General features: G+C 63.6%; 60 protein-coding genes (1 of these 60 cut by a window edge). 29 read left to right on the forward strand and 31 right to left on the reverse strand.

All coding sequences use genetic code 11. The features are described from left to right. Positions 1-310: 310 nt before the first annotated feature. Complete coding sequence (locus NKJ40_RS13775; RefSeq protein WP_254817859.1) at positions 311-520, reverse strand: tautomerase family protein; 210 nt, start codon at positions 518-520, stop codon at positions 311-313. A 27-nt stretch (positions 521-547) separates the two neighbouring features. Beyond that, entirely contained in the window at positions 548-1,465 is a 918-nt protein-coding gene (locus tag NKJ40_RS13780; protein WP_352466483.1) for an SMP-30/gluconolactonase/LRE family protein, read from the reverse strand. 256 nt (positions 1,466-1,721) lie between these two features. Here NKJ40_RS13780 and NKJ40_RS13785 point away from each other — a divergent pair, with 256 nt between their 5' ends. After that, positions 1,722-1,889, forward strand: a complete 168-nt coding sequence (locus NKJ40_RS13785; RefSeq protein WP_023721879.1) for a hypothetical protein — start codon at positions 1,722-1,724, stop codon at positions 1,887-1,889. A 34-nt stretch (positions 1,890-1,923) separates the two neighbouring features. On the opposite strand, the gene NKJ40_RS13790 is transcribed toward NKJ40_RS13785, so the two are convergent. The 4 genes from NKJ40_RS13790 to ccmA all read right to left on the reverse strand — a co-directional run bounded on the left by NKJ40_RS13790 (position 1,924) and on the right by ccmA (position 4,110). After that, positions 1,924-2,499 (reverse strand): DsbE family thiol:disulfide interchange protein, encoded by a 576-nt coding sequence (locus tag NKJ40_RS13790; protein ID WP_352466484.1) that lies wholly within the window; start codon positions 2,497-2,499, stop codon positions 1,924-1,926. Continuing rightward, a complete protein-coding gene (gene ccmD, locus NKJ40_RS13795; RefSeq protein ID WP_352466485.1) occupies positions 2,496-2,663 on the reverse strand; it encodes a heme exporter protein CcmD in 168 nt (55 codons plus the stop codon). The genes NKJ40_RS13790 and ccmD overlap by 4 nt, the downstream gene beginning before the upstream one ends. A 126-nt stretch (positions 2,664-2,789) precedes the next feature. Then, complete coding sequence (ccmB, locus tag NKJ40_RS13800) at positions 2,790-3,455, reverse strand: heme exporter protein CcmB (RefSeq protein WP_352466486.1); 666 nt, start codon at positions 3,453-3,455, stop codon at positions 2,790-2,792. A gap of 46 nt (positions 3,456-3,501) precedes the next feature. Continuing rightward, on the reverse strand, positions 3,502-4,110 hold the full coding sequence (ccmA, locus tag NKJ40_RS13805; RefSeq protein WP_352466487.1) for a heme ABC exporter ATP-binding protein CcmA: 609 nt from the start codon (positions 4,108-4,110) through the stop codon (positions 3,502-3,504). Between the two features lie 283 nt (positions 4,111-4,393). Here ccmA and acnA point away from each other — a divergent pair, with 283 nt between their 5' ends. Next, complete coding sequence (gene acnA, locus NKJ40_RS13810) at positions 4,394-7,084, forward strand: aconitate hydratase AcnA (RefSeq protein ID WP_352466488.1); 2,691 nt, start codon at positions 4,394-4,396, stop codon at positions 7,082-7,084. An 84-nt stretch (positions 7,085-7,168) separates the two neighbouring features. Here the strand turns inward: acnA and NKJ40_RS13815 are convergent, their stop codons facing one another. After that, positions 7,169-7,831 (reverse strand): ceramidase domain-containing protein, encoded by a 663-nt coding sequence (locus NKJ40_RS13815; protein ID WP_352466489.1) that lies wholly within the window; start codon positions 7,829-7,831, stop codon positions 7,169-7,171. A gap of 193 nt (positions 7,832-8,024) precedes the next feature. On the opposite strand from NKJ40_RS13815, the gene NKJ40_RS13820 reads away from it, so the two are divergent. Further along, positions 8,025-8,756 carry a DUF1223 domain-containing protein gene (locus NKJ40_RS13820; RefSeq protein ID WP_352466490.1) on the forward strand — a complete coding sequence of 244 codons (732 nt, stop codon included), beginning with the start codon at positions 8,025-8,027 and terminating at the stop codon, positions 8,754-8,756. 651 nt (positions 8,757-9,407) lie between these two features. Next, complete coding sequence (locus NKJ40_RS13825) at positions 9,408-9,794, forward strand: DUF2794 domain-containing protein (protein ID WP_031212724.1); 387 nt, start codon at positions 9,408-9,410, stop codon at positions 9,792-9,794. Between the two features lie 4 nt (positions 9,795-9,798). Here the strand turns inward: NKJ40_RS13825 and NKJ40_RS13830 are convergent, their stop codons facing one another. The 4 genes from NKJ40_RS13830 to NKJ40_RS13845 all read right to left on the reverse strand — a co-directional run bounded on the left by NKJ40_RS13830 (position 9,799) and on the right by NKJ40_RS13845 (position 14,792). Continuing rightward, positions 9,799-10,368, reverse strand: coding sequence for a GNAT family N-acetyltransferase (locus NKJ40_RS13830; RefSeq protein ID WP_352466491.1), 570 nt, complete (start codon positions 10,366-10,368; stop codon positions 9,799-9,801). Between the two features lie 166 nt (positions 10,369-10,534). Continuing rightward, positions 10,535-11,314 (reverse strand): Bax inhibitor-1/YccA family protein, encoded by a 780-nt coding sequence (locus tag NKJ40_RS13835; RefSeq protein ID WP_352466492.1) that lies wholly within the window; start codon positions 11,312-11,314, stop codon positions 10,535-10,537. 218 nt (positions 11,315-11,532) lie between these two features. Further along, a complete protein-coding gene (locus NKJ40_RS13840) occupies positions 11,533-14,082 on the reverse strand; it encodes an ABC transporter permease (protein ID WP_352466493.1) in 2,550 nt (849 codons plus the stop codon). Then, positions 14,082-14,792 carry an ABC transporter ATP-binding protein gene (locus NKJ40_RS13845; protein WP_352466494.1) on the reverse strand — a complete coding sequence of 237 codons (711 nt, stop codon included), beginning with the start codon at positions 14,790-14,792 and terminating at the stop codon, positions 14,082-14,084. Before NKJ40_RS13845 ends, NKJ40_RS13840 begins: the two co-directional genes overlap by 1 nt. Positions 14,793-14,900: 108 nt before the next feature. On the opposite strand from NKJ40_RS13845, the gene NKJ40_RS13850 reads away from it, so the two are divergent. From NKJ40_RS13850 to NKJ40_RS13865, 4 genes are all read left to right on the forward strand, one after another. Next, a complete protein-coding gene (locus tag NKJ40_RS13850; protein WP_352466495.1) occupies positions 14,901-15,545 on the forward strand; it encodes an arylesterase in 645 nt (214 codons plus the stop codon). A gap of 137 nt (positions 15,546-15,682) precedes the next feature. Continuing rightward, positions 15,683-16,279 (forward strand): RNA 2',3'-cyclic phosphodiesterase, encoded by a 597-nt coding sequence (thpR, locus tag NKJ40_RS13855; RefSeq protein ID WP_352466496.1) that lies wholly within the window; start codon positions 15,683-15,685, stop codon positions 16,277-16,279. A 6-nt stretch (positions 16,280-16,285) separates the two neighbouring features. Further along, positions 16,286-16,582, forward strand: a complete 297-nt coding sequence (locus NKJ40_RS13860; RefSeq protein WP_352466497.1) for a 4a-hydroxytetrahydrobiopterin dehydratase — start codon at positions 16,286-16,288, stop codon at positions 16,580-16,582. A gap of 92 nt (positions 16,583-16,674) precedes the next feature. Beyond that, on the forward strand, positions 16,675-17,037 hold the full coding sequence (locus tag NKJ40_RS13865) for a YkvA family protein (protein WP_352466498.1): 363 nt from the start codon (positions 16,675-16,677) through the stop codon (positions 17,035-17,037). A 45-nt stretch (positions 17,038-17,082) separates the two neighbouring features. Here the strand turns inward: NKJ40_RS13865 and NKJ40_RS13870 are convergent, their stop codons facing one another. Continuing rightward, positions 17,083-17,691 carry a methyltransferase family protein gene (locus tag NKJ40_RS13870; protein ID WP_352466499.1) on the reverse strand — a complete coding sequence of 203 codons (609 nt, stop codon included), beginning with the start codon at positions 17,689-17,691 and terminating at the stop codon, positions 17,083-17,085. A 360-nt stretch (positions 17,692-18,051) separates the two neighbouring features. Between NKJ40_RS13870 and NKJ40_RS13875 the strand changes: the two genes are divergently transcribed. The 3 genes from NKJ40_RS13875 to NKJ40_RS13885 all read left to right on the forward strand — a co-directional run bounded on the left by NKJ40_RS13875 (position 18,052) and on the right by NKJ40_RS13885 (position 20,636). Further along, the gene (locus NKJ40_RS13875) at positions 18,052-18,558 is read left to right on the forward strand and encodes an invasion associated locus B family protein (RefSeq protein ID WP_352466500.1); all 507 of its coding nucleotides are present in this window, start codon (positions 18,052-18,054) and stop codon (positions 18,556-18,558) included. A 369-nt stretch (positions 18,559-18,927) separates the two neighbouring features. Further along, positions 18,928-20,160 (forward strand): dual-specificity RNA methyltransferase RlmN, encoded by a 1,233-nt coding sequence (rlmN, locus tag NKJ40_RS13880; protein WP_352466501.1) that lies wholly within the window; start codon positions 18,928-18,930, stop codon positions 20,158-20,160. Further along, positions 20,157-20,636 carry a hypothetical protein gene (locus NKJ40_RS13885; protein WP_352466502.1) on the forward strand — a complete coding sequence of 160 codons (480 nt, stop codon included), beginning with the start codon at positions 20,157-20,159 and terminating at the stop codon, positions 20,634-20,636. The genes rlmN and NKJ40_RS13885 overlap by 4 nt, the downstream gene beginning before the upstream one ends. Here NKJ40_RS13885 and NKJ40_RS13890 read toward each other — a convergent pair. Beyond that, positions 20,608-21,249 (reverse strand): LysE family translocator, encoded by a 642-nt coding sequence (locus NKJ40_RS13890; protein ID WP_352466503.1) that lies wholly within the window; start codon positions 21,247-21,249, stop codon positions 20,608-20,610. The genes NKJ40_RS13885 and NKJ40_RS13890 overlap by 29 nt on opposite strands. A 168-nt stretch (positions 21,250-21,417) precedes the next feature. On the opposite strand from NKJ40_RS13890, the gene NKJ40_RS13895 reads away from it, so the two are divergent. Then, positions 21,418-22,641 (forward strand): argininosuccinate synthase, encoded by a 1,224-nt coding sequence (locus tag NKJ40_RS13895; protein WP_352466504.1) that lies wholly within the window; start codon positions 21,418-21,420, stop codon positions 22,639-22,641. 401 nt (positions 22,642-23,042) lie between these two features. Here the strand turns inward: NKJ40_RS13895 and NKJ40_RS13900 are convergent, their stop codons facing one another. Next, on the reverse strand, positions 23,043-23,843 hold the full coding sequence (locus NKJ40_RS13900; protein WP_352466610.1) for a lytic murein transglycosylase: 801 nt from the start codon (positions 23,841-23,843) through the stop codon (positions 23,043-23,045). A gap of 185 nt (positions 23,844-24,028) precedes the next feature. Between NKJ40_RS13900 and NKJ40_RS13905 the strand changes: the two genes are divergently transcribed. From NKJ40_RS13905 to rpsP, 7 genes are all read left to right on the forward strand, one after another. Further along, positions 24,029-25,276 (forward strand): flavin monoamine oxidase family protein, encoded by a 1,248-nt coding sequence (locus NKJ40_RS13905; RefSeq protein ID WP_352466505.1) that lies wholly within the window; start codon positions 24,029-24,031, stop codon positions 25,274-25,276. A 90-nt stretch (positions 25,277-25,366) separates the two neighbouring features. Continuing rightward, positions 25,367-26,461, forward strand: coding sequence for a zinc-binding metallopeptidase family protein (locus tag NKJ40_RS13910; protein WP_352466506.1), 1,095 nt, complete (start codon positions 25,367-25,369; stop codon positions 26,459-26,461). A gap of 63 nt (positions 26,462-26,524) precedes the next feature. Next, a complete protein-coding gene (locus NKJ40_RS13915) occupies positions 26,525-27,127 on the forward strand; it encodes a DUF1236 domain-containing protein (protein ID WP_352466507.1) in 603 nt (200 codons plus the stop codon). Positions 27,128-27,275: 148 nt separating this feature from the next. Continuing rightward, complete coding sequence (locus NKJ40_RS13920) at positions 27,276-28,238, forward strand: CPBP family intramembrane glutamic endopeptidase (RefSeq protein WP_352466508.1); 963 nt, start codon at positions 27,276-27,278, stop codon at positions 28,236-28,238. 311 nt (positions 28,239-28,549) lie between these two features. Continuing rightward, complete coding sequence (gene ffh / locus NKJ40_RS13925; RefSeq protein WP_352466509.1) at positions 28,550-30,151, forward strand: signal recognition particle protein; 1,602 nt, start codon at positions 28,550-28,552, stop codon at positions 30,149-30,151. A gap of 7 nt (positions 30,152-30,158) precedes the next feature. After that, entirely contained in the window at positions 30,159-30,485 is a 327-nt protein-coding gene (locus NKJ40_RS13930; protein ID WP_254817890.1) for a chorismate mutase, read from the forward strand. A 50-nt stretch (positions 30,486-30,535) separates the two neighbouring features. Continuing rightward, positions 30,536-30,937: a 30S ribosomal protein S16 gene (rpsP, locus tag NKJ40_RS13935; RefSeq protein WP_254817891.1), complete on the forward strand. Its 402-nt coding sequence runs from the start codon at positions 30,536-30,538 to the stop codon at positions 30,935-30,937. A gap of 72 nt (positions 30,938-31,009) precedes the next feature. Here rpsP and NKJ40_RS13940 read toward each other — a convergent pair whose 3' ends face one another. Continuing rightward, the gene (locus NKJ40_RS13940; protein WP_352466510.1) at positions 31,010-31,273 is read right to left on the reverse strand and encodes a YMGG-like glycine zipper-containing protein; all 264 of its coding nucleotides are present in this window, start codon (positions 31,271-31,273) and stop codon (positions 31,010-31,012) included. Between the two features lie 191 nt (positions 31,274-31,464). Then, on the reverse strand, positions 31,465-31,875 hold the full coding sequence (locus NKJ40_RS13945) for a DoxX family protein (RefSeq protein WP_352466511.1): 411 nt from the start codon (positions 31,873-31,875) through the stop codon (positions 31,465-31,467). 261 nt (positions 31,876-32,136) lie between these two features. Between NKJ40_RS13945 and NKJ40_RS13950 the strand changes: the two genes are divergently transcribed. Continuing rightward, on the forward strand, positions 32,137-32,544 hold the full coding sequence (locus NKJ40_RS13950) for an ACT domain-containing protein (protein WP_352466512.1): 408 nt from the start codon (positions 32,137-32,139) through the stop codon (positions 32,542-32,544). A gap of 188 nt (positions 32,545-32,732) precedes the next feature. Here the strand turns inward: NKJ40_RS13950 and NKJ40_RS13955 are convergent, their stop codons facing one another. After that, positions 32,733-33,767 carry an aspartate-semialdehyde dehydrogenase gene (locus tag NKJ40_RS13955; protein WP_023680535.1) on the reverse strand — a complete coding sequence of 345 codons (1,035 nt, stop codon included), beginning with the start codon at positions 33,765-33,767 and terminating at the stop codon, positions 32,733-32,735. Between the two features lie 106 nt (positions 33,768-33,873). Next, complete coding sequence (locus tag NKJ40_RS13960) at positions 33,874-34,017, reverse strand: hypothetical protein (RefSeq protein ID WP_352466513.1); 144 nt, start codon at positions 34,015-34,017, stop codon at positions 33,874-33,876. A 201-nt stretch (positions 34,018-34,218) separates the two neighbouring features. Between NKJ40_RS13960 and NKJ40_RS13965 the strand changes: the two genes are divergently transcribed. The 3 genes from NKJ40_RS13965 to NKJ40_RS13975 all read left to right on the forward strand — a co-directional run bounded on the left by NKJ40_RS13965 (position 34,219) and on the right by NKJ40_RS13975 (position 37,828). Further along, positions 34,219-36,051, forward strand: a complete 1,833-nt coding sequence (locus NKJ40_RS13965) for a DEAD/DEAH box helicase (RefSeq protein WP_352466514.1) — start codon at positions 34,219-34,221, stop codon at positions 36,049-36,051. A gap of 329 nt (positions 36,052-36,380) precedes the next feature. Next, positions 36,381-37,094, forward strand: coding sequence for a DUF805 domain-containing protein (locus tag NKJ40_RS13970; protein WP_352466515.1), 714 nt, complete (start codon positions 36,381-36,383; stop codon positions 37,092-37,094). 71 nt (positions 37,095-37,165) lie between these two features. Next, positions 37,166-37,828, forward strand: coding sequence for a DUF805 domain-containing protein (locus NKJ40_RS13975; protein WP_352466516.1), 663 nt, complete (start codon positions 37,166-37,168; stop codon positions 37,826-37,828). Here the strand turns inward: NKJ40_RS13975 and NKJ40_RS13980 are convergent. From NKJ40_RS13980 to leuD, 7 genes are all read right to left on the reverse strand, one after another. Beyond that, positions 37,818-37,970: an N-acetyltransferase gene (locus tag NKJ40_RS13980; protein ID WP_352466517.1), complete on the reverse strand. Its 153-nt coding sequence runs from the start codon at positions 37,968-37,970 to the stop codon at positions 37,818-37,820. The two genes, NKJ40_RS13975 and NKJ40_RS13980, sit on opposite strands and share 11 nt — an antisense overlap. Continuing rightward, positions 37,940-38,311, reverse strand: a complete 372-nt coding sequence (locus tag NKJ40_RS13985; protein WP_352466518.1) for a GNAT family N-acetyltransferase — start codon at positions 38,309-38,311, stop codon at positions 37,940-37,942. Before NKJ40_RS13985 ends, NKJ40_RS13980 begins: the two co-directional genes overlap by 31 nt. Positions 38,312-38,315: 4 nt before the next feature. Continuing rightward, complete coding sequence (leuB, locus tag NKJ40_RS13990; protein ID WP_352466519.1) at positions 38,316-39,419, reverse strand: 3-isopropylmalate dehydrogenase; 1,104 nt, start codon at positions 39,417-39,419, stop codon at positions 38,316-38,318. 136 nt (positions 39,420-39,555) lie between these two features. Beyond that, positions 39,556-39,906 carry a VOC family protein gene (locus tag NKJ40_RS13995; RefSeq protein WP_352466611.1) on the reverse strand — a complete coding sequence of 117 codons (351 nt, stop codon included), beginning with the start codon at positions 39,904-39,906 and terminating at the stop codon, positions 39,556-39,558. A gap of 51 nt (positions 39,907-39,957) precedes the next feature. Beyond that, positions 39,958-40,341, reverse strand: coding sequence for a RidA family protein (locus NKJ40_RS14000; protein WP_352466520.1), 384 nt, complete (start codon positions 40,339-40,341; stop codon positions 39,958-39,960). Positions 40,342-40,465: 124 nt separating this feature from the next. Next, positions 40,466-41,395 (reverse strand): Ivy family c-type lysozyme inhibitor, encoded by a 930-nt coding sequence (locus NKJ40_RS14005; protein ID WP_352466521.1) that lies wholly within the window; start codon positions 41,393-41,395, stop codon positions 40,466-40,468. A 60-nt stretch (positions 41,396-41,455) separates the two neighbouring features. Continuing rightward, positions 41,456-42,061: a 3-isopropylmalate dehydratase small subunit gene (leuD, locus tag NKJ40_RS14010; RefSeq protein ID WP_292663076.1), complete on the reverse strand. Its 606-nt coding sequence runs from the start codon at positions 42,059-42,061 to the stop codon at positions 41,456-41,458. A gap of 167 nt (positions 42,062-42,228) precedes the next feature. Between leuD and NKJ40_RS14015 the strand changes: the two genes are divergently transcribed. Beyond that, on the forward strand, positions 42,229-42,654 hold the full coding sequence (locus NKJ40_RS14015; RefSeq protein WP_352466522.1) for a GNAT family N-acetyltransferase: 426 nt from the start codon (positions 42,229-42,231) through the stop codon (positions 42,652-42,654). 106 nt (positions 42,655-42,760) lie between these two features. Here NKJ40_RS14015 and NKJ40_RS14020 read toward each other — a convergent pair whose 3' ends face one another. The 5 genes from NKJ40_RS14020 to NKJ40_RS14040 form a co-directional block, all read right to left on the reverse strand. Then, entirely contained in the window at positions 42,761-43,156 is a 396-nt protein-coding gene (locus NKJ40_RS14020; RefSeq protein ID WP_352466523.1) for a hypothetical protein, read from the reverse strand. A 213-nt stretch (positions 43,157-43,369) separates the two neighbouring features. After that, complete coding sequence (locus NKJ40_RS14025; RefSeq protein WP_352466524.1) at positions 43,370-44,536, reverse strand: NAD(P)/FAD-dependent oxidoreductase; 1,167 nt, start codon at positions 44,534-44,536, stop codon at positions 43,370-43,372. 30 nt (positions 44,537-44,566) lie between these two features. Then, positions 44,567-46,138 (reverse strand): ATP-binding protein, encoded by a 1,572-nt coding sequence (locus tag NKJ40_RS14030; protein ID WP_352466525.1) that lies wholly within the window; start codon positions 46,136-46,138, stop codon positions 44,567-44,569. Then, positions 46,126-46,818 carry a response regulator gene (locus NKJ40_RS14035; RefSeq protein WP_352466526.1) on the reverse strand — a complete coding sequence of 231 codons (693 nt, stop codon included), beginning with the start codon at positions 46,816-46,818 and terminating at the stop codon, positions 46,126-46,128. Before NKJ40_RS14035 ends, NKJ40_RS14030 begins: the two co-directional genes overlap by 13 nt. Before the next feature lie 4 nt (positions 46,819-46,822). Beyond that, entirely contained in the window at positions 46,823-48,379 is a 1,557-nt protein-coding gene (locus NKJ40_RS14040; protein WP_352466527.1) for a DUF4153 domain-containing protein, read from the reverse strand. 278 nt (positions 48,380-48,657) lie between these two features. Here NKJ40_RS14040 and NKJ40_RS14045 point away from each other — a divergent pair, with 278 nt between their 5' ends. Together NKJ40_RS14045 and NKJ40_RS14050 are read left to right on the forward strand one after the other, a co-directional pair. After that, complete coding sequence (locus NKJ40_RS14045) at positions 48,658-49,539, forward strand: HpcH/HpaI aldolase/citrate lyase family protein (RefSeq protein ID WP_352466528.1); 882 nt, start codon at positions 48,658-48,660, stop codon at positions 49,537-49,539. Positions 49,540-49,566: 27 nt separating this feature from the next. Beyond that, complete coding sequence (locus NKJ40_RS14050) at positions 49,567-49,773, forward strand: DUF1737 domain-containing protein (protein WP_352466529.1); 207 nt, start codon at positions 49,567-49,569, stop codon at positions 49,771-49,773. A 250-nt stretch (positions 49,774-50,023) separates the two neighbouring features. Here the strand turns inward: NKJ40_RS14050 and NKJ40_RS14055 are convergent, their stop codons facing one another. Next, complete coding sequence (locus NKJ40_RS14055; protein ID WP_023721935.1) at positions 50,024-50,446, reverse strand: metallopeptidase family protein; 423 nt, start codon at positions 50,444-50,446, stop codon at positions 50,024-50,026. Between the two features lie 183 nt (positions 50,447-50,629). On the opposite strand from NKJ40_RS14055, the gene NKJ40_RS14060 reads away from it, so the two are divergent. The 3 genes in view from NKJ40_RS14060 to NKJ40_RS14070 are tightly spaced (each overlapping or abutting the next) and all read left to right on the forward strand, a layout consistent with a single transcriptional unit that may run on beyond the window. Next, a complete protein-coding gene (locus NKJ40_RS14060; RefSeq protein ID WP_352466530.1) occupies positions 50,630-51,703 on the forward strand; it encodes an ImuA family protein in 1,074 nt (357 codons plus the stop codon). Continuing rightward, positions 51,645-53,123, forward strand: a complete 1,479-nt coding sequence (locus NKJ40_RS14065; RefSeq protein WP_352466531.1) for a DUF6504 family protein — start codon at positions 51,645-51,647, stop codon at positions 53,121-53,123. Before NKJ40_RS14060 ends, NKJ40_RS14065 begins: the two co-directional genes overlap by 59 nt. After that, positions 53,120-54,070 carry the 5' portion of an error-prone DNA polymerase gene (locus NKJ40_RS14070; protein ID WP_352466532.1) on the forward strand. Its footprint extends 2,358 nt past the window's final position, so the window shows 951 of its 3,309 coding nt (coding positions 1-951); its start codon is at positions 53,120-53,122; its stop codon lies off the right edge, out of view. The genes NKJ40_RS14065 and NKJ40_RS14070 overlap by 4 nt, the downstream gene beginning before the upstream one ends.

A 54,070-nucleotide genomic window follows, 5' to 3' on the forward strand; every position in this document is an offset into this window, starting at 1 on the left:
CATCGGCCACCTCGTTGCGACGATCGAACCCGGCGAATGCAAGAACTACTTCGCAAACGCCGGATACGCTTCCGTCAAAACGTGAAAGACTCTAGGATCCATGCCGTGACATTCGTCGGAGATGCAGCGGTTCGGGAAGGCCGCCAGAGGCCTGACGTTGGACATTACACCGGCGCGCTGCACAACAGAATCGCACCGCTGTTCTACTGGTAGGTCACGGCATGGATCCCAGGGTCTCCGCGACGGAGCTTCGCTCCTGCTCCGCCCTGGGATGACGACGCTAGGGGCTGCGGCCAATCTGTGCCGGGAACTATCCCTTGCCCCTCCGCGTCTCGACGTCGGTCTCACCGACGAACCAGTCGCGTGCGGCGACCTCCTCGAAGACCACCCAGACATCGTTGTTGGTCAGGCCGGTGACGCCGGTGATGGCTGCCGTCACCTGGGCGGCGATCGCGGCCTTTTTGCCGGCCGGGTCATCGGCAATCACCTCCTTGACCAGGCGGATATTCACAAATGGCATGGCGTCCCTCCCCTGGGTCTCGTCTGCTCAATAAGTCTTGGCGCCGTTGACCATGAGCCGGACCATATAGAGCGATGTGGTGCCGGCGATGTAGAGGCAGTTCAGCTTGTTGCCGCCGAACACGCAATTGGCGACGACTTCCGGTACCTTGACCTTGCCGATCAGCGTCCCGTCTGGATCGTAGCAATGGACCCCGTCGGCGGCACTGGTCCAGATGCGGCCGTCCGCATCCAGCCTGAAACCGTCGAACAGGCCGGCGGTGCAGTCGGCAAAGACCTTTTCGCCTGAGACCGTCTTGCCGCCCTGGCCGATATTGAACACCCGGATGTGCGCCGGGTTTTGTGCACCATGTGTGCGGCCGGTGTCGGCGACATAGAGCTTGCTCTCGTCGAGCGAAAAAGCGAGCCCGTTGGGCCTGACCATGTCGGTGATCACCGCCTCGGTCTCGCCGGTGCCGGAATCGATCCGGTAGACATGGCAGGCGCCGATCTCGCTTTCGGCCTTGTCGCCCTCGTAATCGGTATCGATGCCGTAGCTCGGATCGGTGAACCAGATCGAGCCATCGGACTTGACCACCGCGTCATTGGGCGAGTTCAGCCGCTTGCCGCGCCATTTGTCGGTGATGGTGATGACCGAGCCGTCATGCTCGGTGCGGCTGACGCGGCGGCCGGAATGCTCGCAAGTAACCAGCCGGCCTTGCCGGTCGACGGTGCTGCCGTTGGAATTGCCGGACGGCTGACGGAACACGCTGACGCTGCCGTCGGTCTCGTCGTAACGCAGCATGCGATTGTTCGGGATGTCGGACCAGACCAGATACCGCCCGGCCGCAAACCAGGCCGGTCCTTCGGCCCATCGGCAGCCGGTAAACAGCCGGTCGACCTGTGCATTGCCGTTGAACAGCCGCGAAAAGCGCGGATCGAGGACTTCGTAGAATTCGCTGGCCATGGTTCCTCCCGGTAGCAGTCGCTTGGCGAGGCGCGATCAAGCCAGCCTGCGATCGATATGGCAAGATCGATGATGCGTCGGAAGCATTATGGAATGCGAATGCTGGCCCGGGCGGCAGGTCACAACCGGCTATGCGCCCAGCGCAATGGTGCATTGCAACATTTTATTTTTGCAACGCACCATAACTATGTCATGCTCCGTATCGATCAAGGGAGGAACAACTGGCCGCGAAATGCGGCGCAAAAGGAAACTCGCTATGATCATCGACAGCCTCATGAGCCGCGCTCGCGCCAGCATCGCCAAGCGCCGGCATTACAACCGCCTCGTCGCCGAAATCGACAGCTTCAGCAGCCGCGACCTCGCCGACATGCGCGCCGACCGGTCAGAAATGCTCTACCAGGTCCACAAGCAGATCTACGGCTGAGTCTTCGGTCGACCTATCACGAAACGGCGGGCCATCAGCCCGGCGCGGCCAGCGCCTTCTCGATCTCCGGCAACAGCAGCGTCCGCGCCGAGTCCGGCGTCAGCGGCCCTACATGCTTGTAGGCGATCTTGCCGTCCTTGCCGATGACGAAGGTCTCCGGCACGCCGTAGACACCCCAGTCGATCGCCGTGCGCCCGGCTTGGTCGACGCCGATCGCCTGGAACGGATTGCCGAGATCGCCAAGGAACCGACGGGCGTTTTCCGGCTGGTCCTTGTAGTTCAGCGCGGCCATGACGAAGCGTCTGTCCTGCGACAGCGCCAGCAGCACCGGATGCTCTTCGCGGCACGGCGCGCACCAGGACGCAAAGACGTTGACCAGCGTCACCTTGCCGGCGAACTGTCTTGAATCGAGGCCCGGTAAATTGGTGCCCTCGAGCGCCGGCAGGTTGGTCTGCGGCGCCGGCAGGCCGATCAGCGCCGACGGCACTTCCGACACGTCGCGCCCGGACAAGAGCTGCGCCAGGAACAATCCCGCCAGCCCGAGAAAGACCAGCAGCGGCACCAGCACGATCAGGCGGCGGCGCGCCGGTGTTTCCGTTTCCGTGCTCATGATTTTGCTGCCCTATCGGAGCGCCGGCGCACGCCGGACGCCTCCAGCTCGGCGAGCTCTCGCTTGCGGCCGCGCTGGTCGAGCAGGATCCAGCCGATCAGCCCGCCCAGCACCACGGCCGTGATCGCATAGGCGGCGGTGACATAAAGCGCGTGTACGCTCATGCTTTTCGCTCCGCGGCGCTTTCCAACCGGTCCGTCTCGCCTTGTTCCGACATGTCCTCTCTTAACGCCGCGCCACCGGCTCCGCAATTGTTCGCCGCGCCGCAGGCATGAGCTGAAGCCAACACATCAATCCGTACCGTGCCGCAGCGCCAGCGCCGCCGCCACCGGCCCGAGCACGGCAAGGAACAAGGTCAGCGCGGCAAGAATGAGGAAGGGCTGCAGGAACGGATCGGGGTCCGCCACCGCGCCATAGCTTGCAGATACGCCGAAGATCAGCACGGGAATCGTCAGCGGCAGCACCAGCACAGAGATCAGCAGCCCGCCGCGCGGCAGCGCCACCGCCACCGCGGCACCGGCAGCACCGATGAAGGTGATCGCCGGCGTGCCGACCAGAAGCGTCAGCGCCGTGGCGCCGATGCCGGCCGGCTCCATGTTCATGAACAGGCCGAGCAGGGGAGCGGCTATGACCAGCGGCAGCACGCTTCCCGCCCAATGCGCCAGGCATTTCGTCAGCACGGTCAGGGCCAGCAGGTGCCGGTCGTTGCCAAGTACCAGAAGATCGAGCGAGCCGTCTTCCCGATCAGCCTGGAACAGCCGGTCGAGGCCGAGCAGGCAGGCCAGCAAGGCTGATATCCAGAGAATCGCTGGCCCGATGCGGGCCAGCAGCCTCAGGTCGGGACCGACGCCGAAGGGGATGGTCGCGATGACGGCGAGAAAGAAAATCACGCCGGTCAACGCCCCGCCGCCGGCGCGGATACTCAGGCGGATGTCTCGGAGGAAGAGCGCTAGCATGATGTGAGATGCTTTCGCCCAGGCACCCCCCTCTGTCCTGCCGGCATCACCCAACCATCCCCATCACAAGCTCCCTCGCCCCCTCGATCCCCAGCGGCAGATGCGTCGCCGCAACCACGATCCCCCCACTCTCGAGGTGCTTCCCCATCAATTCGCTGAATCTCTCCTCCGAAGCCTTGTCCAGCCCTGCAGTCGGCTCGTCCAGCAGCCACAATGGCCGGTAGCTGACCAGCAGTTTTGCAATCGCCGCACGCCGGCGCTGGCCGGTCGAGAGATAGCCGAAAGGCAGATGGCCGATGCTGCCCAGCCCGACGGTCTCCAGCGCCTCTTCAACACCCGCGGAACCGGCGCCCGAAAAATCGCGCCAGAAGCACAGGTTCTCCGTAACGCTCAGCGCCGTCTTCATCGCGTTGAGGTGGCCGAGATAGTGACAGGCCGAGGCGGCCGACGGAAAGTCTTCGCCACCACCTTCGAACCGCACACGGCCTGCCGCCACCGGCAACAGTCCGGCGATGATCCTGAGCAGCGTCGATTTGCCGGCACCGTTGGGCCCGGTGACGACCAGCGCCTGGCCTTCCCCCAGCGCGAATTCGATGCCGGAAAATACCGTCTCGCCGCCGCGTTCGCCGCCCAGATTTTCGGCGATCAGCCGCATCCGTTCCCCTTCGCCGAAAATTCAAGCGCGGCTTCGGTGCGCCGCAGCAAAAATGGCAATTCCGTGTCTAGAACTATTCCAGAAAATTCTCTATATCCGCATCATCCGTGCCAGCGGTCGGCACGGGAACCGAATTTGCGCCGAACCAGCGCGCGTGCCGCCTTGAACGGCCCGGACGCTTGGGAACGGACAGCGGAAATGGCCGTACCCGCACCTTTGCGCGTGATTTGCATGCCCACTGGCGTCCGTTCCCTCCCCGGCAACCGACAGTTAGGGATCGCACGTGTCCAAATCACTCGACAGCTTCAATTGCCGCCGCACGCTGACCGCCGGCGGCACCGAGTACATCTACTATGATCTTGTCGAGGCCGAAAAGAACGGCCTCACCGGCATCGCTCAATTGCCCTATTCGATGAAGGTGCTGCTGGAGAACCTGCTGCGCAACGAGGACGGCCGTTCCGTCACCAAGGAGAGCATCCAGGCGGTCGCCGGCTGGCTGACCGACCGGGGCACCGCCGGCGTCGAGATCGCCTATCGCCCGGCCCGCGTGCTGATGCAGGATTTTACCGGCGTTCCAGCCGTGGTCGACCTTGCCGCCATGCGCGACGCCATGGCCTCGCTCGGCGGCGACCCGCAAAAGATCAATCCGCTGGTGCCGGTCGATCTGGTCATCGACCACTCGGTCATCGTCGACGAATTCGGCACACCGCTGGCTTTCGCCCGCAATGTCGAGCTTGAATATGAGCGCAACGAGGAACGCTATAAATTCCTGAAATGGGGCCAGCAGGCGTTCCGTAATTTCCGCGTCGTGCCGCCCGGCACCGGTATCTGCCATCAGGTCAATCTCGAATATCTCGGCCAGGTGGTGTGGACCAACAGCGAAGACGGCGAAACCACCGCCTATCCCGACACCTGCGTCGGCACCGATTCGCACACCACCATGATCAACGGTCTTGGCGTGCTCGGCTGGGGCGTCGGCGGCATCGAGGCCGAGGCCGCGATGCTCGGCCAGCCGGTCTCCATGCTGTTGCCCGAAGTCATCGGCTTTCGCCTTACCGGCAGGCTGAGGGAAGGCGTCACCGCCACCGACCTGGTGCTTACAGTTACCCAGATGCTGCGCAAGAAGGGCGTCGTCGGCAAGTTCGTCGAATTCTTCGGGCCGGGCTTATCGAACATGACGTTGGCCGACCGCGCCACCATCGGCAACATGGCGCCCGAGTATGGCGCCACCTGCGGCTTTTTCCCGGTCGACTCAGAAACCATCCGCTATCTCACAATGTCCGGTCGCGACGAAAACCGCATCGCCCTGGTCGAGGCTTATTCGAAGGCGCAAGGCTTGTGGCGCGATGCCGGTTCGGCCGATCCGCTCTTCACCGACCTGCTGGAGCTCGATCTCGGCAGTGTCGTGCCGTCGATGGCCGGCCCGAAGCGGCCGGAAGGCCGCGTCGCACTTGAAGACATTCCAGCCGGCTTCGCCAAGGCCATGGAGACCGAATACAAGAAGGCCGCCGAAATCGACAAGCGCTATGCCGTCGAGGGCACGGACTACGATCTTGGCCATGGCGATGTCGTCATCGCCGCCATCACCTCCTGCACCAACACCTCGAACCCGAGCGTGCTGATCGGCGCCGGGCTGTTGGCGCGCAATGCCAACCGGCTCGGCCTCAAGCAGAAGCCGTGGGTCAAGACCTCATTGGCGCCGGGCAGCCAGGTCGTGGCCGAATATCTCGAGAAATCCGGCCTGCAGAAGGAGCTCGACCAGATCGGCTTCAACCTGGTCGGCTTCGGCTGCACCACCTGCATCGGCAATTCCGGCCCGTTGCCGGCGCCGATCTCCAGGACCATCAACGATAAGGGCTTGATAGCTGCGGCAGTCTTGTCCGGCAACCGCAATTTCGAAGGCCGCGTCTCGCCCGACGTGCAGGCGAACTATCTCGCCTCGCCGCCGCTGGTCGTCGCCCACGCGCTGGCCGGGACCGTGACCAAGGATCTGACCACCGAGCCGCTCGGCGACGATCGCAACGGCAATCCGGTCTATCTCAAAGACATCTGGCCAAGTTCGGTCGAGATCCAGGAATTCATCGAGAAGAACGTCACGCGCGAATTGTTCGCCCGCAAATATGCCGACGTCTTCAAGGGCGACGAGTACTGGCAGAACGTCAAGGCGCCGGAAGGCCAGACCTATGCCTGGGACGACAATTCGACCTATGTGCAGAACCCGCCCTATTTCGCCGGCATGACGTCAGGCTTCGGCAAGATCGGCGATATCAAGGGCGCGCGTGTGCTCGGCCTGTTCGGCGACAAGATCACAACCGACCACATTTCGCCGGCCGGTTCGATCAAGGCGGCATCGCCGGCCGGCAAGTACCTCACCGACCACGGCGTCGGCGTCGCCGATTTCAACCAATACGGCACGCGCCGGGGCAACCACGAGGTGATGATGCGCGGCACCTTCGCCAATATCCGCATCCGCAACCATATGCTGGGCGAGAACGGCCGCGAGGGCGGCTACACCATCCACTACCCGTCGAAGGAAGAGGAATCGATCTACGACGCCGCCATGCACTACAAGAAGGAGGGCGTGCCGCTGGTCATCTTTGCCGGCGTCGAATATGGCAACGGCTCGTCGCGTGACTGGGCGGCCAAGGGCACCAATTTGCTGGGCGTCCGCGCGGTCATCGCCCAGTCCTTCGAGCGCATCCACCGCTCCAACTTGGTCGGCATGGGCGTCATCCCCTTCGTCTTCGAGGAAGGCACCTCATGGGCCTCGCTCAACCTCAAGGGCGACGAACTGGTCGAGATCGACGGACTGAGCAACATCAAGCCGCGGCAGAAGATGATCGCCAGGATCACCTACGGCGACGGCAGCGTCAAAGAAGTTCCGATCATCTGCCGCATCGATACGCTGGACGAGCTCGACTACTTCAGGAATGGCGGCATCCTGCAATACGTGCTGCGCGATCTTGCGGCTTAAGGGAGTAGGGCAATAAGGGAGTAGGGCAGTAGGGGAAGCAAGGACAAGCCACCTACTGCCCTACTGCCCTACTGCCCTACTGCCCTACTTTGGCTTTCCAAACCGCGCTGTCGCCGCCAGCAGCACGCCGAGCATCAGCCCGTTGAATATGTGCCACAGGAAATGCGTGCCGAGCGGAAAGCCGCCGCAGACCAGCGGATCGATCATCCTGCAGATGACCGATACGACGAAGATCGCCGAACCCGCCAGATTGTACCAGCCGGCGCGATTGCCGCTGGCCGCCACCCAGGCGCCGAAGAAGGCAAGCGCCAGGAAGGGCGGCAGATAGCCGGTCGTCCCGTTCGACGCCTGGCGCAGCCAGTCCGGCACGGCAAAGGTCACCAGCCCGGCAACCGCGTAAAAGGCGACGAAGATGGCGATCGCCTTGCCCCATTTCATGTCGAGAAAACGTCGCAGGTTGAACAGCGTGTAGGCCAGCGTGAACCCTGCAATGGGCACCACGTCGGCCAGGATCATTGCCCTTGTGGCAAAGGTGTGGAACAGCGACGAGCCGACGCCGATCGCCACCACCCACCAGGCCAACGCTTCGGCGAAGGCGCCGGTGCCGCGCTTGCGCACCTGCCAGACACCCCATAGCCCGGCGGCAAAAAAAGCCAGATTGCTCAGCGCATTGAGCGGTTCGGCCCAGAATTCCGGCCCCGTCCGTTCGCAATAGAGGTCGACCGGCGCCAGGAGAGATTGCCACATGCTGATTGCCGCCCGAATCGCTTCCATCGTGAAGTGCAAGTCCACCTATTGCGCCCTTGCCAGCGGTTGCAACGGCAAAATTTCACCGCAACGTGACTTCCCGTTGACTGCCGCTTCTGCCACATATTTCGACAATCAGAACAAAGCCGGCGTCACCGGCGGGATCGGAACGGCCATGTCATCTCGAAGACCAATGCGGCTTGCGGCCCTTGCGCTGGCCCTCTCGGCGTTTGCCGGCAGGGCGCTTGCCGAGCAAGCCGATAAGCCATTAGGCGTCGTCGAGCTCTTCACCAGCCAGGGATGTAATTCCTGTCCGCCGGCCGACGAATTCTTCGCCGAGCTTGCCGCTAAGGAGGACATCGTCGCGCTCGCCTATCATGTCGATTATTGGGATTACCTCGGCTGGCAGGACACGCTGAGCCGCAAGGAAAATACCGAGCGGCAATATGAGTATATGCGCGCCTTCGGCAGCCGTTCCGTCTACACCCCGCAAGCCGTCATAAACGGCCGCAGCCATGTCAACGGCGCCAGCCGCAAGGAAGTCGACGGCACGCTGGCACGCATGGAGAGGGTCGGCGAAGGCATGCGCGTCGGCATCAAGGTCAGCCGGACCAGCGATCGCGTCATGATCGATGCCGGCGACGCCGTGACCGGCCCCGCCGACGCGCATGTCGTCATCGTCTATTTCAACCCGCCGCAGACGATCAAGATCGGCAAGGGTGAAAACAGCGGCCGCAGCATGACCTACTGGAACGCCGTCTCCAGCATCCAGACCGCCGGCATGTGGCACGGCAAGGCGCAGCGCTACGAACTGCCGATGAGCGAGATCGCCAAGAAGGGCGGCTGCGCCGTGCTGCTGCAGTCAGTCGGCAAGGACGGCATGCCCGGTCCGATCCTGGGTGCAGCCTTTATCCGCAAGCCTTGAACTGAAACGTCGCGCTGCCCCTCATCCGCCTGCCGGCACCTTCTCCCGTATAGTGACGGGGAGAAGGGAACTGGCCGCGGCATCGGCGTTCTTTGTGCAACGCTGGTGATTGGCAAAACCGTGGCCGACTGCGTCTTTCTCCCCGTCGCTATACGGGGAGAAATGCCGGCAGGGCAATGAGGGGCTGCGCAGAGAGACGGTCATAACGCAATTAGGGGCCCTCGTATGGCCGTCTTAACGTGCCCCGCTTTCGGAGGCGATCCCAGCGGCCGGCCAATAAAAAACCGGCGTCAGCTTGCTTCTGACGCCGGTCATTTAGGTTTTGGGATCGTCGCACCCGATCTTTCCAAGGAAAAACCGAGGTTGGTTCGATCCGACGCAGACCCGTGGGCGGGGGGCTTGGGGTTTACGAGCCGGTGCCGGACCGAACCGTCTCAGGCAACGCCGGTAAATTCGTCGGACATTGGGGCATGAGCACGGATAAAAAAAGGCAGGATTGTGGCGAAGCATCACCAATTCCAACAGGCGTTTCGCAAACGTGACTGGACGCTGGAGAAACGGCGCGGCGCTGCCCTTGCCCGACCGGGCCTTGCAATTCGGCAACGAAAGCGCCAACTTTGGTCGGCGTACGATTCATTGCGAGGACCAGGCATGACTGATCGCAGCAGCGGGACGGAGGATGGGGACGCATCCGCAATATTGATCCCGCTGCACGAGGCAAGACGCGAGCGCCTCGACCAGCCGGTGCGGTTCGACCGGCGCGAACTGGACCAGATACTCAGGCTCTACGGCCGTATGGTCGCCGCCAATGAATGGCGCGACTATGCCATCGACCATCTCGCCGACCGCGCCGTTTTTTCCGTCTTCCGCCGCACCAGCGAAGTGCCGCTTTTCCAGATCGTCAAGGATCCGAAGCTGGCGCGCCGGCAAGGCGCGTTCGCCGTCATCGCCGCCGGCGGGCGCATCCTCAAGCGCGGCCAGGAGCTCGGCCGGGTGCTTGGTGTGTTCGACCGAACGCTGAAGTTGGTCGAGGCGTAACCTCTTATTTTTGTTCGCGGAACTTCCGCTCGGGCAGCGATTGCGGATCGGGCGGGATGGACGCCCCGCCATTGATCGGCAACTGCATGAACACCGTGTCCAGCCAGCGTCCGTGCTTATAGCCTGAGCCTTCCAGGCGGCCGGAATGACGAAAGCCGAGCTTCTCGTGCAACCGTACCGAGGCGCTGTCGGGTCGGCCGTCGCCGATCACCGCGATGATCTGGCGAAAACCCGCCGCCTTGGCCGCTTCGATCAGCCCTTGCATCAAGAGCAGCCCGACGCCTTGCCCTTTGGCCTCGGGCGCGACATAGACGGAATCCTCGACGACGAAGCGGTACGCCGGGCGCGGCCGGAACGCCCCGGCATAGGCATAGCCGAGCACGCCGCCGGCCTTTTCCGCAACGAGATAGGGAAAGCCGCCCGCCATCAGGTTGTCGAAGCGCGCGCCCATCTCGGTTCGGTTTGGTGGCTCGAGTTCATAGCTCGCCGTGCCATTCGTCACCGCGTCGGCATAGATTTCCGTGATCCGGTCGAGATCGGCCGACATTGCGGCCCGTAACGTGATGCTGCTCATAATTTATGCAAGTCGTTCATCTGCCTTATATCAAAGCAAAAGCCAGCACAAAACAAAGGGCGGCTGTTGGGCCGCCCTTTCCAAACTCGCTGGTCCAGTCAGACCATGATCCCGAAAAGTGGAAACCGGTTTTCGGAAAAGATCATAGTCAACAAAGAACGCCGTACTAGCGACGGTCGCCCATGAACTGCAGCAGGAACATGAACAGGTTGATGAAGTCGAGATAGAGCCTCAATGCGCCCATAATCGCCTTGCGGCCGGCGACATCAGTCTCGTCACCCTCGAAATACATCTCCTTGATGTTCTGCGTGTCGTAGGCGGTGAGGCCTGCGAAGATCAGCACGCCGATCGCCGAAACGGCGAAAGAAAGCGCCGACGACTGCAGAAAGATGTTGATCACCATCGCGATGATCAGGCCGACCACGCCCATGACCAGGAACGACCCGAACGCCGAGAGATCGCGCTTGGTCGTGTAGCCGTAGAGCGACAGCCCGCCAAAGGCGGCGGCGGTGGCGAAGAAGGTCTGCGAGATACTGGCGGTGGTGTAGACCAGGAAGATCGACGACAGCGACAGGCCGACGAGGCCGGCATAGACCCAGAACGTCGTCTGCGCGGCCGAAACGCTCATCGACTGGACGCGGAACGACAGGAACATCACCGCTGCCAGCGGGGCAAAGATCACCAGCCATTTCAGCGGCGAACCAAAGATCGCGTAGCCGAACGAGGTCAGCATCTCGCCGCTTGGCAACGTCGCGACGGCCGAGGCGGGATCGCTGGTGGTGGCCAGCATGATTGTGCCGACCGCGGCAAGGCCGGTGATGAGGAGGCCAAGCCCCATCAGATTGTAGACTTTGATCATATAGGCGCGCAGGCCCTGGTCGATGGCAGCATCGACGCCGGCGCCGGGCACGGCGCGCGTCTGATAATTGCGAACGGGATCAGCCATGGAAATCCTCATATTGCTTCTGCCCCGTCCGGTGTCAGGTCCTTTGAACCCAGGCGCCGCTGGCGGGGCTCCAGCATGCCTGCGCCGAAATATGATGGTTCTTGGCGTAAAGGACAAGACCGTAACCGGACGTAATGCTCCGTGAAGTGCGGGAGATCCGGTTTTATTGGCCTTCCCGGCCGAAACATTAACGAGATTTAATCGAAACCGGCTCTGGCTCAAAGATTCCGCAGCACCGGCGCCGCCTTGTGGCCCAGCACCCGCCACGTGCCGGCGAGGCCGATACCGACCGTGACCACCAGTGAAAAGCCGATGGTCGCCACCGCCACCTCGGGCATGAAGTGCGATGGCAGCGTCATGATGCGCGCGACGACGAACCATGCCGCCACACCGCCCGCCGCCAGCGCGAACATCGCGGTGGCAAGGCCGATCAGCATGTATTCCAGCGAAAAGGCGGCGATCAGTGTTCTCCTGGTCGCTCCCAGCGTCTTCAGCACCACCGCGTCGTGGATGCGGGCCCGGTTGCCGGCGGCGAGCGCCCCGGCCAGCACCAGCACCGAGGCGATCAGCGCCACGCCGGCCGCTGCCCTGATTGCCGTGCCGAGCTGCGCCACCAGCCGATTGACGATTTCGAGCGCGTCCTTGACCCTGACCGTCGTCACCGCTGGAAAAGCCCGGGTGACGGCGTTGAGAAGACGAGCATCGTCGGCCGCCGACGCATTCGTCTCGGTCAGCGTCGCCAACCAGCCATGCGGCGCCCCGGCAAATGTGTTGGGCGAGAACACCATGACGAAATTGATGCCCATGGTTTCCCATTCGACCTGGCGGAAATTGGCGATCTTCGCCGTGATGTTGCGGCCGAGCACGTTGACGGTGATGGTGTCGCCGAGCTTCAGCCCGATCTCTTTGCCTTCCTCGGCGGAAAACGAGACCAGCGGCTCGCCGACATAGTTCTCCGGCCACCAGCTGCCCTCGGTCAGCGTCGCATTCTCCGGCAGCTTTGCGTCATAGGTCAGGCCGCGATCGCCGCGCAGTACCCAGGCGCCTTCGGCCGGAACCTTGACCTTGTCGACAGCGACGCCGTTGAGCGCCATCACCCGGCCGCGCAGCATCGGCACCTTGATCAGCCTCCCCTGCGGTGCCTCTTTGCCGACCAGCGCAGAGAAAGCATCGACGTCGCCGCTCTGGATATCGACGAAGAAGAAGTTCGGCGCCCGTTCCGGCAGGCTGCCCGAGATCTGCCGCCTGAGATTGCCGTCGATCAGCGCCAACGTCACCAGCAGCGTCAGCCCGAGGCCAAGCGACAGAACCACGGATGGCGTCAAGGCGCCTGGCCGATGGATGTTGCCGATGGCGAGCCTGAGCGCGGTCGAGCGCACGCGCGGGCTTTTCTTCGCCGCCCACTGCACCAGCGTGCCGACGACACGCAGCACCAGGAACGACAAGACCGTGGCGCCGACGAAGATCGAGGCAATATGGCGGTCGCCGGAAAACAGGATCGCCAGTACCGCCAGGAGCAGGGCGATACCCAATGCCGCGGCGATATAGAGCGGGCGGGGAAAACCCCGGCCCTCGAAACCCATTTCGCGAAACAGCGCCGTTGCCGGCACGTCGCGGGCGCGGCCGAGCGGCAGCAAGGCGAAAGCCAGCGTCACCAGCAGCCCGAACAGCGCTGCCATGCCGAGGGCGCCGGGATAGAACCCACCTTCCGCCGGCACCGGAATAACCGATTGGAGTGCCGCGCTGGCCGCGAACGGCATCAGCGCGCCAAGCACAAGGCCTAGCGTGATGCCGAGCGCGGCGATCATCAGAATCTGCACCAGATAGACGGCAAAGACGAACCCTCCCGAAGCCCCCAGGCTCTTGAAGGTGGCGATGACGCCGCGCTTGCCGTCGAGATAGGCACGCACGGCATTGGCCACGCCGACGCCCCCGACCACCAGCGCCGTCAGCCCGACCAGCGTCAGGAATTGCGAAAACCGCTCGATGTTCGAGGACAGCGCCGGCGCTGCGTTGCTGCGCGTGCGGATCGACCAGCCGGCCTGCGGGAACTCTTTTGCCGCCTGCTCCTGGATCGCCTTGATCTGTGTCTCAGTGGTGCCTCCGGGCAGGCGAACCTTATAGGCGTTCTCGACCAGGCTGCCCGGCTGGATCAGGCCGGAAGCGGCAAGCCCGTCGGTCGACACCATCAGCCGCGGCGCAAAGCCGAAGCCATCCGACACCGCATCCGGCTCGTTGACCAGCCTGGCGCGCAGCTCGAAGGTCGCGCTGCCGAGCTTCAGCCGGTCACCGATGCCAAGGTTCAGCCGCTCGAACAAAAGGTCCGGCGCCGCGGCGCCGAAGACTCCGGATTTTTGGTCGAACAGATCCTCTCGCGACAGCACCGGCTCGGTCTCCAGCGCGCCATAGAGCGGATAGGCGCCGTCGACCGCCTTGGCCTCGACCAGCGCCTGGTCGGAGCCGTCCTCGAGCCTGGCCATCGAGCGCATGTTGGCGCTGTGCGAAACGGTGCCTAGCCGGTCGAGGAAGCTGCGTTCGGCTCTGGTAGGATCGCGCTGGTTGAGCTGGAAGCGGAGATCGCCGCCAAGCAGCGTCTGGCCCTGATCGGCAACACCGGCGGAAATCGCCTGCGCCACCGAATTGACGCCGCCGATTGCCGCGACGCCGAGCGCGATGCAGGCAAGGAAGATCAGGAAGCCGGACAGCCCGCCACGCATTTCTCGCAGCGAAAACCGAAAGGCGAGCCTCAGCGTTTGCGACAGCGGCATCAGGCGGTCACCTTGCCGGCCCTGGTGGCCGGCTCAGGCGCGTCCTCGATCAGCCCCGACCGCATCGACACCTGGCGCGAGCAGCGCGCCGCGAGCACCGGGTCATGCGTGACCAGCACCAGCGTCATGCCGCGTTCGGCCGCCTTGGCAAACAGCAGGTCGGCGACGTGCCGCCCCGTCGCCTGGTCGAGATTGCCGGTCGGCTCGTCGGCGATCAGGATGCGTGGCGACGGCGCCAGCGCCCGGGCGATCGCCACGCGCTGCTGCTCGCCGCCAGACAATTCGCCGGGGTAATGGGTGACGCGATCGCTGAGGCCGACCGCCGCCAGCTCGCGCGCCGCCACGCCGAATGGATCGGCATGGCCGGCCAATTCCAGTGGCACCGCGACATTTTCCAGCGCTGTCATGTTGGGGATGAGATGGAACGACTGGAACACGATGCCAATGTTTCGCCCTCGAAACGATGCAATCTGGTCTTCGCTTTTACCGTTGAGCAGCTCGCCGGCAATTCGTACCGTTCCCGAATCGACCCTTTCAAGCCCTGCCAGAACCATCAACAATGTCGACTTTCCCGAACCTGACGGTCCAACGATGCCTGTCGCTTCGCCGCTTGCTACATCCAGGCTGACGCCTTTCAACACATGGACCGAGGATGCACCTTCGCCGAGTGTCAGCGATACGTCTTTCAGCGAAATGACGGCTTCTTCCAAAATCAAATCGTCCTATATGGGGAATGAGGGCTAGGGGATCAGATGCTCGACAAAGATGAAAACCTGCCTTCGCCAAACCGATGTTCCTGGTCATATGGGGCCTGCCGCATGGCTTTCAAACACACCTTTGCCGCAGCCTTCGCCCTTTTTCTCACCATTTGCGGCGCCATTTCGTCGGCGCGCGCCGAACCCTTCACCATTGTCGGTTTCGGCGACAGCTTGATGGCGGGTTATGGCCTCGGGCCAGGCCAGGGCTTCACCGAAAAACTGCAGGCAGCGCTTCGCGCCAAGGGCTACGATGTCACGGTCGCCAATGCCGGCGTCTCCGGCGATACGACGAGCGGCGGCCTGTCGCGGCTCGACTGGTCGGTGCCGGACGGCACGCAACTCGTCATCCTGGAGCTCGGCGCCAACGACATGCTGCGCGGCGTTTCGCCCGCGATAGCGGAAAAGAACCTGGACGCCATGCTGGCAAAGCTGAAGCAGCGCAAGATCGCTGTGTTGCTGGCCGGGATGCGCGCCGCGCCCAATCTCGGCGCCGATTACCAGAACGCCTTCGACGCGACCTTTCCGAGACTGGCTGAAAAATACGGCGTGCCGCTCTATCCTTTCTTTCTCGAGGGCATCGCCGGCCAATCCGTCCTGCAACTCGAAGACGGTCTTCATCCAAACGCCCGAGGCGTCGACCGCATCGTCGAGGGTATCCTGCCCAGTGTGGAGAAGGCCATTGAAGCGGTCCGGGGCAATTCCTGAAGGCGAGGGTTCGCCGTCGCAACACCTTCCGCTGGGGAAGCTTTTAGGCAGGCCTGCGACCAACAAACCCCTTGCCCCGTTTGAATATCGATGATTCGCTAGGGGCAAGAGTTCGATTCGAGGACAGGAGGCTTCCCATGCCGCGTCTTTTTACCGCCCTCGAAATACCGCGTGATGCCGCTCTTTCGTTGTCCCTGCTCAGGGGCGGCTTGCCTGGAGCCCGCTGGATCGACGTCGAAAACTATCATCTGACGCTGCGCTTCATCGGCGATGTCGAGGGCCACGTCGCCGACGAGATCGCCAACGCGCTCGACCGCGTTCACCGCCCGTCCTTCCCGCTGACGCTGTCCGGCGTCGGCGCCTTCGGCCAGAAGAAACCGCATGCGGTGTGGGCCGGGGTCGCCGCTTCGCCCGATCTTTCCGCATTGCAGGCCGAGATCGAGCGCATCTGCCAGCGGCTCGGCATCCCGGCCGACCCGCGCAAATTCATGCCGCATGTGACGCTGGCCCGCCTGCGCAATTCGAGCCCGCTCGACGTCGCCCAGTATCTGTCGGCGCGCGGCAATTTTTCGACGCTGCCGTTCCGGGTCGGCCGCTTCGTGCTGATGTCGTCGCGCGACTCGGTCGGCGGCGGGCCTTACGTCGTCGAGGAAGCCTGGCCGCTTTCGGGTGCCGACAGCCGGGCCGCCAGCCGTTTGGTCGGTGCCGCCGACGCTTCGCGGATCATGCGGTAGACGGACATGGCCAGGGAGAAACTAGCAAAAGAGGCGATCAGCGCCGAACTTGCCGGCCTCGACGGCTGGTCGCTGGCCAAGGATGGCGGCTCGATCACGCGCAGCTTCACCTTCAAGAATTTCTCCGAAGCTTTTGCCTTCATGACCCGCGTCGCCCTGGCGGCCGAGAAGATGGACCACCACCCCGACTGGTCGAACGTCTACAAGACGGTAAACGTAACCCTCAACACGCACGACGCCGGCGGCCTGACGGCGCTGGATTTCGATCTGGCCAGGAAGATGAACCGCTATTTCGGCGGCTGAGCCTATCTGCACCTTGCAGCGAGGTTCAGCTTTCACCACATTTTGCCTCGCGGTCACGCGTGAAGTCACGCGACGGCCGGAAGGAGAGATTGATGGCGCAAAAATCCGGTTTTGATTTCTTCGGCCTCGGCAGCAAGCCGGGCAAAGAGAGCGAAGTGCGCGAAAAGTTCTGGCGTACGGCGAAGAAGGCCGCCCGGCAGATCCCGTTCATGGAAGAGGTGGTCGCCGCCTATTACTGCGCCATGGACAAGAAGACGCCGTTGCGCGCCAAGGGCACCTTGCTGGCTGCGCTCGGCTATTTCGTGCTGCCGACGGACGTCATCCCCGATTTCATCCTTGGGCTTGGCTTCACCGACGACATCGCCGTGCTGACCGCCGCGATTACCGCCGTCAGCGCCCACATCACGCCAGCGCACCGGCTCGCCGCCAAGCAGGCCATCGCCGACAAGAGCTGAGCCGGTGCGGCGCAAAAAATCGCGCGAGAACCGACTTTCCGGCGGTCAAACCCACCGCCGCACCCGCGCCTTGTAGGCGCGATAGGCATCTCCGAATTTACGCTCGAGATAACGCTCTTCCGGCGCGATGACGCCGGTATTGATCACCCACAGCAGGGGGATGACGAGCGCGATGCCCCAAAGACTCCCGGCCGCGACGCCGAGGCCCAGATAGATAAGGGTCGCTCCCAGATAGAACGGGTTCCTGGTCCGCCGATAGATCCCGTCGACGACCAGCGCGGTCGTTGGCAAGGTCGGTGGTATGTTGGTTCCAGCGGCCTGAAAGCGGCCCGCCGCCATAAAGATGAGCACGAAGCCGCACACCGCGAGCACAGCGCCGGCCAGATAGCGGGCGAGGGCCTGCCCGGCCATGACCGGCAGCGGAACGAGCACCTCGAGCACGGTTGCCGCCGCCAGGAAGCCGAGGAAGATCAAAGGCGGCAGCGCAATGACCCCGGCCACGTCGGGCGCGCCCGATCCGCCCGCGGCGGCCGCGCCAGCGGACCGGGGCCCGGGGGCACCGGCCGGCGCGCGGACGGCGACACGAATGCCGAACACGATCGCCAGGACGACTGTGCCGCCTGCCAGAATCAGAACTGTCTCGGAAATGGTCACGACCAAATCTCCCGTAAGCCGCCAAGGAGGGCACGCTGGCCGAGTGCCGTAGCGGCGAACGCAGACATGGTACCGCCTGCAGGGAAATTCGTCACGTACCTCGGAAAAGCGAGAATCGCCGCAAGACCTAGCTGCTTGAAAAGTCAAACTCTTGCCGTTTTCGTGGCCTCCAAGTCGCGGCAGGGACATTGCGTCAGCCGCTTTTTCGAGCGGCAGCGCTAAGATGGCGGCGGTTTCCTGGCGTGAACATCCTTTTCTCAGGGAAATTCACCGTTTGGTAACCCAGATTAAATCAAAATGAAGCGACGGGCAGGACGCCGAGCCGGCCTGCCGCCGCACCAGTGGAATACGGGAAAAGCGATGCGCGGATTGATTGCTATAGTTTCCAGCCTGGCCCTGGTGGCCATTACGGCGCCCGCGCTGGCGCAGTCGGCAACCAAGATCGGCCAGCACAATGCCTGGGGCACCTACAGTTATCAGGCGTCGGGCGGCGGCAAGGTCTGCTATGTCCTGACGGTGCCAACCGACAAGCAGCCGCCGACGCTGGATCACGGCGACATGTTCTTCTTCGTCAGCCAGCGGCCGGGGCAGCAAGTGTCCTACGAGCCCCAATTCATCGCCGGCTACACCTTCCAGGAAGGTTCCAAGGCCACCGTCACCATCGACAAGAAGTCGTTCTCCATGTTCACGCGCGGCAAGTCGGCCTGGGTCGAGAACGCCGCCGAGGAGCCCGTGCTGATCGCCGCAATGAAGACCGGCACCGACATGAAGGTGTCGGCCAAGTCCGGCCGCGGCAATACCACCACCTACGTCTTCTCGCTGAAGGGCATCTCGGCGGCGCTGGCCTCGATCGCCAAGTGCAAGTAGGCTAGAGCCGGAAGAACAACGAACCTTTTAGGCGTTGACGCCGCCCCTCATTGCCCTGCCGGACATTTCTCCGTGGCGGGGAGAAAGAGCGCCGCATAGAAGTTTTCGCCAATTGCCGGCGTTGCAGGAAGGGCGCCGATGCCGCGGCAGGCCCTATACGGGGGAGAAGGTGCCGGCAGACGGATGGGACGGCGCCGAGGTCGCCAATTTGGTTATCTCCAACGCAAAATTGGACGCCAGCCTTTTCTGAAGCCCTGCCCTTGCTTGCGCACACCCAGCATGACTCTGCCATCAACCTGTGCTATGCGCCGCGCTTCATTTCGGGCACGATGCTGTAATCGGCCGCAAATCGCTTATATTGGCGCAACTATGACCCTTTCATTCGATCTTACCGCCGAAGGCGCGCGTGACGCGTTGCGCAACCGCACGACGCCTGAAAAGCCGTCGCTGATCGGCTTGACGCGCGCCGAACTCGGTACCGCTCTCGTCGCCGCCGGTATCGTGCCGGAGCGCCAGGCGAAGATGCGCGCCCAGCAGCTCTGGCATTGGATCTATGTGCGCGGCGTTTCCGATTTTGCCGGCATGTTCAACATCTCCAAAGATCTGCGCGCCGCGCTCGACAGGCATTTCACCGTTGCCCGGCCCGAGATTGTCGAGGAGCAGATTTCCTCCGACGGCACGCGCAAATGGCTGTTCCGCTTTCCGCCGCGCGGCGCCGGACGGCCGGTCGAGATCGAGACAGTCTACATTCCCGAAGAGGGCCGCGGCACGCTCTGCATCTCTTCGCAGGTCGGCTGCACGCTGACCTGCTCCTTCTGCCACACCGGCACGCAGAAGCTGGTGCGCAACCTGACGGCGGAAGAAATCCTCGCCCAGCTTTTGACCGCCCGCGACCGGCTCGGCGATTTCCCCGACCGCGACACGCCCGACGGCGCCATCGTGCCGGCAGAGGGCCGGAAGGTGTCCAACGTCGTCATGATGGGCATGGGCGAGCCGCTCTACAATTTCGAGGCGGTAAAGAAGGCGCTGCTGATCGCCTCCGATGGCGACGGGCTTTCCCTGTCTAAGAGGCGCATCACGCTGTCGACATCGGGCGTCGTGCCCGAGATCTTCCGTACCGGTGAGGAGATCGGCGTCATGCTGGCGATCTCGCTGCACGCTACCAATGACGATCTGCGCGACCTTTTGGTGCCGATCAACAAGAAGTATCCGCTGAACGAGCTGATCGCTGCCTGCCGTGCCTATCCCGGCCTGTCCAACGCCAAGCGGATCACCTTCGAATATGTGATGCTGAAGGACGTCAACGATTCCATCGAAGACGCCAAGGCGCTGGTCAAGTTGCTCAAGGGCATTCCGGCCAAGATCAATTTGATCCCGTTCAATCCGTGGCCGGGCACCAACTACCAGTGCTCGGACTGGGAGACGATCGAGAAATTCGCCGACTATATCAACAATGCCGGCTATGCCTCGCCGATCCGCACGCCGCGCGGCCGCGACATCCTCGCCGCCTGCGGCCAGCTCAAGTCGGACTCCGAGCGCATGCGCAAAGTCGACCGGCTGGCGCTGGAAGCGATGATGATCGCGGGGCATGGCGAGGCGTGAATCGCGTCGTCGCCTATCTGATCCGCTTCGCCGTCATCCTTGTCGGCTATGGCGTTGCTTCGCTGGCGGCAAGCGCCTTCCTTAACATCATGTTCCTGGCGTCTCTTGGGCTGATGACGGACGAGACGCAACCGGCGGCGCAGGCCTCGCTGTGGTTTTCAATCCCCTTCGTCGCGCTGTTCGTCGCCTATTTCGCCTTCATGCCGGCGGCCATCGCCATCCTCGCGTCGGAGATCCTCGGCCGGCGTGACTGGCTGTTCTATGCGCTGGCGGGTGCTGTGGTCTCGGCGGTCTTCCTTGGCTTCGTCCACCAGACGGCCGATGCCAATTTCGAGGTTACCAACACCAGCGTCATGCTGGCGGTGATCGGCTGCGGCATGGTCGGCGGCATTTTCTACTGGCTGAGCGCCGGCCGCTCGGCCGGGAACTGGCGTCAAATCGGACGCCCTATTTCGCCTGGGCCGTCACGATCCTGAGCGCGAAGGCCGAAAAAACTCCGGCAAACAGATAGTCGACGACGCGTGTCACGCGCGGGCTGGATTTCATCGCCGCCGAGAATTTTTCCGCCGCCAGCACCATCGGCGCCGTCACCGGGATCGCCAGCACGACGAACATCGCGCCGAGGAAGAACAGCTTTCCCGGCGCGTTGGGATCATGCGCGGAGACGAATTGCGGCAGGAAGGTCATGAAGAACAGGATGATCTTCGGGTTGAGCAGATTGACCCCGAGCCCCGCCGCCCAGCTGCGGAACAGCGAGATCTGCGGCCCGCTCTTCTTCTCCGGTGAAAACGCCGACCCTTTTGTGATCGCCTGCCATGCCAGGAAGACCAGGTAGCCGGCGCCGAAAATCTTCAGCACGAAGAACGCCATCGGCGAGGCGACGATCAGCGCCGAGACGCCGACCACCACCAGCGTCGTGTGGATCAACGTGCCGCACAATGCGCCGGCCATCGAGGCAAAGCCGGTGGCGCGGCCCTGGCTCAGCGTGCGCGACACGAACAGCGTCATGTCAGGCCCAGGCGTGATCGCCAGGATCACCGTTGCGATGGCGAACTGGATAAGCGTCGTGGTGTCGGGGATGAATGACATGGCTCGTCTCGTAACGACAGAAGGCGGCGCAGCCATAGCGCAAGTACCATATCCTCGCCAGCCTCTGGGCGATACAGCATCTGGTCCAGGCATCGTTCGTCCCTTGCGCTGGCCTAAAACGCCGTGATACCTCGCCCGCGAAGAACCCCTGTCGCGGAACCGCCCACCATGTCGAAAGCAAAAGCCGTCAAGAAAGTCGTGCTCGCCTATTCCGGCGGCCTTGACACCTCGATCATCCTGAAATGGCTGCAAACCGAGATCGGCGCTGAAGTCGTCACTTTCACCGCCGATCTCGGCCAGGGTGGCGAGTTGGAGCCGGCCCGGCGCAAGGCCGAGATGATGGGCATCAGGGACATCCGCATCATGGATGTCCGCGAGGAGTTCGTTGCCGACTTCGTCTTCCCGATGTTTCGCGCCAATGCCGTCTATGAAGGCACTTATCTGCTCGGCACCTCGATCGCCCGTCCGCTGATCTCCAAGCACCTTGTCGAGATCGCCAGGGAGACCGGTGCCGATGCGATCGCCCATGGCGCTACCGGGAAGGGCAACGACCAGGTGCGTTTCGAGCTCTCGGCCTATGCGCTCAACCCCGACATCAAGGTCATCGCGCCCTGGCGCGACTGGTCGTTCAAGTCGCGCACCGATCTCATCAACTTCGCCGAGCAGCACCAGATCCCGGTGCCGAAGGATAAGAAGGGCGACGCGCCGTTCTCGGTCGATGCGAACCTGCTGCACTCCTCCTCCGAGGGCAAGGTGCTGGAGGACCCATGGAGCGAGCCGCCGGAATTCGTTCACCAGCGCACCATCTCGCCGATGGATGCGCCCGATGAGGTCACCGAGATCGAGATCGAATTCCTCAAGGGCGACCCGGTTGCGCTCAACGGCAAGAAACTGTCGCCGGCAACGATGCTGGCGGCGCTGAACGATCTCGGCCGCGACAACGGCATCGGCCGGCTCGATCTGGTCGAGAACCGTTTCGTCGGCATGAAATCGCGCGGCGTCTACGAGACCCCTGGCGGCACCATCCTGATATCGGCCCACCGGGCGATCGAATCGATCACGCTCGACCGCGGAGCCGCCCATCTCAAGGACGAGTTCATGCCGCGTTATGCCGAGTTGATCTATAACGGCTTTTGGTTCGCGCCCGAGCGGCTGATGCTGCAGGCGATGATCGACAAGAGCCAGGAAGACGTCGAAGGCACGGTGCGGCTGAAGCTCTACAAGGGCAACGTGATTGTCACAGGCCGCAAGTCGAGGAAGACGCTCTATTCCGATGCGCTGGTCACCTTCGAGGACGACCGCGGCGCCTACGATCAGAAGGACGCTGAAGGTTTCATCCGCCTCAACGCGCTCCGGCTGCGCACGCTGGCGGCGCGTAGTCGTAAAAGCTAGCCTGTTCCTCCGCACAGAGGGATTTGGCTCTTTGACTTGCATCCGCCCTCTCCACGCTGGCGATTAGCCACAGGCCACCACGCCTTCGTCATCCCAGGGCAGAGCAAGGAGCGAAGCGACGCGGCGCAGACCCTGGAATGACGAAGTGGAGGGATGTTTCAGCTAATCGCCAAGCTTTTGCGAGGAAGCGGACAGCATGACATTTTCCACGCGCATTGCGCTCAATGTCTCAACCGTTGATTCACATCCCGGCAAGGTGCTCGCCGGCTGCTCCTACGCGCTCGACGTGAAATAGAAAGCCCGGCGCGTGGCCGGACTTTCTGCCGAAGAGCAATTCCAGGAAAAGTGTGAAACGGTTTTCCGTCCGGAATTGCGTTAAAACAAAGCTCTAGAGTTTTCTGTCAGTCGGCATCGATCGCCGTGGCCATGCGGGCGATGGCCTGTTGATAGACGCTCGCCGAATTCCAGCCAGCAATTGCGCCGATATTTGCCTGCGCGCTGGCGCCCGGCCGCCAACCATGACCCTTGAGGAAGTTGGCGGTAGAAGCCAACGCAGTGCTCTTGTCGCGCAGATTTTTGTTGCCTACGCCATACGTCAACACATTTCCGGGCAGGAACTGCGTGTGGCCAATCTCGCCATGCGCGGCACCGACCGACGAGGCGCTCAGCGCTCCGCGATCAACCAGCTTCAGGGCTGCAATGGCATGCGGATAGAAGAACTCCGGACGGCGGCAATCATAGGCAAGCGTTAAAATGGCAGAGACCGTATTCTGGTTGCCCATGGCGGAACCGAAGCCCGTCTCCATACCCCAGATGGCGAGCAACACACCCGGCGACACGCCGTAGGTCCCTTCGATCTTGTCGAACAGCGCAGCATTGGCCTTCTTCAGCGCACGGCCCCTGGCAATGATCGCGGACGCGCCACGGCGCTTCATGAAAGCTTCCACCGAGCCGCTGAAAGCCTTATGGATGGCGCGGTCGACGGAGATCGTCTTTGTCGCGTAGGTTGCGCGAGCCAGAGCGGCCAGACCCTTCGAGCCAACACCGTCGGCCTTGGCCTCCGCGGCAAACTCCGGTTTCCACGCCTCGAAGCCGGCGCCGTTTTTGCCACAACTGGCCGCCGCCTGCGCGCCCGTCGCCAGCGCAAGCACCGCCACCACCGTGGCCACTACAAACATCTTCCCCTTGGCAAGAAATGCCATGCTGCTCTCCTGGTTGCCTGAATCACGTTCCCAATTGCGAATTTGCCAGCGAAACACCTGCTTGTCACTGTCCCGGCGCTGCGCCGATGCACTCAATACAGCAGGAACTTCAAATCCACCACACTGGCGGATGTCGGGGAATTTGCCTACGATCAAGTAATTATTGTGGCGGGGACAGAATAAGCATGGAAGACGTTGATGTCGTGATCATCGGCGCCGGTTCGGCCGGACTTTCGGCTGCCAAGACCCTGCGCGCCGCCGGTTTTTCCTTCAAATTGTTGGAAGCGATGAACCGCATCGGCGGCCGCGCCTGGACCAGCGACCAGCATTTCGGCGTGCCGTTCGACATCGGCTGCGCCTGGCTGCATGCCGCGGACCGCAACCCTTACTTTCCCGAGGCGAAAGCCGCTGCCTGGACGCTTCATCATCACGACATGAATGTCGATCATCTCTATTACCGCGAGCGAAAGGCAAGCGAAGCCGAGGAGGCGGCGATGAAGGTGGCCGACGCAAGGCTGTTCGAACTGGTGGCGGCACATCAGGTGAGGGAAGGCGACGACGACCGCCTTTCGGCATTGCTCGCCAAGGGACACGCGCCGCGCGCCGCCGCAACCTTCGCCGGGCCGATGGATTTCGGCGCCGACGAGGACGAGATATCGATCCGCGACTTTCAGGCCGCCGCCGATCTCGATCCGAACTATTTCACCAGGGAAGGCTTCGGTACGCTGGTTGCCCGCTTCGGTGCCGATGTGCCGGTGGAACTGTCGACGCCGGTGCGCAAGATCGTCTGGGATGGGCCGGGCGTAGCTTGCGTCACCGATCGCGGTACCATCCGCGCCAAGGCTATCGTCGTCACCGCCTCGCCGGCAGTGCTCGCCTTCGAGGAGATTGCGTTCTCGCCTGCACTCCCCGATGCGCATTTCGCCGCCTTCTTCGACCTGCCGATGGGCATGCTGACCAAGCTGCCGGTCGAAATATCCGGTACAAGGCTCGGCCTGGAGCCGTTCGACGATTTGCTGATCGAGCGGCTGGCCAGGCACGACATCTACTTCCTCTGCTTTCCCTTCGACCTCGATCTGATGGTCGGTTTCGTCGGCGGCGATTTCGCCTGGGAGATGTCTGCGGCGGGCGAGGCGGCCGGCATCGACTTCGTCGTCGACCGGCTCTGCGGCATCTTTGGCGGCGACATACGAAAGCATGTCGGACGCGCAATGATGACCAATTGGGGCGCTGAGCGGTTCGTGCGCGGCGCCTATGCGGCGGCGCGGCCCGGCCGCTCGCAAGCGCGCGCCACGCTGATGCAGCCGGTGGCGGAAAAGATCTTCTTCGCCGGCGAGCATTTGGCCGGTCCGCTGATGCAGACCTGCGGCGGCGCCAGATTGTCGGGCGAGGCAGTGGCCAAGGAGGTCGTCGCCCAGCTTGCAGCAAAATAGCATCGGCCGGCAGGAACGTGGGCAGCTGACAGGCGTTTGGCGTTCTCCTGCTCGCATCGTCCTCCGCATTTCGAATGATTTGAGACGCCAATGAAGCTTTTCGACTGCCCGCATTGCGGCCACCGTCTCTATTTCGAGAACGCGCAATGCCTGAACTGCGCCAGCCTCGTGCTCTACGATCCCGAGCATGCGCGCTTCGCGCTGTCCGGCGCCGATGCCTTTCACTGCACCAACGCCGACGAATCCGCCTGCAACTGGATGGCGGAGCCCGGCCACGCCTTCTGCCGCGCCTGTGCGCTGAACCAGTTGATCCCGGATCTGTCGGTCGACGGCAATCGCCGCCGCTGGATCCGTGTCGAGGCGGCAAAGAAGCGTGCCGTCTATTCGCTGCTCGCCTTCGGCCTGCCGGTCGCACCCAAGCAGAACCCTAGCGACGAGATCGGCCTTGCGTTCGATTTTCTTGCCGATCCGATCGGTGGCGGTCCCGGCGGCGAGCGTATCCTGACCGGTCATGACAACGGGCGGATCACGCTCAACGTCGCCGAGGCGGATTCGGCCGAGCGCGAAAGGCGGCGCGTCGAGATGGGCGAGAACTACCGCACGCTGCTCGGCCATTTCCGCCATGAGCTCGGCCATTATTACTGGGACCGCCTGATCCGTGACGATCCGCAGAAGCTTGCCGGTTTTCGCGCCTTGTTCGGCGACGAACGCGCCGACTACGAACAAGCGCTGAAAACCTATTATGCCGATGGCGCGCCGCCCGACTGGCAGCAGCAGCATATTTCGGCCTATGCGACGTCGCACCCATGGGAGGACTGGGCCGAGACATGGGCGCATCACATGCACATCACCGACACACTGGAGATGGTGCATGCACTGAATTTCCCGCTCGGCCGGCTGGAGACCGTTGAAGCCAACGAGTTGCCGCGCGCCGATACCGGCGGCGAGCTGCAGCCGGCACCATCGGAACCCGCCGCCAGGCCGGAGCCTTTCGAAAGGATTCTCGACCGCTGGCTGGTGCTGTCGGAGGCGTCCAACTCGATCAACCGCTGCATGGGCCTGCCCGATCTCTATCCCTTCGTCATCTCGGACGTGGCGGCGCAAAAACTTGCTTTTGTTCACGAGCTTTTGACCGACCTGCCGAAAACTACTGGAACAAATCGTGAGCCGGCCGCAGCCTTTTAGCCGGAACGCATGCGGCTTTGCTTCGTTTTCCGTCCCAAGGGACTGTGAAACGGAGAGAAAACCATGAAACGCATATTGTTTCCGGCGGTGGCCGGAGCGCTCATAGCGATGTCGGGCTCTGCTTTGGCCGACACCGCCGTCTCGGCCATCACCGATCTCAATGTACGCGCCGGCCCCGGGCCGCAGTATCCGGTCATCGGCGTGCTCGCCGCCGGCCAGTCGGCGACGCTCGACGGCTGCATCGCCAATAGCAAATGGTGCACCATCGCCGAGGCCAACGGCCAGGGCTGGGTCTATTCCGACTATGTGACGGCCGATTTCGGCGGCAGCCGTGTGGTTCTGACACAGCGTCCGGCCAGCGCCGACATTGCCGTGGTGACACCGCCGGCCGATAGCGCCGAATATTCCGACACCTATACCGGAGCGATCGTTGCCGGCGAGGCGATCGAGCCCATCCGGCGGCCGCCGGCGGAAATCCGCACCTATGTCGAAACGAACCGGCTCGATCCGGTTTATCTCGAAGGCGAGGTGGTGACCGGCGCGACTTTGCCCGACACCGTCGAGCTGCGCGAGATACCCGATTATGATTATCGCTACGTCTATGTGAACGGCCAGCCGGCGCTGGTCGATCCGAGCAGCCGGCGTATCGTGTACGTCGTGCGCTGACGTCGCAAAACAGGGCGGTCGCCCTGTAATGGCGGCCGCTCGCACTGCCGACATTGCCACAAGCCGGTATTGCCGCTGCAATACCGGTTTCCACATTGGGGCCGATGTTCTAGACCTTGCGAGCCGAAGCACCAGCCAGCGACCCCGCGTGATCATCGACCCCACCGCCTTCCAACAGTACCGGCACACCGCCAACGACAAGACCACCTTGCCGCGCCTTGTGCTTGGAACGGTGGTCGTCGTCCTGTTCTGGCTCGGAACCACTGCCGCCGTGCTGTTCGGCGGCACCTATGCCTTTGCCGTGTGGCAGGCGTCGTCAGGCACCGCCCCGCCAGGGGTGGTGCAGGATTTCATGGCCTCTCCCGCGGGCATCCTCGCGGCGCTGGCTTCATTTGCCGGAATCTGGCTCGGCCTTTGGGCTGCCATGCGCTGGATCCATCGCGAGAAGCTGACGGTCCTGATCGGCGTCAGCCGGCGCATTTCATGGTCGGGGTTCCTGAAAGGGTTGGCCGCGGTGCTGATCACCTCGCTGCTTTCCGAGATCCTGCTCTATGGCCTGCAGCCCGACATCGCGCGCGGCGCGATCGGCCTGTCCTCGTGGCTTTTGTTCCTGATCCCGATCGCCGCCCTGACCTTTCTGCAGACCTCGTCGGAGGAGATGCTGTTTCGCGGTTACCTGCTCAGAGGTCTGGCCAGCCGATTCCAGAACCCATTCATCTGGGCGCTGCTGCCGGGATTGCTGTTCACCTCGCTGCACTGGAGCCCAGGCTCGAGCGCAGCGATCAATGCCTGCGTGCTGGCCTCGATCGCCGCCTTTGCGCTGTTGCTGACGCTTCTGGTCTACGCAACCGGCAATCTCGGTGCCGGCTTTGGCGCCCATCTCGGCAACAATCTGACCGGCTTCCTGCTGATTTCGCATCAGCAAAGCTATAATTCTTTCGCCCTGTTCAACGCCAAGCCGCTCGAAGCCGCCGGCTGGACGACTTTGGATGCCGCCCTCATCGCTGCGATCGGCATCGTCAGCAGCCTGTTGACCGTTCTGCTGCTTTTGCATCCGCGCTCGCCGCTGAAGGTCGAGCCGGATGTGGCGCGCGCCGGCAGCGTGCGCTGATGCGCCTTGCCTGGTCGTCCTGAGCATATTTGGCGCAAAGCTTGACCAAAGCTTGACTCTGCGGCCGATTTCCTGTCTACACGCCGCGAATTCCGCGACGAGTATTCCTCCGAGCAAACCGACCGGGACGCCGAAACCTCTTTGAGGTGAAGTGGCTGTAAATCGATCCCGGAGGCCAACACCCGGCAGCGCTGTGCGCCCCCGGGTGCTTTTTGGCTTTGGGCTTTGCCCGGACCGGCTTTTGCTTGGACGGTTGGCGCGAACGCATTACCTCTCGGGCATCATCCGGGTGCCAGGGAAAAGGAAAAAGAATGTTTGAATCGCTGCAGGAACGTCTTGGTTCGATCCTGAACGGCCTCACCGGCCGCGGCGCCTTGTCGGAGGCTGATGTCTCGGCGGCGCTGCGCGAGGTGCGCCGTGCGTTGCTCGAGGCCGACGTGGCGCTGGAAGTGGTGCGTTCCTTCACCGACAAGGTGCGCGAGCAGGCCGTCGGCGCCGCCGTAGTCAAGTCGATCAAGCCCGGCCAGATGGTCGTCAAGATCGTCCATGACGAGCTGGTCGAGATGCTCGGCGCCGAGGGCGTCGCCATCGACCTCAATGCACCGGCTCCGGTCGTCATCATGATGGTCGGCTTGCAGGGTTCCGGCAAAACGACGACCTCGGCCAAGATCGCCAGGCGCCTCACCGACCGTCAAAACAAGAAGGTCTTGATGGCCTCGCTCGACACGCGGCGTCCCGCCGCGCAAGAGCAGCTCCGCCAGCTCGGCGAGCAGGTCAAGGTCGCCACATTGCCGATCGTCGCCGGCCAGACGCCGGTCGATATCGCCCGCCGCGCCGTGCAGGCGGCCAAGCTCGGCGGCCATGACGTCGTCATCCTCGACACCGCCGGCCGCACCCATATCGACGAGCCGCTGATGGTCGAGATGGCCGACATCAAGAAGATGTCGTCGCCGCACGAGATCCTGCTGGTCGCCGATTCGCTGACCGGCCAGGACGCCGTCAATCTGGCAAAAAGCTTCGACGAGCGCGTCGGCATCACCGGCCTCGTGCTGACCCGCATGGACGGCGACGGTCGCGGTGGTGCAGCGCTCTCGATGCGTGCCGTCACCGGTAAGCCGATCAAGCTGATCGGCACCGGCGAAAAAATGGACGCGCTGGAGGAGTTCCACCCCAAGCGCATCGCCGACCGCATCCTCGGCATGGGCGACATCGTCAGCCTCGTCGAAAAGGCGGCCGAGAACATCGACGCCGAGCAGGCGGCGGCGATGGCCAAGAAGATGCAGTCGGGCAAGTTCGACCTGAACGACCTCGCCGGCCAGCTTCAGCAAATGTCGAAAATGGGCGGCATGGGCGGCATCATGGGGATGATGCCCGGCATGGGCAAGATGAAGGACCAGATGGCCGCCGCCGGTCTCGACGACAAGATGTTCGGCCGCCAGCTTGCCATCATCTCGTCGATGACCAAGGCCGAGCGCGCCAACCCCGATATTCTGAAGCACTCGCGCAAGAAGCGCATCGCCGCCGGCTCGGGTACCGACGCGGCCGAAATCAACAAGCTGTTGAAGATGCATCGCGGCATGGCCGATATGATGAAGGCGATGGGCGGCAAGGGCAAAGGCGGCGGCATGATGCGCGGCATGATGGGCGGCCTCGCCTCCAAGATGGGGCTCGGCGGCATGATGCCTGGCGGCCCAGGCGGCATGATGGGCGGCGGCATGCCGGACCTCTCCAAGATGGACCCCAGGCAGCTCGAAGCCTTGCAGAAGCAGGCGCAGGCGGCCGGGCTCGGTGGCATGAAGGGCCTGCCCGGTGGTCTTCCCGGTGGCGGTGGCCTGCCTGGGCTGCCCGGTGGCATGAAACTTCCCGGCCTGCCGGGCGGTGGCGGGCTGCCTGGCCTCGGCAAGAAGAAGTGAGGGCGCCATGAACGAAGAGAAAGACATGGCGGACGCGCGTGCGGCGCTGGCCAATTATCGCGCCTCGATCGACAACATCGACGCGGCGCTGATCCACATGCTGGCCGAGCGCTTCCGCTGCACCAAGGCAGTCGGCGTGCTGAAGGCGGAACATGGCCTGCCGCCTGCCGACCCGGCGCGCGAGCAGGAGCAGATCGCCCGTCTTCGCCAGCTGGCGAAGGACGCCCATCTCGACCCGGATTTCGCGGAGAAATTCCTGAACTTCGTCGTCCGCGAAGTGATCCGCCATCACGAGCAGATCGCCGCATCCAACGGCGTGACGAAAACCGGCTGAGGACCAGCCACCAACCGATCAACCAAATCAGAGCTTTTAGGAGAAAAGAAATGCCACTGAAAATCCGATTGGCCCGTGCGGGCTCGAAGAAGCGTCCCTATTACCATGTCGTCGTCGCCGACGCGCGTTCGCCGCGCGACGGTCGTTTCATCGAGTCGCTCGGCTCGTGGAATCCGCTGCTGCCCAAGGACGGCGAACGCGTCAAGGTCGACGCCGAGCGCGTCAAGCATTGGCTGTCGCATGGCGCCCAGCCGACCGACCGCGTGCTGCGCTTCCTCGATGAAGCCGGCATCGCCAAGCGCGAAGCCCGCTCCAACCCGAAGAAGGCCGAGCCCGGCAAGAAGGCGCAGGAGCGCGCAGCCTTGCTGAAGAAGGCGCAGGAAGATGCCGCCGCGGCCGTTGCCGCCGCTGCAGCCGCGCCGGCCGAGGCGGAAGCCGCCAGCGCCGAATAAATCATCTCCACAACCACGAAACGGCGGGCCTTGCCCGCCGTTTTGCTATTGCATCCATATGATGCGGCCCGATCAATAGCCTTCCGGGCAGCTCGCAACGTAGACACGACCGTTGCGATCGCGATAACGGCATTGGCCGCTTTCGCTGGCACGGCCGATCAGCGCACCGGCCAAGGCGCCGGCCGCACCGCCGATCACCGCGCCCTGGGTCGGGTTGCCGGCCACCGCAGCGCCGACCGCCGCACCGCCCAGGCCACCAACTGCCGCGCCTTGCTCGGTACGGGAGCAGGCACCGAGCGGCACCAGCAAGGCCATCAAGATCATCACCTTTTTCATTGTCGTTCCTCTCCAACAGGGTGCCGTCCTCGCCGCTGCACCCCCTAACTCGCAACCAGGCGATTTGATCCAAAGAAGAAGATCGTCTGCCACCCGGCGGCGCTCGATTTGATCCAAAGAGTAGAAAGGCTGCGGCAGACCGCGCCCTCTCTGGCGGCGTGGCCACCATCGAACGGCTTTCGAAGTCGCCGCTATTGGCTGAACGGGAATAACGCGCGCACCCTTGGATCGCGCAGATACAGGCCGCCCCAGAGGATGGCGCCGAGATAGACGCCGAACAGTATGTGCGAGAACAAAGGGCTGCCTATACGCACATGCGTGGTGACGGCGCCGCCGAGATAGGCGGTGAGCAGGATGGCGCCGAGCACCGAGGTGCGCGGCAGCGCGTAAAGCGCTGTCGAGACCAATCCAATGATGCCGAGCATGCGCGAGACATTGGCATCGGCCGGCCAGCCGAGCTCCACCATGGTCTGGGTGACGATTTCGAGCGGTGGTAGCTTGATGACGCCGTCGAAGATCATGAACAGCACGATGACGGCGCTGAGCACGCGACCGGCCCACAGGGCGCGCGGTGAGACGGGTACTGCCTGAGACATGGTCATCGATGTTCCCTCCGGTCGTTGTGAGCACTGGCTCCTTCGCCAGCTCGAACCAAGGACGCGGCCCATGACGGCGATCCGACATGCCTCCAGTTCTTTTTCACTCCGGGGGACGGCGACCTCGGATGTGCAAGTTCAGCCGGCAACGAGCCTGGCCAAGTCCACCTTGCGGGGTGAGGTGGAGGGCGTTATTGAAAATCCGTAGGAGGTGTCTTCCGAGCGCTCGACGGCAGCCACCGCCTAGTCGCATAACGAAAGCAATCGATGGCCGGAGAGACCGACCTGAAAAAGTTGCTGGCGGCAATGACGCCGGAATTGCTTGCCGGCGTTCATGTCTTCACCACGTTGCCACCCGATGCGCCCGTTCCCGACAGGCTCGACCCGGTGATGCTGTTTCGCGAGCGCGAGGGCATGACGCTGATCGTGCTTGAAGACCATGCCAAGGCCGCTGGACTGAAAACCGTGTTCCGCTGCCGGATGCTGACGCTGAACATCCATTCGTCGCTGGAAGCGGTCGGCTTTCTCGCCGCCATCACCGCTCGGCTGGCCGCCGCCCGCATCGGCGTCAATCCGGTCTCGGCCTTCTACCACGATCACCTGTTCGTGCCCGCCGACCGGGCGGAGGAGGCGCTGGAGTTGCTATTGGACCTGGCGGAGGAGAACCGGCTGTGACGCCGGCGCCTTGCTGCCTATTTGAGACGCCTGTGCTGCCCCTCATCCGCCTGCCGGCACCTTCTCCCCGTGAACGGGGAGAAGGGAGCTAACGGCCGAAGGCCGAGCCCGCGACTGCGGGCCGCCGGTTATCCGGCGCCCCTGCGGAGGCCAGCCGCGTAGCGGCGATACGGCCGTGAGCGAAAAAGTTATGCCGCTTTCTTCTTCGGCTGGATCAGCCCGCGCTCGACCAGCAGCTCCGCGATCTGCACGGCGTTGAGTGCCGCGCCCTTGCGCAGATTGTCGGAGACGATCCACATCGACAGGCCGTTATCGATGGTCGAATCCTCGCGGATGCGCGAGATGAAGGTGGCGTCCTCGCCGGCCGATTCCAGCGGCGTGATGTAGCCGCCGTCCTCGCGCTTATCGATGACCTGGCAGCCCGGCGCCTCGCGCAGGATCTCACGCGCCTCATCGGCGGTGATCGGCTTTTCGAACTCGATGTTGACCGCTTCCGAATGGCCGATGAACACCGGCACCCGCACGCAGGTCGCTGTCAGCTTGATCTTGGGGTCGAGCATTTTCTTGGTCTCGGCCACCATCTTCCACTCTTCCTTGGTGAAGCCGTCGTCGAGGAAGACGTCGATATGTGGGATGACGTTGAAGGCGATACGCTTGGTGAACTTCTTGACGTCGACCTGGTCGGCGACGAACACCGCACGCGTCTGCGTGAACAATTCGTCCATGCCTTCCTTGCCGGCGCCCGACACCGACTGGTAGGTGGCGACGACGACGCGCTTGATGGTCGCGGCGTCATGCAGCGGCTTCAGCGCCACGACCAGCTGCGCCGTCGAGCAGTTCGGGTTGGCAATGATGTTCTTGCGCGTGAACAGCGAAATCGCATCCGGGTTCACTTCCGGAACGATCAGCGGCACGTCCTGGTCGTAGCGGAAGGCCGACGAATTATCGATGACGACGCAGCCCTGCTTGCCGATCTTCGGCGACCATTCCTTGGAGACGTTGCCGCCGGCCGACATGATGCAGATGTCGGTGTCGGAAAAATCATATTGGTCGAGCGCCCTGACCTTCAGCGTACGGTCGCCGAACGACACTTCCGTGCCCTGGCTGCGCCGCGAGGCCAACGCCACCACCTCGCTCACCGGAAAGCCGCGCTCTTCCAGTATGTTGAGCATTTCCCGGCCCACATTGCCTGTGGCGCCGACGATCGCAACCTTGAAACTCATCGAAATCTCCTGTCCCTCTCCGCTCGGTTTCTGGAGAAAACCCGCCGGCCGATGCGGGTTTCAACCCCCGGGCCGGACCCGGGAGAGGGTGGTTAGGCCAAGGGAATCAGACCGTTTTGGTGGTCGTTTTGCCGGTTGTTTTGAACGTGATTTTGCTGGAACGAGGAGACGCAGCGACGCGCCCGGGCCAATGGTTCGCATTGGAGCCGGGGATGTCGAATGCAAGGAGCGCCATCAGAAGGCCGCGCATCGAAAACTATCCCGTTCGGTGCCGGCTTTTACGCGGTTTGCGTCCAGAGTCAATCGCAACCAGGCCGACCCGCCCGCCCTGTACAATGACGGCGGCACCAAGTACGAACGAGCATCGTCTGGCTCGTGGCGCCCGTCCGTGGCGTTTGCCGACATTTGACCCGTCGCCGGGTATTCAGAATCCGAATTTCGAAAGAGTAAGATGTCCAATTTCGAAGCTATTGTTCCCGCGCTGGCAAAGGCGCTGGAAAAACGCGGCTATGTCGAGCTGACGCCGGTGCAGAAGGCGGTTCTCGAGCTTGGCCAGGCCGATGCGCTGGTTTCGGCCCAGACCGGCTCCGGCAAGACCGTCGCTTTCGGCCTGGCGTTGGCGCCGACCCTCCTCGATGGCGCGGAGCGCTTTTCCCATGCCGCGGCACCTTTGGCACTGGCCGTGGCGCCGACGCGGGAGCTGGCCCTGCAGGTAACGCGCGAGCTGGAATGGCTCTATGAGCTGACCGGGGCAGCGATAGCGTCCTGCGTCGGCGGCATGGACATGCGCACCGAACGACGCGCGCTGGAGCGCGGCGCCCATATCGTCGTCGGCACGCCCGGCCGCCTGCGCGACCACATCACCCGCAACTCGCTCGACATGTCTGAACTCAAGGCAGTCGTGCTCGACGAGGCCGATGAGATGCTCGATCTCGGCTTTCGCGAGGACCTGGAATTCATCCTCGACGCAGCACCCGCCGATCGCCGCACGCTGATGTTTTCCGCGACCGTGCCGCGCTCCATCGCCACGCTGGCCAAGGGTTATCAGCGCGACGCCGTGCGCATCTCGGCCTCGGGTGAGGAGAAGCAGCATCTCGACATCGAATACCGGGCGCTGAGCGTTGCCCAGGCGGACCGCGAAAACGCCATCATCAACGTGCTGCGCTTTTACGAAGCCAAGAACGCGCTGGTGTTTTGCAACACGCGCGCCGCCGTCAACCATTTGACGGCGCGCTTCAACAACCGCAACTTTTCCGTCGTGGCGCTGTCCGGCGAGCTTAGCCAGAACGAGCGCAGCCATGCACTGCAGGCGATGCGCGACGGCCGCGCCAAGGTCTGCATCGCCACCGACGTCGCGGCACGCGGCATCGACCTGCCCAATCTCGAGCTGGTGATCCATGCCGACCTGCCGACCAACCCGGAGACGCTCCTGCACCGAAGCGGGCGAACCGGGCGGGCGGGCCGCAAGGGCGTCAGCGCGCTGATCGTGCCCAATAATGCCCGCAAGCGCACCGAGCGGCTGCTGCAAAGTGCCGGCCTTGCGGCAACCTGGGCGAGCCCGCCGTCGGCCGACGACGTGATACGGCGCGACGACGAGCGCATTCTCGCTGATCCGGTCTTCAGCGAGCCTATGAAGGATGAGGAGCGCGGCTTCGTCCAGGCGCTTCTCGATCAGCACGGACCAGAACAGGTCGCCGCCGCCTTCGTGCGGATGTGCCGCTCCAGCCGCTCGGCGCCAGAGGACCTTCTCGAGGTGGCGCCGTTCACGCCGTCGGGCGAAAAATTTGCGCGCCGGGACGAGGCGCCGAGCCGCCGCGACGATTTCGGCGACAGCGTCTGGTTCTCGCTGTCGGTCGGACGCCGGCAGAATGCCGAACCGCGCTGGCTGATCCCGATGCTGTGCCGGACAGGCGGCATCTCCAAGCGCGAGATCGGCGCCATCAAAATGCAGCCGGAAGAAACCTTCGTGCAGATCGCGGCGGACTGGGCCGAGCGTTTCTTCGCGGCGATCGGCCCCGACCGCAAGCTGCAGGGCAACATTGCGGTCAGGCGGCTGGACGGCACGCCGGATCTGTCGCGGGCCGGCTATCAGGAACCACGGCCCGACAAGAAGCCGCACCGCGGCAAGCGCACCTTCGATCAAAACGCGCCCAAATTCGAGAAGCGCGCACCGGCCGACCAGCGCCCGGCATTCGAGGCAAAGCCCTGGGCCGGGAAACCGGCCAAGCCGAGGTTCGAAGGCGGACCGGCGAAACACAAGAAATCGAAGAAACGGCCGGGTTGAGCCTCTCACCGGATCCAGGGGTGCGCGGATCCCCTCACGGCTATGCCACCAATTGCAGAAGTCGGCGCCGCCCCTCATCGCCCTGCCGGGCACTTCTCCCCGTATAGAGACGGGGAGAAGGAGCCGGCCGCGACGCCGCGCCCTCCGTGCAACGCTGGTGATTGGCGAAACCCGAAGCGAGAGCACCCTCTCCCCGTCACCATACGGGGAGAGGATGCCGGCAGGCAGGTGAGGGGCAGCGCCAACCTCAGCCCTCCTCTTTGTGCATGCCCCTTGCGGTCCGGCACAACTTTGAACAGTGTGGATCCGCGCCAACACGGGGGCGAGGCATGCGCGGCGAAGTTCTTCATTACGACGAAGACCAGGGTTTCGGTTTCATCACCGGAGCCGACGGCAACCGCTACACTTTGGCGCGCGAAGATTTGCGCCGCGAAGCATCGGTTGCCGGAGGCACGACTGTCGAATTCCAGCCGGCTGGCGGACGGGCCCGCGATGTTTTTTTGATCCGCGCCCAACCTGCCAGTGCGCCCGCCGACGCCTCCGCTGCAACCGCCGCGCCGTCTCAGGCCGGCAATGCGCCAGCGGCAGGTCAGCCGCAACATTTCGGCCGTTCCGCTGAACAAAGTCCGGCCGAATCCGCCGGGCTGTGGAACTATTTCCGGCTGGGTCTGACCGAGAATTACTTCAACTTCGCCGGCCGTGCCCGCCGCAAGGAATATTGGGGCTATTGCCTGTTCTGGACGATTGCGCTGATCGTGGTCATAGGGCTCGGCGTCTTCATCGACGACGCCATGGGCAATCTCGACAACAGTGAATTGCCGGCAGTGACGGTCGGCCTCTGCGGCCTCTTCCTGCTGGCGACAGCCCTGCCGTGGTTCGGGCTCAACGTGCGTCGCCTGCACGATATCGGCCTGACCGGCTGGCTCTTCCTGCTTTTCCTGATCCCGACCTTCGGCGGCCTGATCATCCTGATCTTTGCGCTGATCCCGACCCAGTCGCGCGAAAACCAATGGGGTCCGGTGCCGGCGGGTGTCGGGGCTTAACTTTAACGCGCATCTTGCAATTGTATGCAACTTTAAATAGCATAGCTGCGACGCAATCCAGGGGGCAGGCAATGCGCGGCGCAGTGTTTCACTACGACGAGGATCAGGACTACGGCTACATCAACGGAGCGGACGGCAAGCGCTATATCTTCGCGCGTGAGGATGTGAGCCAGGGAGTGTCGCTTGCTAGGGGCGCGCTTGTCGAGTTCCGAGCGGACGACAGGACGGCGCACGATATCGTCGCCATAACGGCAGCAGCGAGCGATACCTCGCCGTCACGCGCGGCACAACCGCAACGGCCTGGCCGTTCCGCCGAAAATCAGCCGGCCCAATCCATGGGCTTATGGGCCTATTTCCGGCGCGCGCTAGTCGACGACTATCGCAATTTCACCGGCCGCGCCCGCCGCAAGGAGTTCTGGGGGTTCTATATCTGCTCGATCGTCGTGCTCGTCGCGCTGTCCGGATTCGGCATTCTCCTCAACCTGGCGATAAGCGGTTTCGGTGACGGCCCAAGGACGTCGATCGGCTACCTTCCTGCTTTGTTTTTCGTACTGGCAATGATGCTGCCGTTAATCGCGCTTATCGTGCGCCGTCTGCACGACATTGGGCTAACCGGATGGCTTGCCTTGCTTTGCTTCACTCCGGCTGGCGTGACCTTTCTCATCCTCGGATTGGTTCCGTCTCAATTTGGCGAAAATCGCTGGGGCGCGATGCCGGCGGGCGTCACGGTTTAGCGATCGCCTTCAGCGCCTCGCCGGACAGCCTGAGAAACACCTTCTGGCCGTGGCGCTCCGCGCCGAGTCCGTCGTAGAAGCGCAGCGCACCCTCGTTCCAGTCCTCGGTGGTCAGGTCGATGCGGCCGATGCCTTCGCGCATGCAATCATGCAATTGCCGGCGAGGAATGCCATCAGCGCTCGACCGACACCGCCATTGCGGGCATTATCGCGCACGAACAGGTCCTTGAGGAACAGCAGCCGCTCGAGATCGATGCCGGGATGCGCGATCGCAACCGAGGCTAACCCGCAAACTTCGCCATCGACGAAGGCCAGCGCAAAATGCGGATAGGCCGGGCTTTCGTCGCCAAGCCATTTCTGCGCCGCCGACAAAGCCTGGCTGGCGTCGAGTGGCGGCTGCCGGTAATGCACCGCCATTTCGCAGAGCATGGTGGCGAGTGCCGCGGCATCCCCGGTCGTGGCCCAGCGGACGTCGACCGCCACAGGATCAGCCCAGGAACTTGGCGATGATCACGTCGCCCATCTCAGCGGTGCCGACCTCCGTCATCCCCGGTGAATGAATATCCCTGGTGCGCAAGCCCTGATCGAGAATGGCGGCGATCGCGCCTTCCAGCCGGTCGGCCTGTTCAACCATGCCGAAGGAATAGCGCATGCACATGGCGAAGGAGGCGATCATGGCGATCGGATTGGCGATGCCCTTGCCGGCGATGTCGGGCGCCGAGCCGTGCACCGGCTCGTAGAGCGCCTTGCGCTTTTTTGTCTTCGCATCCGGCGCACCGAGCGAGGCCGACGGCAGCATGCCGATCGAGCCGGTCAGCATGGCGGCGATGTCGGACAGCATGTCGCCGAACAGATTGTCGGTGACGATGACGTCGAACTGCTTCGGCCAGCGCACCAGCTGCATGCCGCCGGCATCGGCCAACATGTGATCGAGCTTGACGTCGGCATACCTGGCCTTGTGCGTCTGGGTGACGACCTCGTTCCACAGCACGCCTGATTTCATCACATTGCGCTTTTCCATCGAGGTGACGTGGTTCTTGCGCGTGCGCGCCAATTCGAAGGCAACGCCCGAAATGCGCTCGATCTCGAACGTATCGTAAACTTGGGTGTCGATGCCGCGCTTCTGACCGTTGCCGAGATCGATGATCTGCTTCGGCTCGCCGAAATAGACGCCGCCGGTGAGCTCGCGCACGATGAGGATATCGAGCCCCTCGACCACCTCCTGCTTGAGCGAGGAGGACGCCGCCAGCGCGGGATAGCAGATGGCGGGTCGAAGATTAGCGAACAGTTCCATGTCCTTGCGCAGCCGCAGCAACCCGGCTTCCGGGCGCACCTCGTAAGGCACGGCATCCCATTTCGGTCCGCCGACGGCGCCGAACAACACCGCGTCCGCGGCCATTGCCTTGGCCATGTCGGCATCGGAAATCGCCGCGCCATGTGCGTCGTAAGCGCAACCGCCGACAAGGCCCTCATCGGTGACGAAATCGCTGCCGAGCTTGTCGTTCATGGCGGCGATCAGCTTCTTCACCTCGGCCATCGCCTCGGGGCCGATGCCGTCGCCGGCAAGCAAGAGAAGATTTTTCGAAGCCATGAGAACCGTCCTGATTGTGTCGTGAGCCGCGGCCTTGCTAAACGCCAAGCGGCCGGCGCGCAAGCCTGCGGTTCAGAGCATCGGACCCAAAAGTGGAAACCGGTTTTGGGACAATCCGATGCTCAAGCCAAAACGCCTACAGATGCGAGAGGATATTGACCAGCGTGCCGAACGGATCGCGTACGAAGAAGCGCCGCACGCCCCAGGGTTCGTCCGCCGGACCGTATTCGATGGCAAAGCCGGCCGTCCTCATGCTTTCAAGCGCGGCATCGACGTCGTCGACCTCGATCGACAGGTCAGGCACCGGCGTTCCTGATCCCCCTTCGGCCATGAAACTGACCTGCACGGACATCGTCTCTTGCGAGCCATAGGTAGCGATCCAGCCCATATCCATCTTGAGATGGAGACCGAGCACATCCTGATAGAAGGGTTTTGCCGCCGCGATGTCCTGCGTGTCTATGTTTGCAACGATGCGTCTGACCTTCACCATGGGCCGATCCTCGTTCTAACCGTGTCGTTGTCGCAACCGTGACAGGCATCAGGCTGTGCGCCGCAGCGCCGTCACCTCGATCTCGATCTTCATTTCCGGCTTGTTGAGCTGGCACACGATCATCGTTGCTGCCGGCCTGATCTCGCCAAATGCCTCGCCGAGGATCGGGAACACCACGTCCACGAAAGCCGCATCGGTGATATAGTAATGTGCCCGCACCACGTCAGCCATTTCGAAGCCGCCATCTCGCAACGCCTTGGTGATCGTCGCCAGGCAATTGCGCGTTTGTGCCTCGACGGTCTCCGGCATCGACATGGTCGCATAATCGTAGCCGGTCGTTCCGGACACGAAACACCAGTCGCCCTGCACCACGGCGCGCGAATAGCCGGCGGTCTTCTCGAAGGGCGAACCGGTGGAGATCAGTTTTCGCATGGTGTCCTCCTTTTTTCAGCGTGGGCCGTTTGGTGAAAGCGGCGGTGACGGCCGATCTCCCCCCAAGTGGGGGAGATGTCCGGCAGGACAGAGGGGGGCGCGAAGGATCGCGGCAGAACGATTTCTAATTCGGCGACCCCAGCGCCTTGTCCAGCGCTTCCTTGATCTCGGCCGGCCATGTACTCACCGCTGGCCACGCGTCCGGCTCGGGCTTGTCGCCGCGGCGGGCGAAATAGAGCTTGTGCTTGACCGGGTCGGCCGCCATGAAGCCGTCATTGCCGCCGCAATCATGCGGCACGCAGCCGCTGGCAAAAAAGGCGCCCGAAGCGGTCTTCTCAGTACCGCCGCCGACCAGCAGGCTGGTCGCCATGTCGGGCATGTCCTTGCCGAGCAGCGTCTCGGCTAGCCTGTAGACCGCTTCATTGTGAAAGGCGTCGATGATGTTGTCGTATTTCGACGGATCGACGTCTTTCCAGTCGGTGCCCGGCTCCGGCATGTAGGTCAGATTGCCGGACGTCGTCAGTCCGGCCGTCGGCGACCATTGCAGCGCCGGCTTGGAATCGCCCGGCAGCAGATAGGGCACGAAATAGATCGCGCTGTCGGAGATCGCAGCCGGCGGTGCGCCGCATTCATCCTGCTCGACCGTGGTCGTCTGGATCGCGCCGCCTTCCGGCTTCCACACGATCACCTTGGCCGGACCGCACTGGTTGCCGCCGTCGCCGACATCGACCAGCGCCACCTTGACGCCGCCGACCTCGACGATCTTGTCGAAGAAGACGTCGTAATTGCGCGCCAGTTCCTCGCCGTCGAAGGCGAGCACCCGTTCCCCGTACTCTTCCTCCTGGGTGATGGTCAGTTGGCCGCCCTCGAACGGGATCGGCGCCTGTTTGTCATCGTCGGCTAGGGCCGCATTGCTCAACGCGCCCTGGTCGGCGGCCGTGCCGGGCGCATCGTCAGCCGGCACGAGCACCGTGTCGGTCTGTGCATGCGCGCCAGCCATCGTCATCAGAATCCACGCCAGCGCGCAGGCGCCGGCAAGAAGCGAACGTGTCATGACTGTCCCTCCGTTCAGCCTCCACGAACCCGGCCTGTCGCGGCCGGGTCATCGTACCGCTCAGGCCCAGGGCCGCAGCTCGGCGTTCTTCTTCTCGAACGAAGCGATGGCGCCGGCCTTCTCCATGGTCAGGCCGATATCGTCGAGGCCGTTCAAGAGGCAGTGGCGCTTGAACTCGTCGAGGTCGAACTTGACGACGCCGCCGTCCGGCCCGCGGATTTCCTTGGCCTCGAGATCGACCGACAGCGTCGCGTTGGAACCACGCGACGCGTCGTCCATCAGCTTCTCCAGGTCTTCCGGGCTGACGGTGATCGGCAAGATGCCGTTCTTGAAGCAGTTGTTGTAGAAAATGTCGGCGAACGAGGTCGAGATGACGCAGCGGATGCCGAAATCGAGCAGCGCCCACGGCGCGTGTTCCCGGCTCGAACCGCAGCCGAAATTGTCGCCGGCGACCAGGATCTGCGCCTTGCGGTAGGCTGGCTTGTTGAGCACGAAGTCCGGGTTTTCCGAACCGTCGTCCTTGTAGCGCATTTCGGCGAACAAGCCGGTGCCGAGCCCGGTGCGCTTGATCGTCTTGAGATAATCCTTGGGGATGATCATGTCGGTGTCGACATTGACGATCGGCATCGGCGCGGCGACACCGGTGAGCTTGGTGAATTTTTCCATGGTTCTTGCCCGTCTTCTTCTCGTTGCGGGGAATTGCTGGCGCCCGGTTTACACAATGCCGCGGGCAAATAAAAGACGGCTGTTTTTGGACTTCCGTCGTCGATCGAAACACAAGATCGGTACAAAACAGCTTCAAAATCACCGGCCCATGGTGCACTTTTATCGACATGACAACGCGATCCAAGGTCCTCTACGCCAGCGAACCGGGCCTCGGCACCGCCGAGTTCCGCCGCGTGCTGGTGGAATCCGGCCTCGGCGCCAACCGCCCCGTCGATGACGACACTCGATTGAAGGCGATGTTGTCAGCGGCCAATTTGGTGCTCACCGCGCGTCTCGACACAGAAGGCAAGCCGCTGGTCGGCGTTGCCCGCGGTGTCACCGATTTCTCGTGGGTCTGTTACGTTTCCGAGCTCGCCGTTTGCAAAGCGGCGCAAGGGCTCGGCATCGGCAAGGGCCTTCTCGATGAAGCGCGGCGACAACTCGGGCCGTCCGTCGCCATCAGCCTGATCTCCATGCCCGACGCGGTCGGCTTCTACGAACGGATCGGCATGGAGCGCGTGTCCGACGCGTTCTGGTTCGGCCGCAAGCGCTGACGCGTTGCCTTGCCAGCTAGTGGTCGAAATCTGACGCTTGGTTCCGGGGGCGTAAGCCCGCTCAGGGTGGAAAGCGGACGCTACCATGTACTTTTTGGCAAAGCGCTCAGTGCGCGCGTGACGCAAGGTGAATTTCAAGCGGCTTTGAGATGAGGCCTTTATCAACGATGGCTTCAAGCGTCTGCTTCGTCAGACTGATATCGTCATATTGCTGCGGAACCGACAAAATTAACCCTCCCTCTTCGGGCGTGGCATAAAACACTACATAGCCATTCGCCTCACCGGCGAGAGGGAAGGCGATAGTATTGATTTCAGTATCCATTACTCGCTTGCCAAAAAAATAATTGGCACGATTATTCTGCTGACGTAATTCAAACTCCTGATACTGGAGAACAGAGTATATACGTTTGTTCTCCGGTGACTCAGGGTCGTTGCTGCATCCAGAGAATGGGACAATTGCGAACATCAACACTGAAAGGGCCTTCCAACTAGTGGAGATCATGTCAAATTCCTGCTTTCCATGGCTCTTTAAGTATCTGCCCTAGATGTCCGAAATGGGCCGGCAGCGGTATTCCGTTTCGGGTACCAGGCGTCAGGTTTTGACCGCTAGCGGTGCGGACTTTTGATGTCGGCGGGACAGCACCCCCTCTGTCCTGCCGGACAGAGGGGGGTGGGCGGGAACTCGACAGAGCGGCTTATTCTGCGCGGCCTTCCCTCAAATCACGTTCAATTCCCGAAACGCCCGCCCTTCGGCGACCCGGCTGTACCCAAAGGCAGAGCAATCGACCGTGCGGTAGCCGCCATGCACGATCAGTTCGGCCAGCGCTTTGCCGACCGCCGGCGCCTGCTGCAAGCCGTGACCGGAAAAACCGTTGGCGAAGAGGAAATTACCGACCTCGGGGTGCGGGCCGATCACCGCGTTCTGGTCGAGCGTATTGTAGTCGTAATGGCCGACCCAGGCGCGCGTCGGCTTGATCGCCTCGAAAGCCGGAATGCGGGTCGCCAGCACCGGCCAGATCACCTCTTCGAACAGCGGCCAATCGGGCTCGAAGTCGGCGGGGTCGGCTGGTCCCTCACCCTCTTCCGGCTCGGCGCCGCCGGTGATGTAGACCGAGCCCTCCGGCCGGACATAGATGCCGCTCGGGTCGACCAGCAGCGGCATGTCGTCATATTTTTCGCGCGCCTCGAAGACGAAGACGTTGCGCTTGCGCGGCTCCACCGGCAGCGCCAGCCCGACCATTGCTGCCACCTTGCCGGCATTCGGCCCGGCGGCGTTGACGACGGTGCCGGCCTCTAGCCGCTCGCCATTGTCGAGGACTACACCAGTGACGCGGCCGCCCAGCCGCTCGATACCCGTCACCGACGCCGTGATGAAGTCGATGTTCTTCGTCCGCAGTGCCTTGCGAAACAGCATCAGCATCGCATGCGCGTCGAACCAGCCTTCGCCGCTGCGGCCATAGGCGCCGGCGGAAATGCCCTCGACCGACAGCCACGGAAAGCGGCGGACGAGCGCCCCGGCATCCTCGAGCACGATGTCGGCACCCTCGGCCATCTGCGCCTCGTGGTTGGCCCGCAGGATCGGCAGCCCGTTCTCGCCGGCAAGGATGAGATAGCCGCCTTCGCGAAAGCCGATATCGGCGTCCGCGCCAAACTCTTCCCTGAGCCGCCGGAACAGTTTCAGCGTGAACTGCGACAGCCGGATGTTTTCCGGGATCGAGAACTGCTGGCGGATGGAGGCGCAGGACAGCGTGGTCGCGGCGCGGGAAAATTGCGGGTCGCGCTCGACAAGCGCGATCGAGCCCGAAAACCCCTCCTCGCGCAGATAATAGGCGATCGAGGAGCCGACGATGGCTCCGCCGATGATGACGATGTCGTAATGCACCTTTTCGCCCTTCCGATCTGAACCGCCGAGTCACGCCGTCGGCAGGATGATCTCGAAGCGCGTGCCGCTCGCCGAGTCAACCAGCCGGATCGTGCCATCATGCGCTTTCAGGAGGGCCAGCACGATGCCGAGGCCCATGCCGGTGCCGCCGGAATCGCGGCGCGTGGTGAAGAACGGCTCGAAGATGCGGCCTCGGTTGCTGGGCGAAATGCCAGCGCCGTCATCGTCCACCACAATGGTGGCCTTGCCGTCCGCTTTTGCTGCCGTGACCGAAACCAGCGTCGCGCCGTGCCGCGCCGAATTGTCGATAAGGTTGGCCAGCACGATCGCGGCGTTTTCAGCCGATATGCGCAGCCCGATCTCGGCGCCCGCCTCGAGGCGTACCGCCAGCCTGTGGTCGGCCGGCAGCAGCGCCAGTGCCGCACCAAGCGACGTCTTTTCGCCGCTGGGCTCGAGATTTTCGGCGCGCGCCAGGTCGAGCAGGCGGCGCACCAGCAGATTGAGCCGGCCGGCATCGGTGACGATATTGTCCGAGAAACGCCGCCGCTCGGCCTCGTCCATCGCGCTGCCCGAATCGCGCAGCAGTTCGGCCGCACCCTGGATCGCCGTCAGCGGCGATTTGAGCTCGTGCGAGACGTGGGTGGCAAAGGTCTGGATGCCATCGGAGCGTGCGTGCAGCTTTTCGGCCATATCGAGGAAAGCAGCGGAGAGCGCCGCCATTTCGCGCGTGCCGTGGTGATCGAGCGGCCTGATCGCCGCGCGGTCGCCGGCGGCGATGCGTTTCGTGCGTTCCATCAGCGCATAGATCGGCCGGCTGACGGTGCGCAGGAAGACCAGCCCGATCAGCAGCGTGCCACCGAGGATGGCGATTGCCGCCAGCGCCACCTTGCCGCGCTCGCCATAGAGATGCTTGACGATGTTGTTCGGCGTCCGCGACAGATAGACCACACCGGCGACCTTGCCTTCGACGGCAACCGGCATGGCGACAAAGACGCGAACTTTGGTGCCGCGGCTGACCGAATAGAGCGGCGGCGACGGCTGGTCGGGAACCCGCAGCCTGAGCGCGCTGGCGTAGCGGCCGGCAAGCGCTGCGCGAACCTCGTCGACAGCCGCGAGCGACAGGCCGGCCTCCTCACGGCCGGCGATGACCACGCCTCTGGGGTCGAGCAGCCGGAAGCCGGCTAGCGTGGTCTTCTGCGTCTCGGCAAGTATGCCCGACAGCCGCGCGCCGATTGCTGCGAAGGCAGGATCGACGCTGGCCGCCGTAGCTGCGGGCCGGGTCGGCAGGATCCTGTCGGATGCAAGATCGAGGCGCGGTTCGATCGGCTGGTAGGGAGAAGCCCGATCCCTTGTACTGGGTGGAGGCATGGGTGTGCCGAGCTTTTCCGGGGCAAGGCCGGCCTCACGGACCTCTTGCGCGTAGATCGCGGCAAGGGCGGCACCTTGTGCGATCAGCTCGGCCTCGGTCTGGCGGATCAGCTGGTTCTCGTAGAGCCGGAAGAAGAACAGGCCGGCCAGCGGCAGTGCCATCACCATGATCAGGATGGCAATGACGACCGTGGCAAGCCGTGGCCGCCATTTCTGCGCGGTCACGCGCCGCATTTACCCAGCCGGAAGCCGACGCCGTGCACGGTCTCGATTGCATCAAGGCAGCCGACCGCCGCCAGTTTGGCGCGGATGTTGCGGATATGGCTGTCGACGGTGCGGTCTGCGACATGGATGTTGGCGGCATAGGCATTGGCCATCACCATGTCGCGGCCAAGCACATGCGCCGGCCTTGCCAGAAATCCTTGCAGGATCGCGAATTCGATCGAGGTCAGAACCAGTGGCTTGCCGTCGAAGCTGGCTGTATGGCTTGCCGGAACCAGCAACAGTCTGCCATGCGAGAATTGCCGGTCGTCGGCTGGTTTCGGCGCGGGGCGGGCGCGCCGCAGGATGACGTTGACGCGGGCGACCAGCTCGCGCGGGCTGAATGGCTTGGTGACATAATCGTCGCCGCCCATTTCCAGCCCGAGGATGCGGTCGATCTCTTCATCCCGCGCGGACAGGAACAGCACCGGCACGTCGGATGTGTGGCGCAGCCGCCGGCACACTTCCAGCCCGTCCATTTCCGGCATGCCGATGTCGAGCACGACAAGATCGGGAGCACGGCGTTCGATCGCCTGCAAGGCAGCCGCGCCGTTCGGCACCGCCAGCGTTTTCATGCCGGCCTTTTCGAGCGCGAAGCAGATGATTTCGCGAATGTGCGGATCGTCGTCGGCGACCAGTATGTGGTGCGGCATCAAATCAGCGGCCCGGCATGAAGGGTTCGGACATCGGAGGAACCACGAACGGGCCACGCCTGTCGAGGGCGCGGTTGAGCCGCCAGTCACGAAAGCTCCAGCCGCGCCAGGTTTCCTGGCCGGCGCGGAAGCGTGCTTCGTCCTGTGCATACCAGCCGGCGAGTTCGCGGATGGAGGCATCCTCCGCGGAAACCGTGCTGCTCTGGTGCTGGACGAAGCGATCGAGCGCCGGCAAGGCGCCGGGCCCGAGCGAGCGCAGGTACCAGACGTCGAGCTGGGTGCCTTGGCCGGTCATTTCGAGGGAATGGTCGACATTGTAGTTGGCGATCAGCGCGGCAAAGTTGATGAACGAGCAGGCATAGAGCGTCGCCGATAGCGTCAGAAGATTGGCGGAAAGCAGCCATTCGTTGGACTTTTCGCGCGCGATGCGGGCTATGATCAGGACGAGGCCCGCCGCCACCAGCCCCATCCAGACGAAGGCGGCGAGACGCCAATAGGTCAGCGCATAGATGCCGACATAGAGATCGAGCCGCAGGATCGACGAGATGACCAGGACGATGTTCTGCGCCACCCAGACATAGACCAGGCGGCGGATGAGCGGATCGCCGGACGTCGCACTTCCCGGCCTCAGCGCCGCCAGCACGAAGCCGGCGGCCAGCAGCGCCGTGACGATCAGCGGGTAGGCGCCGCGATGCGCGTAGGCGGCATAGGTCAGCCCGTCGGGAAGCGCGATGCCGCCCCACAGATAGGTGGCGTCGAGTGCGCTCTGAACCGCGAACAGGATGTTAAAGACGACGAGCGCGCGCAGAATGGCGGCCTTGCCGAAGATGATGTCCTCGATTGCCGTGGTGGTCTTTGTGATTGGCTTCGCCGGTGCGCTGGCAGGCGTTCCCAACCGCGGAATGCGGCGGAGAAAGCGCGGCAGGCGCGGGCGCAGAAAGGCCCAGACGCTGGCAAGCACGAACAGCCAGAAGGCGAGGCGTGGCAGCTGGATGAGGTCGCGCAGTGCCATCAGGTCGATCAGCGAGAACCAATATTCGATGACCGGATTGGCGGCGCCGAACAAGGCGAGAAATACCGCGCCGAGGCTCAGCGGCATGACCCAGACGGCGATCGCCGCAAGGCGCACGCGCCGCCGGCCAAGCCGCAGCGCCGCCGTGCGCCAGCGGAAGAAATCCAGGACGAGCCGAAATGGCGTTGCAAGCAGGAACAGCGAGAGTTGGCCGGCAATGCGGGCAAGGCCGCGCCGCAGCCGTCCGGCCAGTGAAAGCGCGAAGATGGCCGTCGCCGCCAGCGCGATCGAGACGGACAGTACGCTGACATTTTCCACAAGCGGCAGCAGCGCCATAAACAGCGCAACCAGCTTGAACCAGAACCTGCCATCGTTGAAGATGCCGAGAGGATGGAGAGCCATGCTCGCCGCGGCAATCGCAACGCCGAACAGGAAAAGTGTGATGCCGGCCGGTTGGCCATAGAAGAAGAAATCAGCCAACGCGACGAGCAGGACGGCAACGCCGAAGCGGCTGCAATAGCTCGGCGCCGCCGAGAGGAATACTGTCATGATCGGGCTTTCTCGGCAGCTTTGATGCGGCCGGTGGGCAGGGATTTGCGGACGAAAGGGAGGAGGTTTGCCGAAGTCCGGGGCGGATCGACGAGCCACCAGCTTTCGCGGCGAAGCCGGTACGGCAGGGACCAACGGGAGTTCGTTTGCTCTTGCATGCCGCCCCTGTCCCATTCTGTCGGGTGGCAAGCGGGGCGGAGACGAGGAGATTTTCCGAAATTGCGTGCAGTTTTTATGCACGGCTTGCCTCGGCCGGTTGCAGGCGGCATAGATCGGAGATGACTGCCGAACCCTCCCGCCCGCGCCGCTCGGTGCTTTACGTCCCGGCTTCGAACGACAAGGCACTGGCCAAAATCCCGTCGCTGGCCTGCGATGCCGTCGTCATCGATCTCGAGGACGCCGTCGCCCCGGCCGACAAGCCTTCCGCGCGCGAAAAGCTGGCGGCGATTTTCGCCGGTCGTTCCGATCGCCGCTGCGAGATGGTCGTGCGCATCAACGCGCTGTCGAGCGAATGGGGCGCCGACGATCTGCTGGCCGCGGCAAGATGCACGCCCGACGCCATCCTGCTGCCGAAGGTCGACACGCCGCGCGACATCCTCGAGGCCGGCGACGTACTCGACGACAATTTTATCGCCGACGAGGTCAAGCTGTGGGCGATGCTCGAGACGCCCAAGGCGCTGCTCAACATCGGGCCGATCGCCGAGCTCGCCCGCGACCCGGCCTCTCGACTGGTTTGTTTCGTTGCCGGAACGAACGACCTGGTCAAGGAAACGGGCATTCTCGCCACGCCCGATCGGCGCTATCTCGTGCCGTGGCTGATGCAGATGGTGCTCGCGGCGCGTGCCGGCAGCCTCGACCTGCTCGACGGCGTCTTCAATGATTTTCGCCATATGGACGGCTTTGCGCGCGAGTGCACGGAAGCGGCCGCCATGGGTTTTGACGGCAAGTCGCTGATCCATCCAGCCCAGATCGAGGCCGCGAACCGCGCCTTTGAGCCGTCGCCCGAAGCAATAGCCGAGGCGCGCGCCGTCAAGGAAGCCTTCGCGCTCGCCGAAAATGCCGGCAAGGCGGTGATCGCGCTGAACGGCAAGATGGTCGAGCGGCTGCATCTGGCACAGGCCGAAAAACTGCTGGCGAAGGCCGCCGCTGTTCGCGCATGATTATCGTAACTGACGACAGGATTGAAAATGAAACTCTACCGCTTTTTGTCCGGCCCGGACGACGCCAGCTTCTGCCACAAGGTGACGGCGGCGCTCAACAAGGGCTGGCATCTGTTCGGCTCGCCGATCTATGCCTATGACAAGAAAGCCAAGACCATGCGCTGCGGCCAGGCGGTGGTGAAGGACGTCGAGGGCCAGGAATACGGCCCCGACACCAAACTCAGCGACTGGTAGCGCTGACATCGCTTTGGGTGCCCGCGAATGCGGGACACTTCTGGACGCTGGCGGGACAGCGCCCCCCTCTGTCCTGCCGGACATCTCCCCACACGGGGGGAGATCGGCCGTCATCCCAGGCTTTCGCCAATCTCCAAGGTTGCAGGACCGAACGAAGCGTTAAAGCTGCCAATCTCCCCCCTCGTGGGGGAGATGTCCGGCAGGACAGAGGGGAGCGCGAAGGAACGCTGCGGTCTCCAGTCAAACGACGTCACTCCGCTGCCTCTTCGATCTTCTCCATATCGTCGTCCGACAGGCCGAAATGGTGGCCGATCTCGTGGATGAGCACGTGGGTGACGATGTCGCCCAGCGTTTCCTCGTTCTCGGCCCAATAGTCGAGGATGGCGCGGCGGTAGAGCGTGATGCGGTTCGGGCCTTCGCCGGTCTGCGGATTCCAGCGCTCGGCGATGCCGCGCCCCTCGAACAGGCCGAGCAGGTCGAAGGGCGTTTCCAGCGAAAGGTCGTCCATGATCTCGTCGGTCGGGAATTCGGCGATCTGAATGACGATCTCGCCGGTCAGCTTGCGAAACTCCTCCGGCAGATGGGCATAGGCCTCCAGCGCCAGGAGCTCGATTTCCTCCATCGTTGGCGAAAGCTGGTCGTGCCAGATGCGTGTTTGGTAGATGCGAGCCATGCTTTATCCTTTGATCCCGGCATATAGGCTTTCAGGCCGGACTCGGCAAATAGCCGGGCTGGAGCGCCCGTGCCATGCCCCACTACAGGAATAAATTCCCCGTGACTCCGCTTGACTCTTCGGGCGGCCTCTGGAATCTATAGGGAACATAACAGGAACAATTGTGAGTGGAAGCTGACCGTCATGGCGACAAGCGCCGTGGCGCGGGAGACTGTTTTTGCCCTGCGCCGCCAGATCGCGAAGATCGAAGGGACCTTGCCCGAGCGCCTGGAGGCGCCGGCCGGTTCGTCGTTTGACGCGGATGTCCCTCGTCAGAGTCTGACACCCTCTCGGCATCCGACACCCGCTCGGAATCTGACGATTGTCCGGCGCGGTCTTGCCGTGGCGCCGCCCGATGCGTTTTTGCGCACCGGCGCCGAGCGCCTCGATGCTGCGCTGAGCGGCGGCCTGCCGAAGGCGGCGCTGAGCGAGTTTCATGGCGCCGCGACCCGCGATGCCGGGGCCGTCGCCGGTTTTGCCTTGTCGCTCGTCAGCCTGATCCTCAGCCAGGGGCCGCGACTGCCGGTGCTGTGGATCGGCACATCCGAGGTTTTCCGCGAGGCCGGCTTTCCCTATGCCAGGGGGCTTCACGCCTTTTTCGGCATCGAGCCGGAGCAATTGCTGTTTTCCGAGGCACCAAGGCTGCTCGATGCGCTGTGGGTCGCCGAGGAGGCTGCCAGGATGACGGCGCTGGCCGCCGTCATCCTCGAAATTCGTGGCAGCCCGCAGCGGCGGGACCGCACCGCGACGCGGCGGCTGCACGCCCGGGCACAGAGTGCCGGCCGGCCGCTGTTCCTGCTGCGCCAGGCCGGCGAGCCCGAGCCGACGGCAGCGCCCGTCCGCCTCATCCTGTCGGCGGCACCGGCGGCAACACGTAAGACACTTGCCGGGCCGCTCGCCGGCTCGATCGGCTGGCCCGCCTTCACCGTCACCATCGGCAAGAGCCGCACGGCCTTGCCCGGAAAATTCACACTGGAGTGGAACCCCGATGAACGCATATTCGAAGAAAGACGGGGCGAGCAAGGAAGGTCTCAGGAATGGGCCCCAGAACGGCCAAAGAATCCTGTCCCTGTGGTTTCCGCATCTCGCCGCCGAGAGGACCCTGCGGCAGCGTCTGGGGCGGTCCTGGCGTTCCCGGCCGTCGGATCACCTGCCGCTGGTGATCAGCCATCGCCAAGGGAACACCCAGCGCATCGCCGCCCTCGACGAACGGGCTGAGGCACTTAATCTGAAGCGCGGTATGGGCATAGCCGATGCGCGCGCCATGCATCCCTCGATCGACATCGTGGAGGCCGATCCGGAGGCCGACCGGCGCCTTCTCGAAGGCCTCGCCGACTGGTGCGACCGCTATACCCCGCTGGTGGCGCTCGACGGGACCGACGGCCTCTATCTCGACGTCACCGGCTGCACCCATCTTTTCGGCGGCGAACGCTCGATGCTGGACGATATCCTGTCGCGTTTTTTCCATCAGGGCTTCGATGTCCGCGCCGGGCTTGCCGCCACGCCTGGTGCTGCCTGGGCGGCGGCGCGGTTTGCCGGCGACCGCATCGTGCCCGATGGCGAGGAGGAAGCGCTTCTCGCACCCTTGCCGCTTGCGGCGCTGCGCATCGGCCCGGAGGTCCGCGCCAGCCTCGAAAGCGTCGGCCTGCGCACGGCGGGCGCCGTCATGGCGGCACCGCGCGCGCCGCTGGCCCGCCGCTTCGGCGCATCGCTGCTCTTGCGCCTCGACCAGGCGCTTGGCCGCCTCGAGGAGGCCGTGTCGCCGCGCCTGCCGGTGGCACCGCTTTCGGTCGAGCGTCACCTTGCCGAACCGATCATGCTGACCGAGGACATCGAGCGGCTGACAGGCATGCTGGCGACCACCTTGAAGAGCGACCTCGAGCGTCGCGGCGAGGGCGCAAGGCGGCTGGCGCTGCTGCTTTTCCGCGTCGATGGCGGCGTCAGCCGCATCGCCGTCGGCACCTCGCGGCCTCTGCGCGAGCCGCGGCTGATCCAGAAATTGTTCCACGAAAGGCTTGCCGCGCTCGAACAGGATATCGACGCCGGCTATGGCTTCGATCTCGTGCGCCTTTCGGTGCTGACCGCCGCCGCCTTCGACATGCAGCAGGCAGACCTTGCCGGCGAGACGAGCGACGACGGTGCTGATATCGCGCTTTTTGCCGACCGCATTCGCGCCCGGCTCGGCGAAGGCGCGGTCTTGAAGCCGGTCGCCGTCGAGAGCCATTTGCCGGAGCGCGCCGTCGCCACCCTTCCCTTCACGGAGGCGCCGCAGAGAAGCTCGCCGCCGAAGCAGCCCGACAAGGCGAAGGACGCTCCCACGACCGTCTTCCAGCCGGAACGGCCGATCCGGCTTTTCCGTTCGCCCGAGCCGATCGAGGTGCCGGCCACCGAAATGCCGGAAGGCCCGCCTTTGAACTTCCGCTGGCGGCGCGCGCTCTACCGGGTCGCGCGCGCCGAAGGGCCGGAGCGCATCGCGCCGGAATGGTGGCGAGAGGCGGCGGGACGAGAAGATGCCCCGACCCGGGATTATTTCCGCATCGAGGATGCCGACGGCCGCCGTTACTGGCTCTATCGCCAGGGCCTTTACGGCGCCTCGCAGCCTTCGCCGCGCTGGTTCATGCATGGGGTCTTCGCATGAATGCGCTGACGGCCATCCCCTATGCCGAATTCGGCATCCAGTCGAACTTCTCGTTCCTGCGCGGTGCCTCGAAACCGGAGGAGCTGGTGGTCGCGGCAAAATTCCTAGGGTTTTCGGCGATCGGGCTCGCCGACCGCAACACGGTGGCGGGCGTGGTGCGCGCCTGGCAGCAGGCCAAAGTGGAGGGTGTTTCCTATCATCCCGGCTGCCGCCTGGTTTTTTGCGACGGCACGCCGGACATCCTCGCCTACCCGCAGGCCCGCAAGGGCTGGGGGCATCTCTGCCGCATGCTGACACAGGCCAATTTGCGTGACGAAAACGAAAAAGGGGCGACGCTCCTCAAACAGAGCGATCTTCTCGAATGGGGCGATCTCCTGTCGCTGGCCATCCTGCCGGATCTATCGGCGGACGCGGAAACCAGCCTCGCACTGCTTAGCCGGCTGAAGGATCGTTTCGGTGAAAACCTGCGGCTTGCGGTTTCGCCGGATTACCGCGGCAACGACCGCTTCCGTATCGAGCAGGCCGCGGCGATGGCGGAGCTGGCCGGCATCCCGCTGATGGCGACCAACGATGTTCTCTACCATACGTCGGAACGGCGCCCGCTGCAGGACGTGCTGACGGCGATCCACCTCAATGTGCCCGTCGCCGAGGTGGGGCTGGAACTGGCGGCCAATGCCGAGCGCCACTTAAAGCTGCCGCTGGAGATGGCACGGCTTTTCCGCAGGCATCCGCAAGCGCTGGCGGAAACGCTGCGTTTTGCCGGCGAGCTGACCTTCTCGCTCAGTGACCTGCAATACAACTATCCCGATGAGCCGACGGAATCGGGCCTCGGGCCGCAGGCCGAACTGGAAAGGCTGGCCAAGGAGGGAGCCGTCATCCGCTACCCCTCGGGCGTGCCGGCTTTTGTAACGCAGCGCATCGAGGAGGAGCTCGCTCTGATCGAACGC

Source organism: Mesorhizobium sp. M0119 (genome assembly GCF_040322615.1).
In the GTDB taxonomy this organism is placed as follows: Bacteria; Pseudomonadota; Alphaproteobacteria; order Rhizobiales; family Rhizobiaceae; genus Mesorhizobium.

Excerpts from the sequence above, each read along its gene's own strand:
- NKJ40_RS13775 (WP_254817859.1), bottom strand. The coding sequence starts at position 520 with ATGCCATTTGTGAATATCCGCCTGGTCAAGGAGGTGATTGCCGATGAC.
- NKJ40_RS13780 (WP_352466483.1), bottom strand. The coding sequence starts at position 1,465 with ATGGCCAGCGAATTCTACGAAGTCCTCGATCCGCGCTTTTCGCGGCTG.
- NKJ40_RS13785 (WP_023721879.1), top strand. The coding sequence starts at position 1,722 with ATGATCATCGACAGCCTCATGAGCCGCGCTCGCGCCAGCATCGCCAAG.
- NKJ40_RS13790 (WP_352466484.1), bottom strand. The coding sequence starts at position 2,499 with ATGAGCACGGAAACGGAAACACCGGCGCGCCGCCGCCTGATCGTGCTG.
- ccmD (WP_352466485.1), bottom strand. The coding sequence starts at position 2,663 with ATGAGCGTACACGCGCTTTATGTCACCGCCGCCTATGCGATCACGGCC.
- ccmB (WP_352466486.1), bottom strand. The coding sequence starts at position 3,455 with ATGCTAGCGCTCTTCCTCCGAGACATCCGCCTGAGTATCCGCGCCGGC.
- ccmA (WP_352466487.1), bottom strand. The coding sequence starts at position 4,110 with ATGCGGCTGATCGCCGAAAATCTGGGCGGCGAACGCGGCGGCGAGACG.
- NKJ40_RS13815 (WP_352466489.1), bottom strand. The coding sequence starts at position 7,831 with ATGTGGCAATCTCTCCTGGCGCCGGTCGACCTCTATTGCGAACGGACG.
- NKJ40_RS13820 (WP_352466490.1), top strand. The coding sequence starts at position 8,025 with ATGCGGCTTGCGGCCCTTGCGCTGGCCCTCTCGGCGTTTGCCGGCAGG.
- NKJ40_RS13825 (WP_031212724.1), top strand. The coding sequence starts at position 9,408 with ATGACTGATCGCAGCAGCGGGACGGAGGATGGGGACGCATCCGCAATA.
- NKJ40_RS13830 (WP_352466491.1), bottom strand. The coding sequence starts at position 10,368 with ATGAGCAGCATCACGTTACGGGCCGCAATGTCGGCCGATCTCGACCGG.
- NKJ40_RS13835 (WP_352466492.1), bottom strand. The coding sequence starts at position 11,314 with ATGGCTGATCCCGTTCGCAATTATCAGACGCGCGCCGTGCCCGGCGCC.
- NKJ40_RS13840 (WP_352466493.1), bottom strand. The coding sequence starts at position 14,082 with ATGCCGCTGTCGCAAACGCTGAGGCTCGCCTTTCGGTTTTCGCTGCGA.
- NKJ40_RS13850 (WP_352466495.1), top strand. The coding sequence starts at position 14,901 with ATGGCTTTCAAACACACCTTTGCCGCAGCCTTCGCCCTTTTTCTCACC.
- thpR (WP_352466496.1), top strand. The coding sequence starts at position 15,683 with ATGCCGCGTCTTTTTACCGCCCTCGAAATACCGCGTGATGCCGCTCTT.
- NKJ40_RS13860 (WP_352466497.1), top strand. The coding sequence starts at position 16,286 with ATGGCCAGGGAGAAACTAGCAAAAGAGGCGATCAGCGCCGAACTTGCC.
- NKJ40_RS13865 (WP_352466498.1), top strand. The coding sequence starts at position 16,675 with ATGGCGCAAAAATCCGGTTTTGATTTCTTCGGCCTCGGCAGCAAGCCG.
- NKJ40_RS13875 (WP_352466500.1), top strand. The coding sequence starts at position 18,052 with ATGCGCGGATTGATTGCTATAGTTTCCAGCCTGGCCCTGGTGGCCATT.
- rlmN (WP_352466501.1), top strand. The coding sequence starts at position 18,928 with ATGACCCTTTCATTCGATCTTACCGCCGAAGGCGCGCGTGACGCGTTG.
- NKJ40_RS13890 (WP_352466503.1), bottom strand. The coding sequence starts at position 21,249 with ATGTCATTCATCCCCGACACCACGACGCTTATCCAGTTCGCCATCGCA.
- NKJ40_RS13895 (WP_352466504.1), top strand. The coding sequence starts at position 21,418 with ATGTCGAAAGCAAAAGCCGTCAAGAAAGTCGTGCTCGCCTATTCCGGC.
- NKJ40_RS13900 (WP_352466610.1), bottom strand. The coding sequence starts at position 23,843 with ATGGCATTTCTTGCCAAGGGGAAGATGTTTGTAGTGGCCACGGTGGTG.
- NKJ40_RS13905 (WP_352466505.1), top strand. The coding sequence starts at position 24,029 with ATGGAAGACGTTGATGTCGTGATCATCGGCGCCGGTTCGGCCGGACTT.
- NKJ40_RS13910 (WP_352466506.1), top strand. The coding sequence starts at position 25,367 with ATGAAGCTTTTCGACTGCCCGCATTGCGGCCACCGTCTCTATTTCGAG.
- NKJ40_RS13915 (WP_352466507.1), top strand. The coding sequence starts at position 26,525 with ATGAAACGCATATTGTTTCCGGCGGTGGCCGGAGCGCTCATAGCGATG.
- ffh (WP_352466509.1), top strand. The coding sequence starts at position 28,550 with ATGTTTGAATCGCTGCAGGAACGTCTTGGTTCGATCCTGAACGGCCTC.
- NKJ40_RS13930 (WP_254817890.1), top strand. The coding sequence starts at position 30,159 with ATGAACGAAGAGAAAGACATGGCGGACGCGCGTGCGGCGCTGGCCAAT.
- rpsP (WP_254817891.1), top strand. The coding sequence starts at position 30,536 with ATGCCACTGAAAATCCGATTGGCCCGTGCGGGCTCGAAGAAGCGTCCC.
- NKJ40_RS13940 (WP_352466510.1), bottom strand. The coding sequence starts at position 31,273 with ATGAAAAAGGTGATGATCTTGATGGCCTTGCTGGTGCCGCTCGGTGCC.
- NKJ40_RS13945 (WP_352466511.1), bottom strand. The coding sequence starts at position 31,875 with ATGACCATGTCTCAGGCAGTACCCGTCTCACCGCGCGCCCTGTGGGCC.
- NKJ40_RS13950 (WP_352466512.1), top strand. The coding sequence starts at position 32,137 with ATGGCCGGAGAGACCGACCTGAAAAAGTTGCTGGCGGCAATGACGCCG.
- NKJ40_RS13955 (WP_023680535.1), bottom strand. The coding sequence starts at position 33,767 with ATGAGTTTCAAGGTTGCGATCGTCGGCGCCACAGGCAATGTGGGCCGG.
- NKJ40_RS13960 (WP_352466513.1), bottom strand. The coding sequence starts at position 34,017 with ATGCGCGGCCTTCTGATGGCGCTCCTTGCATTCGACATCCCCGGCTCC.
- NKJ40_RS13965 (WP_352466514.1), top strand. The coding sequence starts at position 34,219 with ATGTCCAATTTCGAAGCTATTGTTCCCGCGCTGGCAAAGGCGCTGGAA.
- NKJ40_RS13970 (WP_352466515.1), top strand. The coding sequence starts at position 36,381 with ATGCGCGGCGAAGTTCTTCATTACGACGAAGACCAGGGTTTCGGTTTC.
- NKJ40_RS13975 (WP_352466516.1), top strand. The coding sequence starts at position 37,166 with ATGCGCGGCGCAGTGTTTCACTACGACGAGGATCAGGACTACGGCTAC.
- NKJ40_RS13980 (WP_352466517.1), bottom strand. The coding sequence starts at position 37,970 with ATGCGCGAAGGCATCGGCCGCATCGACCTGACCACCGAGGACTGGAAC.
- leuB (WP_352466519.1), bottom strand. The coding sequence starts at position 39,419 with ATGGCTTCGAAAAATCTTCTCTTGCTTGCCGGCGACGGCATCGGCCCC.
- NKJ40_RS14000 (WP_352466520.1), bottom strand. The coding sequence starts at position 40,341 with ATGCGAAAACTGATCTCCACCGGTTCGCCCTTCGAGAAGACCGCCGGC.
- NKJ40_RS14005 (WP_352466521.1), bottom strand. The coding sequence starts at position 41,395 with ATGACACGTTCGCTTCTTGCCGGCGCCTGCGCGCTGGCGTGGATTCTG.
- leuD (WP_292663076.1), bottom strand. The coding sequence starts at position 42,061 with ATGGAAAAATTCACCAAGCTCACCGGTGTCGCCGCGCCGATGCCGATC.
- NKJ40_RS14015 (WP_352466522.1), top strand. The coding sequence starts at position 42,229 with ATGACAACGCGATCCAAGGTCCTCTACGCCAGCGAACCGGGCCTCGGC.
- NKJ40_RS14020 (WP_352466523.1), bottom strand. The coding sequence starts at position 43,156 with ATGATCTCCACTAGTTGGAAGGCCCTTTCAGTGTTGATGTTCGCAATT.
- NKJ40_RS14030 (WP_352466525.1), bottom strand. The coding sequence starts at position 46,138 with ATGCGGCGCGTGACCGCGCAGAAATGGCGGCCACGGCTTGCCACGGTC.
- NKJ40_RS14035 (WP_352466526.1), bottom strand. The coding sequence starts at position 46,818 with ATGCCGCACCACATACTGGTCGCCGACGACGATCCGCACATTCGCGAA.
- NKJ40_RS14040 (WP_352466527.1), bottom strand. The coding sequence starts at position 48,379 with ATGACAGTATTCCTCTCGGCGGCGCCGAGCTATTGCAGCCGCTTCGGC.
- NKJ40_RS14045 (WP_352466528.1), top strand. The coding sequence starts at position 48,658 with ATGACTGCCGAACCCTCCCGCCCGCGCCGCTCGGTGCTTTACGTCCCG.
- NKJ40_RS14050 (WP_352466529.1), top strand. The coding sequence starts at position 49,567 with ATGAAACTCTACCGCTTTTTGTCCGGCCCGGACGACGCCAGCTTCTGC.
- NKJ40_RS14055 (WP_023721935.1), bottom strand. The coding sequence starts at position 50,446 with ATGGCTCGCATCTACCAAACACGCATCTGGCACGACCAGCTTTCGCCA.
- NKJ40_RS14060 (WP_352466530.1), top strand. The coding sequence starts at position 50,630 with ATGGCGACAAGCGCCGTGGCGCGGGAGACTGTTTTTGCCCTGCGCCGC.